Origin of the sequence: Streptomyces sp. NBC_00075, assembly GCF_045041225.1 — a bacterium.
Taxonomy (GTDB): Bacteria; Actinomycetota; Actinomycetes; order Streptomycetales; family Streptomycetaceae; genus Streptomyces; species Streptomyces adonidis.
Map to the genome: position 1 here is coordinate 5,057,776 of NZ_CP108243.1, position 56,821 is coordinate 5,114,596.

At 71.0% G+C, this 56,821-nt stretch carries 50 protein-coding genes and 3 pseudogenes (2 of these 53 running past the window's edge); 22 read left to right on the forward strand and 31 right to left on the reverse strand.

Translation table 11 applies throughout. From position 1 onward, the window contains the following. The 3 genes from secD to OG787_RS21960 form a co-directional block, all read left to right on the forward strand. Positions 1-2,029 carry the 3' portion of a protein translocase subunit SecD gene (gene secD, locus OG787_RS21950; protein WP_405536130.1) on the forward strand. It extends 314 nt beyond the left edge of the window, so only the last 2,029 of its 2,343 coding nucleotides appear in the window; the start codon falls outside the window, past its left edge; the stop codon is at positions 2,027-2,029. Between the two features lie 262 nt (positions 2,030-2,291). After that, a complete protein-coding gene (locus OG787_RS21955) occupies positions 2,292-2,654 on the forward strand; it encodes a PA14 domain-containing protein (RefSeq protein ID WP_405536131.1) in 363 nt (120 codons plus the stop codon). Positions 2,655-2,858: 204 nt separating this feature from the next. Continuing rightward, on the forward strand, positions 2,859-3,572 hold the full coding sequence (locus tag OG787_RS21960; protein ID WP_405536132.1) for a hypothetical protein: 714 nt from the start codon (positions 2,859-2,861) through the stop codon (positions 3,570-3,572). 15 nt (positions 3,573-3,587) lie between these two features. On the opposite strand, the gene OG787_RS21965 is transcribed toward OG787_RS21960, so the two are convergent. Both OG787_RS21965 and OG787_RS21970 read right to left on the reverse strand, forming a co-directional pair. Then, complete coding sequence (locus OG787_RS21965) at positions 3,588-5,906, reverse strand: PAS domain S-box protein (protein WP_405536133.1); 2,319 nt, start codon at positions 5,904-5,906, stop codon at positions 3,588-3,590. Between the two features lie 819 nt (positions 5,907-6,725). Continuing rightward, on the reverse strand, positions 6,726-7,724 hold the full coding sequence (locus OG787_RS21970) for a helix-turn-helix transcriptional regulator (protein WP_405536134.1): 999 nt from the start codon (positions 7,722-7,724) through the stop codon (positions 6,726-6,728). 235 nt (positions 7,725-7,959) lie between these two features. Between OG787_RS21970 and OG787_RS21975 the strand changes: the two genes are divergently transcribed. Continuing rightward, positions 7,960-9,408 carry an MFS transporter gene (locus OG787_RS21975; RefSeq protein ID WP_405536135.1) on the forward strand — a complete coding sequence of 483 codons (1,449 nt, stop codon included), beginning with the start codon at positions 7,960-7,962 and terminating at the stop codon, positions 9,406-9,408. 261 nt (positions 9,409-9,669) lie between these two features. On the opposite strand, the pseudogene OG787_RS21980 reads toward OG787_RS21975, so the two are convergent. Continuing rightward, positions 9,670-9,948 (reverse strand): annotated as a pseudogene (locus OG787_RS21980) (UTRA domain-containing protein); the annotation flags it as partial. A 79-nt stretch (positions 9,949-10,027) separates the two neighbouring features. Between OG787_RS21980 and OG787_RS21985 the strand changes: the two are divergent. Then, positions 10,028-10,435 (forward strand): NUDIX domain-containing protein, encoded by a 408-nt coding sequence (locus tag OG787_RS21985; RefSeq protein ID WP_369036847.1) that lies wholly within the window; start codon positions 10,028-10,030, stop codon positions 10,433-10,435. A 505-nt stretch (positions 10,436-10,940) separates the two neighbouring features. Here the strand turns inward: OG787_RS21985 and OG787_RS21990 are convergent. After that, the gene (locus tag OG787_RS21990) at positions 10,941-11,429 is read right to left on the reverse strand and encodes an Lrp/AsnC family transcriptional regulator (RefSeq protein WP_405536136.1); all 489 of its coding nucleotides are present in this window, start codon (positions 11,427-11,429) and stop codon (positions 10,941-10,943) included. 173 nt (positions 11,430-11,602) lie between these two features. Between OG787_RS21990 and OG787_RS21995 the strand changes: the two genes are divergently transcribed. Beyond that, entirely contained in the window at positions 11,603-13,042 is a 1,440-nt protein-coding gene (locus OG787_RS21995) for a pyridoxal phosphate-dependent decarboxylase family protein (protein ID WP_405536137.1), read from the forward strand. Between the two features lie 30 nt (positions 13,043-13,072). Here OG787_RS21995 and OG787_RS22000 read toward each other — a convergent pair. Beyond that, positions 13,073-13,730, reverse strand: a pseudogene (locus tag OG787_RS22000) (MFS transporter); the annotation flags it as partial. A 174-nt stretch (positions 13,731-13,904) separates the two neighbouring features. On the opposite strand from OG787_RS22000, the gene tgmA reads away from it, so the two are divergent. Both tgmA and OG787_RS22010 read left to right on the forward strand, forming a co-directional pair. Next, positions 13,905-14,096, forward strand: coding sequence for a putative ATP-grasp-modified RiPP (gene tgmA / locus OG787_RS22005; protein WP_369036844.1), 192 nt, complete (start codon positions 13,905-13,907; stop codon positions 14,094-14,096). A 14-nt stretch (positions 14,097-14,110) separates the two neighbouring features. Then, positions 14,111-15,067: an MvdC/MvdD family ATP grasp protein gene (locus OG787_RS22010; protein WP_369036843.1), complete on the forward strand. Its 957-nt coding sequence runs from the start codon at positions 14,111-14,113 to the stop codon at positions 15,065-15,067. Here OG787_RS22010 and OG787_RS22015 read toward each other — a convergent pair. Continuing rightward, positions 15,023-15,391, reverse strand: coding sequence for a hypothetical protein (locus tag OG787_RS22015; protein WP_405536138.1), 369 nt, complete (start codon positions 15,389-15,391; stop codon positions 15,023-15,025). The genes OG787_RS22010 and OG787_RS22015 overlap by 45 nt on opposite strands. 14 nt (positions 15,392-15,405) lie before the next feature. Then, complete coding sequence (locus tag OG787_RS22020) at positions 15,406-16,056, reverse strand: DUF1877 family protein (RefSeq protein ID WP_405536139.1); 651 nt, start codon at positions 16,054-16,056, stop codon at positions 15,406-15,408. Between the two features lie 763 nt (positions 16,057-16,819). Between OG787_RS22020 and OG787_RS22025 the strand changes: the two genes are divergently transcribed. Together OG787_RS22025 and OG787_RS22030 are read left to right on the forward strand one after the other, a co-directional pair. Continuing rightward, positions 16,820-17,425, forward strand: a complete 606-nt coding sequence (locus OG787_RS22025; RefSeq protein ID WP_405536140.1) for an RNA polymerase sigma factor — start codon at positions 16,820-16,822, stop codon at positions 17,423-17,425. A gap of 89 nt (positions 17,426-17,514) precedes the next feature. Beyond that, complete coding sequence (locus OG787_RS22030) at positions 17,515-18,324, forward strand: hypothetical protein (protein ID WP_405536141.1); 810 nt, start codon at positions 17,515-17,517, stop codon at positions 18,322-18,324. A 186-nt stretch (positions 18,325-18,510) separates the two neighbouring features. Here the strand turns inward: OG787_RS22030 and OG787_RS22035 are convergent, their stop codons facing one another. From OG787_RS22035 to OG787_RS22060, 6 genes are all read right to left on the reverse strand, one after another. Beyond that, positions 18,511-21,309 (reverse strand): alpha/beta hydrolase family protein, encoded by a 2,799-nt coding sequence (locus tag OG787_RS22035; protein WP_405536142.1) that lies wholly within the window; start codon positions 21,307-21,309, stop codon positions 18,511-18,513. A gap of 495 nt (positions 21,310-21,804) precedes the next feature. Next, positions 21,805-22,092: a deoxyribodipyrimidine photo-lyase gene (locus OG787_RS22040; protein ID WP_405540548.1), complete on the reverse strand. Its 288-nt coding sequence runs from the start codon at positions 22,090-22,092 to the stop codon at positions 21,805-21,807. Then, the gene (locus OG787_RS22045) at positions 22,049-23,560 is read right to left on the reverse strand and encodes an SDR family oxidoreductase (RefSeq protein WP_369036837.1); all 1,512 of its coding nucleotides are present in this window, start codon (positions 23,558-23,560) and stop codon (positions 22,049-22,051) included. Before OG787_RS22045 ends, OG787_RS22040 begins: the two co-directional genes overlap by 44 nt. 232 nt (positions 23,561-23,792) lie before the next feature. Beyond that, the gene (locus OG787_RS22050) at positions 23,793-24,806 is read right to left on the reverse strand and encodes an NAD(P)/FAD-dependent oxidoreductase (protein ID WP_405536143.1); all 1,014 of its coding nucleotides are present in this window, start codon (positions 24,804-24,806) and stop codon (positions 23,793-23,795) included. Then, on the reverse strand, positions 24,803-25,342 hold the full coding sequence (locus OG787_RS22055; protein WP_369036835.1) for an isoprenylcysteine carboxyl methyltransferase family protein: 540 nt from the start codon (positions 25,340-25,342) through the stop codon (positions 24,803-24,805). Before OG787_RS22055 ends, OG787_RS22050 begins: the two co-directional genes overlap by 4 nt. A gap of 36 nt (positions 25,343-25,378) precedes the next feature. Further along, positions 25,379-26,446: a type III polyketide synthase gene (locus OG787_RS22060; protein WP_405536144.1), complete on the reverse strand. Its 1,068-nt coding sequence runs from the start codon at positions 26,444-26,446 to the stop codon at positions 25,379-25,381. A gap of 149 nt (positions 26,447-26,595) precedes the next feature. Between OG787_RS22060 and OG787_RS22065 the strand changes: the two genes are divergently transcribed. Continuing rightward, on the forward strand, positions 26,596-27,465 hold the full coding sequence (locus OG787_RS22065; RefSeq protein ID WP_405536145.1) for a UbiA family prenyltransferase: 870 nt from the start codon (positions 26,596-26,598) through the stop codon (positions 27,463-27,465). Positions 27,466-27,516: 51 nt separating this feature from the next. Then, positions 27,517-27,597, forward strand: a pseudogene (locus tag OG787_RS22070) (hypothetical protein); the annotation flags it as partial. Between the two features lie 89 nt (positions 27,598-27,686). Here the strand turns inward: OG787_RS22070 and OG787_RS22075 are convergent. Both OG787_RS22075 and OG787_RS22080 read right to left on the reverse strand, forming a co-directional pair. Next, on the reverse strand, positions 27,687-27,845 hold the full coding sequence (locus OG787_RS22075; protein ID WP_405540823.1) for a hypothetical protein: 159 nt from the start codon (positions 27,843-27,845) through the stop codon (positions 27,687-27,689). 67 nt (positions 27,846-27,912) lie between these two features. Continuing rightward, positions 27,913-29,433, reverse strand: coding sequence for a catalase (locus OG787_RS22080; protein WP_369030325.1), 1,521 nt, complete (start codon positions 29,431-29,433; stop codon positions 27,913-27,915). A 294-nt stretch (positions 29,434-29,727) separates the two neighbouring features. On the opposite strand from OG787_RS22080, the gene OG787_RS22085 reads away from it, so the two are divergent. Then, complete coding sequence (locus OG787_RS22085) at positions 29,728-30,315, forward strand: DUF4232 domain-containing protein (protein WP_369030324.1); 588 nt, start codon at positions 29,728-29,730, stop codon at positions 30,313-30,315. Positions 30,316-30,331: 16 nt separating this feature from the next. Here the strand turns inward: OG787_RS22085 and OG787_RS22090 are convergent, their stop codons facing one another. The 4 genes from OG787_RS22090 to OG787_RS22105 form a co-directional block, all read right to left on the reverse strand. Further along, the gene (locus OG787_RS22090) at positions 30,332-31,504 is read right to left on the reverse strand and encodes a helix-turn-helix domain-containing protein (RefSeq protein WP_405536146.1); all 1,173 of its coding nucleotides are present in this window, start codon (positions 31,502-31,504) and stop codon (positions 30,332-30,334) included. 76 nt (positions 31,505-31,580) lie between these two features. After that, a complete protein-coding gene (locus OG787_RS22095; RefSeq protein WP_369030322.1) occupies positions 31,581-32,090 on the reverse strand; it encodes a hypothetical protein in 510 nt (169 codons plus the stop codon). After that, positions 32,087-32,848, reverse strand: coding sequence for a hypothetical protein (locus tag OG787_RS22100; RefSeq protein WP_405536147.1), 762 nt, complete (start codon positions 32,846-32,848; stop codon positions 32,087-32,089). Before OG787_RS22100 ends, OG787_RS22095 begins: the two co-directional genes overlap by 4 nt. 103 nt (positions 32,849-32,951) lie before the next feature. Further along, positions 32,952-33,890 carry an SGNH/GDSL hydrolase family protein gene (locus OG787_RS22105; protein ID WP_405536148.1) on the reverse strand — a complete coding sequence of 313 codons (939 nt, stop codon included), beginning with the start codon at positions 33,888-33,890 and terminating at the stop codon, positions 32,952-32,954. Positions 33,891-34,203: 313 nt separating this feature from the next. Between OG787_RS22105 and OG787_RS22110 the strand changes: the two genes are divergently transcribed. Further along, positions 34,204-35,559, forward strand: coding sequence for a sialidase family protein (locus OG787_RS22110; protein WP_405536149.1), 1,356 nt, complete (start codon positions 34,204-34,206; stop codon positions 35,557-35,559). Positions 35,560-35,652: 93 nt separating this feature from the next. On the opposite strand, the gene OG787_RS22115 is transcribed toward OG787_RS22110, so the two are convergent. Both OG787_RS22115 and OG787_RS22120 read right to left on the reverse strand, forming a co-directional pair. Then, positions 35,653-36,384 (reverse strand): CHAT domain-containing protein, encoded by a 732-nt coding sequence (locus tag OG787_RS22115; RefSeq protein WP_405536150.1) that lies wholly within the window; start codon positions 36,382-36,384, stop codon positions 35,653-35,655. Positions 36,385-36,416: 32 nt separating this feature from the next. Next, the gene (locus tag OG787_RS22120) at positions 36,417-36,956 is read right to left on the reverse strand and encodes a hypothetical protein (RefSeq protein WP_405536151.1); all 540 of its coding nucleotides are present in this window, start codon (positions 36,954-36,956) and stop codon (positions 36,417-36,419) included. Between the two features lie 394 nt (positions 36,957-37,350). On the opposite strand from OG787_RS22120, the gene OG787_RS22125 reads away from it, so the two are divergent. The 4 genes from OG787_RS22125 to OG787_RS22140 are packed head-to-tail and all read left to right on the forward strand — an operon-like array spanning position 37,351 to position 41,189. Further along, complete coding sequence (locus tag OG787_RS22125; RefSeq protein WP_405536152.1) at positions 37,351-38,280, forward strand: ABC transporter ATP-binding protein; 930 nt, start codon at positions 37,351-37,353, stop codon at positions 38,278-38,280. Beyond that, positions 38,280-39,104, forward strand: coding sequence for an ABC transporter permease (locus OG787_RS22130; protein WP_369030315.1), 825 nt, complete (start codon positions 38,280-38,282; stop codon positions 39,102-39,104). The genes OG787_RS22125 and OG787_RS22130 overlap by 1 nt, the downstream gene beginning before the upstream one ends. Before the next feature lie 25 nt (positions 39,105-39,129). Continuing rightward, entirely contained in the window at positions 39,130-40,527 is a 1,398-nt protein-coding gene (locus OG787_RS22135) for a sensor histidine kinase (RefSeq protein WP_369030314.1), read from the forward strand. Beyond that, positions 40,524-41,189, forward strand: coding sequence for a response regulator (locus OG787_RS22140; protein WP_369030312.1), 666 nt, complete (start codon positions 40,524-40,526; stop codon positions 41,187-41,189). Before OG787_RS22135 ends, OG787_RS22140 begins: the two co-directional genes overlap by 4 nt. 75 nt (positions 41,190-41,264) lie before the next feature. On the opposite strand, the gene OG787_RS22145 is transcribed toward OG787_RS22140, so the two are convergent. The 3 genes from OG787_RS22145 to OG787_RS22155 all read right to left on the reverse strand — a co-directional run bounded on the left by OG787_RS22145 (position 41,265) and on the right by OG787_RS22155 (position 45,024). After that, a complete protein-coding gene (locus OG787_RS22145) occupies positions 41,265-42,536 on the reverse strand; it encodes a sialidase family protein (RefSeq protein ID WP_405536153.1) in 1,272 nt (423 codons plus the stop codon). Positions 42,537-42,935: 399 nt separating this feature from the next. Next, a complete protein-coding gene (locus OG787_RS22150) occupies positions 42,936-44,213 on the reverse strand; it encodes an MFS transporter (RefSeq protein ID WP_405536154.1) in 1,278 nt (425 codons plus the stop codon). Between the two features lie 46 nt (positions 44,214-44,259). Further along, entirely contained in the window at positions 44,260-45,024 is a 765-nt protein-coding gene (locus OG787_RS22155) for a GntR family transcriptional regulator (RefSeq protein WP_405536155.1), read from the reverse strand. Positions 45,025-45,088: 64 nt separating this feature from the next. On the opposite strand from OG787_RS22155, the gene OG787_RS22160 reads away from it, so the two are divergent. After that, positions 45,089-45,961 (forward strand): amidohydrolase family protein, encoded by an 873-nt coding sequence (locus tag OG787_RS22160; protein ID WP_405536156.1) that lies wholly within the window; start codon positions 45,089-45,091, stop codon positions 45,959-45,961. 84 nt (positions 45,962-46,045) lie between these two features. On the opposite strand, the gene OG787_RS22165 is transcribed toward OG787_RS22160, so the two are convergent. The 3 genes from OG787_RS22165 to OG787_RS22175 form a co-directional block, all read right to left on the reverse strand. Continuing rightward, positions 46,046-46,804 (reverse strand): SDR family NAD(P)-dependent oxidoreductase, encoded by a 759-nt coding sequence (locus tag OG787_RS22165; protein ID WP_405536157.1) that lies wholly within the window; start codon positions 46,802-46,804, stop codon positions 46,046-46,048. Between the two features lie 211 nt (positions 46,805-47,015). Then, a complete protein-coding gene (locus OG787_RS22170; RefSeq protein ID WP_405536158.1) occupies positions 47,016-47,468 on the reverse strand; it encodes a Zn-ribbon domain-containing OB-fold protein in 453 nt (150 codons plus the stop codon). Next, on the reverse strand, positions 47,465-48,613 hold the full coding sequence (locus OG787_RS22175) for a thiolase C-terminal domain-containing protein (protein WP_369030303.1): 1,149 nt from the start codon (positions 48,611-48,613) through the stop codon (positions 47,465-47,467). The genes OG787_RS22170 and OG787_RS22175 overlap by 4 nt, the downstream gene beginning before the upstream one ends. 189 nt (positions 48,614-48,802) lie before the next feature. On the opposite strand from OG787_RS22175, the gene OG787_RS22180 reads away from it, so the two are divergent. The 3 genes from OG787_RS22180 to OG787_RS22190 all read left to right on the forward strand — a co-directional run bounded on the left by OG787_RS22180 (position 48,803) and on the right by OG787_RS22190 (position 51,131). Next, positions 48,803-49,225, forward strand: coding sequence for an SRPBCC family protein (locus OG787_RS22180; protein WP_405536159.1), 423 nt, complete (start codon positions 48,803-48,805; stop codon positions 49,223-49,225). A gap of 244 nt (positions 49,226-49,469) precedes the next feature. Continuing rightward, on the forward strand, positions 49,470-50,363 hold the full coding sequence (locus OG787_RS22185; protein WP_369030301.1) for a helix-turn-helix transcriptional regulator: 894 nt from the start codon (positions 49,470-49,472) through the stop codon (positions 50,361-50,363). Between the two features lie 39 nt (positions 50,364-50,402). Then, positions 50,403-51,131 carry an SDR family oxidoreductase gene (locus OG787_RS22190; protein ID WP_369030300.1) on the forward strand — a complete coding sequence of 243 codons (729 nt, stop codon included), beginning with the start codon at positions 50,403-50,405 and terminating at the stop codon, positions 51,129-51,131. Positions 51,132-51,709: 578 nt separating this feature from the next. Here the strand turns inward: OG787_RS22190 and OG787_RS22195 are convergent. The 4 genes from OG787_RS22195 to OG787_RS22210 all read right to left on the reverse strand — a co-directional run. Then, positions 51,710-52,390, reverse strand: a complete 681-nt coding sequence (locus OG787_RS22195; RefSeq protein WP_369030298.1) for a response regulator — start codon at positions 52,388-52,390, stop codon at positions 51,710-51,712. Further along, on the reverse strand, positions 52,387-53,604 hold the full coding sequence (locus tag OG787_RS22200) for a sensor histidine kinase (protein ID WP_369030297.1): 1,218 nt from the start codon (positions 53,602-53,604) through the stop codon (positions 52,387-52,389). Before OG787_RS22200 ends, OG787_RS22195 begins: the two co-directional genes overlap by 4 nt. A gap of 235 nt (positions 53,605-53,839) precedes the next feature. Next, positions 53,840-56,080: an MMPL family transporter gene (locus OG787_RS22205; protein WP_405536160.1), complete on the reverse strand. Its 2,241-nt coding sequence runs from the start codon at positions 56,078-56,080 to the stop codon at positions 53,840-53,842. 122 nt (positions 56,081-56,202) lie between these two features. After that, positions 56,203-56,821 carry the 3' end of a hypothetical protein gene (locus OG787_RS22210; protein WP_405536161.1) on the reverse strand. It continues 2,051 nt past the right edge of the window, so 619 of the gene's 2,670 nt are visible here — the last part of the coding sequence; its start codon lies off the right edge, out of view; its stop codon occupies positions 56,203-56,205.

The following is a 56,821-nucleotide window of genomic DNA, read 5'->3' on the forward strand; positions in this document are numbered from 1 at the left end:
CACCGCTCAGTTGACCGTCCACCCGGTGCAGGGCGCGACGGACCAGCAGGACGAGAACAAGGGGAAGCCGGCCAGGGACGGCTCGCGCACCCTGGCCGACCCCGACCAGAAGGAGGCGTTCCTCAAGCTCGGGCCCACCGTCCTCACCGGCGAGGGCGTCAGTGACGCCGAGGCCGTGCTCGACCAGCAGAAGATGTCGGGCTGGATGGTCAGCCTCACCTTCCGCGGGCAGGCAGGCAAGGACTGGGCACGGGTCACCGGGGCGGCGGCCTGTGCCCCGCAGGGCTCCCCCGAGCGGCGCGTCGCCATCGTCCTGGACGGCAAGGTCCTCTCAGCGCCCGGCGTCAACGCGGATGTGGCGTGCAAGGTCGGCATCTCCGGCGGCTCCACGCAGATCACCGGCGGCTTCGACCGGGAAGAGGCCCGCGATCTGGCCGCGCTCGTCAAGGGCGGTGCGCTGCCGGTGCCCGTAGAGGTCGTGGAGCAGCGCACCGTCGGCCCCACGCTCGGTGCCGACGCCATCGCCGCCAGCACCCAGGCCGCGATCATCGGGCTCGCCCTGACGGGGCTGTTCATCATCGTCGTCTACCGGCTGCTCGGTGCCCTGGCCACCATCGCGCTCGCGCTGTACGGGCTGATCTCCTACGCCGTACTGGTCGCCCTGGGCGCGACCCTGACACTGCCCGGACTCGCCGGTTTCGTCCTGGCGATCGGCATGGCGGTGGACGCGAACGTGCTGGTCTTCGAGCGTGCCCGCGAGGAGTATCTGGGAGTCCGCGCCCTGAAGTCGGCCTCGGCACACCTGGACAAGCCGCTGAGCATCGGCTTCAGCAAGGCATGGAGTGCGGTCGTCGACTCGAATGTGACCACGCTGCTCGCGGCCGGGCTGCTCTTCTTCTTCGCCACCGGACCCGTCAAGGGCTTCGGCATCACGCTCTCCATCGGTGTCCTCGTCTCGATGATCTCGGCCCTGGTGATCACCCGGGTCCTCGCCGACTTCGCGATCCGGCGCCGCTACGTGCGGGGCCGGCCCGGCCTGACCGGGATCACCTCCACCGGCCGGGTGCGTGCCTGGCTCGCGCGCCGCAAACCCCGCCTGGTGCACCACCGGCGCCGCCGGCTCGGCGTCAGCGCGCTGCTGATCGTGGTTGCGGTCGCCGGAATCGGCCTGCGCGGCCTGGAGTTCGGGGTGGAGTTCACCGGCGGGCGCCTGGTGGAGTACAGCACCAGCAGGCCCGTGGACGTGGACGCGGCACGTACGGCGGTCACGGACGCCGGGTTCCCGCGCGCGGTGGTGCAGGAGTCGGGGGACGGGAACATCTCGGTACGCACCGGTGAGCTGAGCAACGACCAGCAGCACACGATCACAACGGCGCTGGCGAAGGAGGGCGGCGAGGTCACCGTCGAGCGGGACGAGCTGATCGGCCCGAGCCTCGGCGACGAGCTGCGCCGGCACGCGCTCATCGCGCTCGGCATCGCCGTCGCGACCCAGCTGATCTACCTCAGCGTGCGGTTCCGGTGGACGTTCGCCGTCGCGGCGGTGTCGGCCATGGTGCACGACGTGCTGCTTGTGGTGGGCCTGTTCGCCTGGCTCGGCAGGCCCGTCGACAGCGTCTTCCTGGCGGCCCTGCTCACGGTCATCGGGTACTCCGTCAATGACACCGTCGTCGTCTTCGACCGGGTGCGCGAGGCGCGCCGCCGCGATCCGGCGGCGGACCTGGAAACCACCGCGAACAAGGCCGTCATCCAGACGCTGCCGCGCACTGTGAACACCGGTATGGGCGCGCTGTTCATCCTGGCAGCCCTGGCCGTGCTCGGCGGTGACTCGCTCGCGGACTTCTCCGTGGCACTGATCGCCGGCGTGGTCATCGGTATGGCGTCGACGGTGTTCACCGCCGTGCCGATCGCCGTGCAGCTTGAGGGCAGCCGCCCAGCGCCGCCGGCGCGCCCCAAGCGCAGCGAGAACAGCGGGGCGCGCAGTCCGCTGGAGCGACGCGGGCGGTCGCGGGATTCAGGCGCTGTGGTGTGAGGGCGCGTCGGCTCCGGCGGGCCGGGAGGACGGGGGAACCCTCGGCGTCGGGGGCCGGTGACGCGAGTCGCCTCTCCTCAGGTCGCGGAAAATAAGGCCGTCGCAAATCCCGGCCGCCCATGGTCCGTTCGGCAGGAAATCGGCTCATCCTCGTGCTTTCCTCCGCATACGCTTTCCCCCGCACCTCGCACACGTCGTCCGTCTGCTGGGCTCCTGCTCAATGCGGTGGTCCGAGCCAGCGCCTGAAGGGGTCCTCCACCAAGTGAAGACTCGTAGGAACGCCCGGCTGAGATCGATATCCGTCGCGCTGGGTGCAGCCACGGCGGGCGGCCTGCTCACCACCACCCCGGCGTCGGCCGCTGTCTCTTGTACGTCTCCGGTGTTCAAGCGCCAGTTCTTCGCGAACACCACTCTGTCCGGTACACCGAGGAAGACCGACTGCGACTCGATGATCAACGAGTCCTGGAAGAATGGCGCGCCCGCTACCGGACTTCCGTCCAACGACTTCTCCGTCCGCTGGACGGTCACCCGTGACTTCGGGTCGGGCGGGCCTTTCGCCCTCGCCGCCGAGGCACAGGACGGTATACGCGTGTACGTCGACGGCAAACGCAAGATCGACCTCTAGAAGAACGTCTCGACGACCCGGAAGAAGTCCGTCAACGTCACGATTCCGGCCGGCAAGCACACCCTGCGCGTCGACTACGCCAACTGGACCGGTTCGGCCAACGTCAAGCTCGGCTATGCGCCGCGCACATCGGCCACCGTCGACAAGATCAGACCGCTGACCCCGGCCGGCGCCACCGCCACCGCCACCTATAGCGCCGGCACGTTGAAGGCGACTGTCACCTGGGCGAAGAACAAGGAGATGGATCTCGCCGGCTACCAGGTGTACCGGCGGCCACAGGGCACCAGCGTCTGGACCCGGGTAGGGACCACTACCGCCACCGGCTACAACGACGCCCCGCCCGCAACGGGCCAGACCTTCTACTACGAGGTCCGCGCCTACGACAAAGCCGGTAACACCTCCGCCGGGAGCGCCGACCAAGCCGTCGCCACCGTCGACAAGACCCCGCCCTCGCGCGTGATCCCGACCGTTGCCATGGGTACGGACCCTGCACGGGAAAGCTACGTCGTCACCTGGCAACCCGTCGCGGATGCCGCGCGCTACCGGATACTGCGCCAGCTCGGTAACGGGGCCTGGACCGAAGTCGCCGCCACGAAGGACACCTCTCTCACCGACTACGTACCCGCCCTAGGCGTCTCCGTCTTCTACCGCGTCGAGGTCTACGACGCCGCCGGCAACACCGCGCCCGCCCGGGACGGTGACGAGGGCTACACCAGCGCCTTCTGGTATCCGCGGGCCGCCGACGTCAGCGGCACCTACCAAGGAGACAACAAGGTCCTCCTGCGGTGGACGCAGCCCGGGAACACTTTCGCCATCCGATGGGACACGTACCGACTCTTCCGCGGTGTGGGCGCTCCTCCTGTCGGCGAACAGTCCCGGCCTCCGTCCGAGCCGCCGAACCGTTCCCCTACGGGTTGAAGGGCTTCCTGCCGGTCACAGGCGGAGGGTGAACCAGGTGGTCTTCCCACGTTCGTCCGGGCGGACACCCCAGCTGTCGGCGAGGGTGTCGACGAGGATGAGACCCCGTCCGGACTCCTCGTCGTGCGCGGCCAGCCGTGGCTGGGGCAGGTGCGGACTGAGGTCGCTGATCTCGACGGCGAGTTCGGTGACAGTGCGACGCAGGTGGAGCACGAGAGGGCCCTGCGCGTGCTGGACGGCGTTGGTGAGGATCTCTGAGACCAGCAGTCTCGCGTCGTCGGTCTGTTGGAGGCAGTCCCAGGCGGCGAGGGCCTCGCTCAGGAAGGCGCGACCCACGGACACCGCGGAGGCGGTGGCCGGGAGTTCCGTACGGGCGGTGTCCAGCGGGGCGGCGGGGAGCTGGGCCAGCAGCAGGGTGACGTCGTCGTCGTGCCCCTCGGCGTCGGGCAGCAGCGCGGCAAGGACGTGATCGGCGGCGGCGGCGAGGCCGTTGGTACGGGTGAACGCGTCGTCGAGAGCCGTGGTGAGCTTGTCGATCTCGTCCTCGATGTCGCTGCCGGGGGTTTCGACCAGGCCGTCTGTGTACAGCACGAGAGTGGCTCCGGGCGGGATGTCCCCGCTGGACTGCTGGTAGAGGATGCCGCCGACGCCAAGGGGCGCGTTCACCGGCGCGAGAAGCCTGCGTACTCCGTCGCCGGGAGCGGCGACGAGGGTGGGCAGGTGGCCGGCCGAGCACAGGGTGACGGAGCTGGCGTCCGAGGCGATGACCAGGTAGCAGCAGGTGACCAACTGGTCGGGGACATTCAGGTCGGCGACGACCGCGTCCAGAGCCTGCATGAGCTGGCGGGGCTGCATGCCGGTCTTGGCCAGGGCATGCGCGGCGGACCGCAACTGGCCCATGACGGACGCCGCTTCCAGGCCCCGGCCCATGACGTCGCCGATGAGGACGCCGACCCGGCCGGCGCCGAGCGGGACCAGATCGAACCAGTCGCCGCCCACGCCGGCGCCCTGGGTGGCGGGCCGGTAACGGCTGGCGGCTGCCAGGCCTGGGATGGCCGGGGGAGTACCCATGAGGCTGCGCTGCAGGGTGAGGGCGATGTGTTGCTGCTGCCGGTACAACTCGGTGAGTTCGGCCTCGGCGCGCTTGCGGTCGCTGATGTCGCGGATGATGGCGCAGGCGCCGATGACCGTCCCGGCGGTGTCCCGGGTCGGCCACAGGGTGACGTCGACGTCGAGCGCGGCGCCGGTGCTGGTGACGCGCAGCGTTTCGAAGTGCTCGACCTTCTCGCCCTGCCGCAGTCGCTCCAGCAGCATGACGACCTCGTCCTTGCGCTCCGGCGAAGCCAGTATGGACACGTGCCGTCCGATGGCTTCTTCGGCCGAGTAGCCGTACAGCCGCTGCGCGGCGGCGTTCCAGTACGTGATGCGGCCGTCGAGAGTCTTGGCGAGGATCGCGTCCTGGGACGACTCGACCAGGGCGGCGAGTTCGTTGATACGGGCTTCGGCGGCCTTGCGCTCGCTGACGTCCCGTACGGCGGCGGAGACGAGGAGTCCGTCGGCGGTCTCCAGCGGGCTGAGGCTGATCTCGACGGGGAACTCGGTGCCGTCCTTGCGCAGTCCGTGCAGTGCCAGCCCCGCTCCCATGGGCCGCACCTGGCGGTTGGTGGCGTATCCGTCGCGATGCCGGGTGTGGTTGGCCTGGAACCGGTCGGGCACCAGCAACTCCACCGGGCGGCCGAGGAGTTCGTCCCGTCGGTAGCCGAAGAGGGCCTCGGTCTGGGCGTTGACGAGCCTGATGATCCCGGTGTCGTCCACGATCACCATCGCGTCCGGGGCCGCCTCCAGCAGTGCCCGGAACCTTTCTTCGGCGGCCTTGCGTTCACTGACGTCCCGTACGGCGGCGGAGACGAGGAGTCCGTCGGCGGTCTCCAGCGGGCTGAGGCTGATCTCGACGGGGAACTCGGTGCCGTCCTTGCGCAGTCCGTGCAGTTCCAGCCCCGCTCCCATGGGCCGCACCTGCCGGGTGGTGGCGTATCCGTCGCGGTGCGAGGCGTGATGGGCGCGGAACCGGCCAGGGATGAGGATCTCGACGGGGTGACCGAGAAGCTCTTCACGCCGGTAGCCGAACAGGGTCTCCGTCTGGGCGTTGACGAGCCTGATGGTTCCGGTGTCGTCCACGATCACCATCGCGTCGGGGGCCGCTTCCAGCAGTCCCCGGAACCGGTCCTCGGCCGCTCCGGGCTCGTTTGCGTGGCCCGGGGTGTCGCCTGGGCGGCGACCTCCCAGGGCAGCTCCCGCCTCGTCGGTCGACCCTGACGTGATCGTCTCGCTCATGGCGGCCCCAACTGACTTGCGGGTTGCGGTGAATCAAGTCATCCCAGCGCATCCCGGCCATGCCCGCCCCGGTCTGCCGCTTACTGGCCCCGCGACGTCCGTACTCGCCAGCTTGCGACCGGACACCACCCCTGTCTGGCGAAAACCAGAGAAACAATGCGACAGCCCCAGGCCGACACCCCGCATTGATCCGGAAGTCGGGGACGGGGTGAGTATCCGCCCACGTGATCCGGCAGGCGCGGCGGCGGGCTCGCGGCCAGCGGTGCAGGGGGTATCAGGAGATGCGTGTCGGCGACGGGTGAATCAACCGCCGCCGGCAATGCGGCGGACCTGGGCAAGCGCCTACTGCCCCGGGTGTGCTTCATGGCATTCACGCACCCGGACGACCGACACCCCTTCTCGGCTCCCTCCCCGAAGTCGGCCCGTTCCACCGCCTCGGCGGTGTCGGCCCGGAGCAGGCCCGCATCACCGGAGCCTTTCCGCCCCGAGTTGTTCGGCCGCCGCCGAACCCTCCTTCGTACGCTCCCGCGATGGCGTCCTTCCGCCCAGCGCTCGCGCGTCCAGGGCTCGCGTCCAGGGCTCGGCAACACCTCAGCCGCTGAGAGGGGCTCTGGGCGACTCCGATCGGACGGCATGCCCACAGCGTGCCCATAAGACCGGTCAACGACGGTCAACAGCGGTGCGATCCTGCGCCTTCGAGCACCACGCCCGGCCGCACATGCCCAGGTCAGGAGGTATCCAGCCGCCCACGCACCGTAGCTTCCCGAGCTGAGAGTGCGAGTTCGATTCTCGTCACCCGCTCCAGAAATCGCCCCCAGGTCAGCGGCCTGGGGGGTGTTTGTTGTCTCGTCCGGTTCGGGGGTGGCGTGCCCTCTGTGCGGACGGCCCGCCGCAGATCTCCTGGACGGCAGGCATGCACTGCTGGACCTCGTGTCGGCGCCGTACCGCGGTCGGGTCCTCCACCATCGGAGCCGTCGCGCTGCCGAGGAGTCGCAGGGCCGCCTCCGACGGTGAGCCGGGCTCGGCCGTGTAAGCGATGAGGCGCTGGCCGGAAGCGCCGGGGATGACGAGGTTCTCGAAGCTGAGGTCCATCGGGCCGACCATCGGATGACGCAGGTGCTTCACCCCGGACGTGCAGGTGCGTACCGGGTGTCGGGCCCAGCGGGACGCGAACTCGTCGCAGTTCATGGTGAGTTGGCCGATGAGTTCCGCGAGGCAACGGTCGTGGGGGTGGCGGCCCGCGACCAGGCGCAGGGAGGCCACGCCGAGTTGGGCCTCCTCGTTCCAGTTCGTGAACAACTCCTGGTACTGCTCGTCCAGAAAGAGCATCCGGGTCAGGTTGGGGCGGGTGGCCGACGTGTCGGGGCTCTCGGGCGCCAGGTGTCCGGCGAGCAGAGCGTGCCCTGTCCGGTTCCAGGCGAGGACGTCGTTGTGCCGGTCCAGGACGAGGGCCGGTACGTCGCTCATGGCCGTCAGCAGTTGCCGGGCCGAGGCACTGGCATGTGCCACCCGGGGCGGAGTCGGCCGGGACGAGGCGACGGCGGGGCGGGCGAGGTCCTTCAGATGGGCCGTCTCGTCGTCGGACAAGCGCAGGGTGCGGGCGATCGACTCCAGCACGCCGTCGGAGGCGTTGGGCGCACGCCCCTGTTCGAGGCGGGTGTAGTGGGTGATGCTGACGCCCGCGAGCATCGACAGTTCCTCGCGGCGGAGGCCGGTGACGCGGCGGCGATTCGGGGGCGGGGTGATGCCGACGTCCTCGGGGCGGAGCGCGGCGCGGCGGGACTTGAGGAAGTCTCCCAACTCGGACCGGGCGTCCATCCATGCCTCCAGGTCGGCGGAGTGCGACAGGCCGTGGCCACTGACTTCCCATGATGCCCGCCCGTCCAGAAGGCGGGGGCCGTGAGGGTGGTCCTGTGATGACTACCCTCCCGTCGGCTGTGCGGGACAGGGTTCTGGCTGGCCGTCCGGGCAACAGCGAGCCTCTTCTCCGTAGCCGTAGCAGGCGTAGCAGGCGTAGCCGTAGCCGCGCGTGAGAAGAAAGGGACTCGACGTCATGTCTGTCACTGATGCGGAGGCGGCCGGTACCGCCTCCGGCACCGCCGTCGGCCCAGCACCAACCGTGCTTACACCCCGGCTCCGGCTCGTCCTGGTGCTGATGCTCGCCTCCCAGTTCATGCTGGCCGTGGACTTCTCGATCCTGAACGTGGCGCTGCCGGTGATCGGTGAGAGCCTGGGCTTCTCGCTCGGGCACCTTCAGTGGATCGCCACCTCGTTCGCTCTGTGCGCTGCCGGCCTCACCCTGCTCTTCGGCCGGGTCGCGGACCTGTTCGGCCGTCGCCGGCTGTTTCTCGGCGGCCTCGTCCTCCTTGGCGCGGCCTCGCTCGTGGGCGGCCTGGCGCAGAGCCCGGAGGTACTGATCGCGGCCCGCGTCTGCCAGGGTCTGGCCACCGCCGCCGTCACCCCGGCCGGACTGTCGCTCCTGACGACCTCGTTCCCGGAGGGTCCGCTGCGCGAGAAGGCACTCGGCCTCAACGGGGCGTTGATGTCCGCCGGGTTCACCACCGGAGCCGTCCTCGGCGGACTGTTGACCGACCTGCTGTCGTGGCGCTGGGCGTTCTTCGTCAACGTGCCCGTCGCCCTCGCCGTGCTGATCATCGCCCCGACGGTCATCAAGGAGTCCCGTCCCGACGAGCGCCCGAAGCTGGACCTGCCCGGCGCCATCAGCGTCACCCTCGGCCTGCTGGCCATCGTCTTCGGCCTCACCCAGGCCGGCGAGAAGGGCTGGGGTTCGGCGGACGCGCTGCTGCCGCTGGCGGCGGGCGTGGCACTGCTGTTCGTGTTCTACGCCGTCGAGCGCAAGGTGTCCGCGCCGCTCGTGCCGCTCAGCGTGCTCGGCAAACGCTCCGTGGCCTGGGGCAACGTCGCCGGTCTGATCGCGTTCCTCACCGAAACCTCGCTGGTCTTCCTGCTGACCCTCTACCTCCAGGAAGTGCTCGGCTTCTCCCCGCTCGCCGCCGGACTGTCCTTCGGCGTACTGGGCATCGGAACGGTCGTGGGCGGCTCCACGGCCCCGCGGGTCATCGGGAAGATCGGCACCAGGCAGACCCTGATCGTCGGCGGCATCCTGCAGACCGTGTTCACCCTGGCCCTGCTCGGCCTCGGCGACGACCGCTCGTGGATGTGGCTGCTACTGGTCGCCACCTTCGCCGGCGGGGTCGGAAACATGCTCGTGATCGTGGGCTTCATGGTCACCGCCACGTCGGGGCTCGCGGATCACGAACAGGGCCTGGCCACCGGCCTCGCCACCATGACCCAGCAGGTCGGCATCACCATGGGTACGCCGATCATGAGCGCCGTCACCACCGCCGCCATGACCGGCAGCGGAGCCTCCGCTGTCCTTGGCGGTCTGAAGGTCGCGATCGCGGTGAACGCCGCCATCGTGCTCGTCGGCACCCTCACCAGCGCCCTGTTCCTGTGCGGCGCCCGGTCGAGCGGGCACTGACGACGGGCGGTACGGACCCCGGGCGCCGGTCTACGGTCCCCGGCCTCCGTACGCCTCGACGACCCACGGTGCGAGGAGGTCGGCCGGCGCGGCCCGAACCCGTACGGCTGGCTGGTGTGGGCGCACGGCGGCAGTTGGCAGGCGGGGTCTGTGAAGCGCTGGCACGAACCGGTCGTGGACCTCGCCCGGCCTTCAGGCTCGCGTGGATCACCCTGACACAGTTCGGAGAAGCATCTCCGCGCACGACCTCCCGTCATGCGCTCACGTCGCCGGGAGCTGGTACGACAGCACGTACGCGTCCGCCGCCATGACGGTGTCGCAGACCTCCACGGCCCGCCCTTCGGTGTCGTAGGCGGTGCGGATGAGGTGGATGACGGGCACGCCTGGGGCCAGCCGCAGTGTCTTGACCTCGGCGGGCGCGGGCATCCGGGCGCGGATCTCCTCCTCGAAGTGGTCGAGCCGATGGCCGAGTTCCTCAAGGCGGGCGTAGATGCCGCCGGGCCCGGGGTTGGGCTCGGCGATCGCGGTACCGCGCTCGAGTCATACGGACGTCGCCAGCAGCGTGGCTAAGGCTGGACGGTACTGACGCAGACGATGCCCTGCGATACGGTCCCGAGCCATGACGAACGGCAACGGTGTGCCGGAGAAGGTGGCGTGGATCCTGGTTCAGGACGACCGGGTGTTGGTGACGCGCAGCCACGGCAGAGAGCGCTTCTACTTCCCGGGCGGTCATCGTGAGCCGGGCGAGTCCGACAGCGAGACCCTGGTGCGGGAGATCGACGAGGAACTACAGACGGCGATCGACCCCGGTTCCATGGTGCACTTCGGTACCTTCGAGATCGGCGAGGGCCATCCGGATCACGGCCCCTTCCGGATGATCTGCTACACCGCCAATCACCGCGGTGATCTGACCCCGTCGAGGGAGATCGCCGAAAAGGCGTGGTTCCGCTACGCCGACCGGGACCGAGTCTCAGCCGTCGACGAGATGGCCTTCAACGCGCTCCACGAGGCCGGGCGGATTTCTTGATCGCGTGACCGTGGACTTTACCGGTCGCTGCTGCGGTCTTCTTCTACGTTACGGCCGCACCACAACCGCACCAGATCGGGCGGGGAACAGCGGGGAATCACGGGGGACGAGCACCGGACCGAAGAGGCCACCACACAGCCGTTCACACAGGTCAACGCTCCAAGTAGCCGCAAATGCCCGCAGCGTCCCAAGCTGAGAGTGCGAGTTCGGTTCTCGTCACCCGCTCCATGATGAAACCCCAGGTCAGCGGCCTGGGGTTTGTTTGTTGCAGGACGGCACCGAGCCTTGGCTGCGCAAGCCCTGCTTCGACGGTTTCACCCCGGCCATGCGAGCCGGTAGTCCACAGAGCGTGGCATGTCCAGCAGGTACAGCTGCCCTCGGAGACGCCGACCAGCGCCGCGGTGGGTGCCCCGTGCACGCGACAGGGGCCGAGCGCGAAGCGGCAAGGCCGGAAGCGGAAGCCCGAGCAGAGAGGGCAAGACCGCGATGAAGCCGTGTCGTCCGGTCATGCACGCGGGGCGGGCCAGGAGTTGAGGGGTAGCGGGCCGCGGTCGATGACGGTGCGGATGCAGAAGGTGCTGCGGGCGTCGTGAACGGGACCGATGGCCAGGATCTGGTCGGTGAGCACCCTTTCGAACGTGCGCAGGTCCGGCACGGCCAGCTCGACGAAGAAGTCGGCGTCGCCGGAGACCACATGGCAGGCGACCACGTGGTCGATCGCCTTCAGTGCCTCTTCGACCACCTGGGAAGTGGTGCGGGAGTGCTCGACCTTGAGGGAGAGGAACACCGTCAGCCCGAGGCCGAGGCGCTCGCGGTCCAGATCGGCCCGGTAGCCGGCCAGGACTCCGTCCTCCTCCAGCGCCTTGGTGCGGCGCAGACAGGAGGAGGGGGAGAGGCGTACGGCTTCGGCGAGGTCGACGTTGGGGGTGCGGCCGTGGCGCTGGAGGTGGTCCAGGATCGCCCGGTCGATACGGTCGTACAGGGGGCGTGGCATGAAATGCAGCGTATCGGCTGTATCGACGAACAATCCTGCACCGTGGCGTCGTAGAGGCACTCGCTACGCCATCGTATGCCGGGCTCGGCGGCGCATTCTGGTCACGCGCCGCGGCCGCGAAGCCGGTCCCGCTGCCATCTCCGTACCCCTTCTCACCACCTTCGGACCGCCTCATGCACCCCTTCCCCCTGGAACCCGACCGCGCCACGATGACCGAGATGGGCCGTCTCGTCCTGAACCGTGTCGTCGATCGCACCGAGAACCTCCCGGCACGCCCCGCGACCAGCCCCCTGTCGCCGCGGGCCGAGGCCGAGCTCGTGGAGTCCTTCCTGGCGCCGCCGCCCGACCGGGGTGGTGACCTGAAGGCTTTGCTCGCGCGCCTGGACGACGCCGCCGACTGCGCTCTGGAGACGGCTGGGCCCGGCCATCTGGCGTACATCCCGGGGAGCGGTCTGTACTCGGCCGCGCTCGCCGAGTTCTACAACCGTGCCGTCAACCGCTACGGCGGCCTGGCCTCGGTCGCCCCGGCTCTCGCCGCGCTTGAGGAGAGTGTGATCCGCTGGATGGCGCGGGAGGTGTGCGGGCTACCGGAGGGCAGCGGCGGCCTGCTGACCAGCGGCGGCTCGATGGCCACCTTCTCCGCGACGGTCGCCGCCCGGCACGACAGGCTCGGCGAGGATCTCGCCGACGGCACCGTCTACACCACCGCCTTCGCCCACCACTCCGTCGCCAAGGCCGCCCGCCTCGCCGGGATCCGCGCCGCCCATGTGCGTACCGTGCCGCACGCCCCGGACCTGCGGATGGACCCCCACGCCGCCGCCGCGATGATCCGCGCCGACCGGAACGCCGGGCTGCGGCCGTTCCTGCTGGTGGCCACCGCCGGCACCACCGACACCGGCACCGTCGACCCGCTGCCCCAGCTGGCCGACCTGGCCCGCCGCGAGGACGTGTGGTTCCACATCGACGCGGCCTACGGAGGCTTCTTCCGCCTCACCGCACGCGGCGAGGAACGCCTCGCCGGTTTCGAGGAGGCCGACTCGATCACCCTGGACCCGCACAAGACCCTGTTCATGCCGTTCGGCTCCGGCGCCCTGGTCGTCCGCGACATCACCGCCCTGCACGCCGCGCACGACGGCACCGGCAGCTACCTCCAGGACATGGGGGCGGCGGTGAGCGTGCCGGACTCCGGTCACCTCGGGCCCGAGCTGACCCACGAGATCCGCGGTCTGCGGGCCTGGCTTCCCCTGCACCTGCACGGGGTGGACGCCTTCCGCAAGGCTCTGGACGAGAAGCTCGACCTGGCCGAACACGTCCACGACATGCTGTCCGGCGTCGCGGAGCTGGAGGTCCCGCAGCGCCCGGACCTGTCCACCGTGATATTCCGCATCCGCCCCGCCGACGGCAGCCGGGCCGCCGCCGACCGGGCCGACGAGGCGAGCCGCCGCCTGCTGGAGCGAATCAACGGCCACCGGCGCATCGTGCTCTCCAGCACGATCGTCGACAGCCGCTACACCCTGCGCGTCTGCGTGGTCTCCCACCGCACCCACCGCGACCGCATCACCGAGGCACTGAAGATCATCACCTCCGAGGCCGAGTGCCACACCACCGCGTAGCGATCTCCGGCCGCCCATGCCTGGTCGCTTCGGCGGGACGGCGGCGAGCAGCCGGCGCCCCAGTCCTTCGTCCGGTATGGGCAGGGCGTCGCCGCGAGCAGCGGCACGAAGGCCACGCGCATGCTCAACAGCCCCCAGGCCAGGGCCTGTCCGGGCTCCAGCCGGGCCTTGCACCAGGCGGTCACCCGGTCTGGCCGAAGATCCTGGCCAGACCCGAGGCCGCGAAGAGCACCGCGACAGCCGCGGTCCCGAACTCACCGTCGCCGCCCGAGCGTCGTACCTCCAGAGGCGTTGCCAGTACGCGCTCGCGCCCGTCGCGTTTCGCGTTCGCCGCGTCGTCCGCCCGCCGGGTGGGCGGTGAGCGGATCCGTACGACGCTCAGCAGCGCGAAGACCGCCGCCGAGACGAGGCAGGTGATCCGGAAGTCGAAGCCGGTCAGCAGCATCCCCACCAGCGGGCCGATCAGGATGCCCGCCTGGTAGAAGACGTTGAAGAGGGCGAACGCCTCGACGCGGCGCTCCCCCGCGTCGGCCGCCAGACAGGCGCGCACGGCGGCCAGGGCCAGGCCGAGGCCGAGCGTGCCGCCGGTCGACTCGATGATCGGGCATCCCGGGCACAAGTCGCCGCGGGGTCGGGCCCGTTCGGCCATGTGCAGGGCGGGACGGTCCTTGATGCCGCCGGGGTTGAAGGAGTGAGGATGCCGTCACCCTTGGTGGCCCAGTGACGTTAGGGGCGCTCAGTTCGATGAGGGCGACAGGCAATGTGATGACCTTCACCCGGATGTGGCAGAAAGTGATGAATTCCTTACGCAACAAGCGCGTAAGGGACTGTACGCAGGCAAGCGCGACCTTGGAGGTCTCCAGTGCGACCGTTCACCCTCAACTACACCTCCCCGAAGGTGCTTCGACCTGTGGTGACGCCGTACCGCTTCGACGCTTCGCGCCAGCTGAACGTGCTTCCCGACGGCCGCCCGGCCGTCAGCGACCGGGACCTGCTCCTGGCGACCGGTACGACGACCTCCACCGCCGGTTCCCAGACCCACTTCGACGACTGACGACCGGTAGCCGCATGACCGTACTGATCCTCACGTCCGAGGAGGACGTGACCGCCGACATGGTGGTGGCCAAGCTGCACGAGACGGGGACACCCGCGATACGGCTGGACCCCGCCGATCTGCCGGGCAAGGCCGTGTTGTCCGTCGGCTACGCCCACGGCGACTTCGACGGCCACCTGTCGGTGAACGGACATGTGCTCAGCACGAGAGGTCTGCGCTCCGTATGGGTGCGCAGGCCCGGCGAACCGGCCGCGCACGCGGCACACCCCTCGCCGTGGCTGACCGCCGAGACCCGTCAGGCCCTGTTCGGAATGCTCCACTCCGCCTCCACGCGATGGATGAACCATCCGCGCAACGCCGACCAGGCCCGCCTGAAGCCATGGCAGTTGAGAGTCGCTCACCTCAGCGGCTTCGCCGTACCACCGACGGTCTTCACCACCTCGCCGCGCCTGGCACAGCAGTTCGCCGAGGAGCACCGGGACGTGGTGGTGAAGTCCGCCTCCGGGCCGCCGCCCGGCGATCCCGGACTGGCCCTGCCCACCACCCTGATCGGCCCCGACGCGGACTTCTCCGCCGTGGCGGCCGGTCCCGCGCTGCTGCAACGGTATGTGCCCAAGCGCGCCGACATTCGTCTGACCTGCGTCGGTACCCAGCTGTTCGCCGCGCGTAAGACGGCCGAGCCCGGCCAGGTCGACGGGCGCTACGGCGACACCGAGCACGCCTGGGAGGCGGTCCCGGTACCCGAACGCATCGGCAAACCGGTGCTCGACTACGTCGCCCTTGCCGGACTGGCGTACGCCGCCTTCGACTTCGCCGAGGACGAGGACGGCATCTGGTGGTTCCTGGAGTGCAACCAGGGCGGCCAGTTCGGCTTCGTCGAGCTGGCGACCGGCCAGCCGATCTCGGAGGCGGTCGCCCGGTGGCTGTCACAGCCCAAGGGGGAACACCGTCGTCCCGAGAGTCACTGGTGAGGTAGCGCGGCCGGACGGCTCTGCCAGGTCGGACCAGAGGCCTGCCCGGTCGGTGTCCGCGCTCTGCGCCGCCAAGGTCTCCTGGTTGAGCCTGGGGACGGCGTCGGAGGAGATGTCCCCGCTCCGCGCCGTCCCGTCGGGGAGCTGGACGGCGGTCGCCCCGGTGATGCGGCTGCCGGCGAAGGTGAGCCGCACCTGGAACGGGCCGTACGTCGTCCGTTCCGTGGCCCCGGTCACGGAACGGGTGGTGGGCGCGGCCGAGGTCGTCCTCTGCCGTCCTCGGAGCAGCGGGGGTGCGAGTTCGGTTCCCGTCGCCCGATCCATGATGGAACTCCAGGTCAGCGGCCTGGATTTCGTTCGTTGCCGAGGATCTCCAGAGGCGTCGGGCCGTACCCGGAATGCCTTGCGGCGGCCCAGTCGGCGTACGGCGCGGAAGCCAGGGTCTCCTGATCGGGCTCGGCGGTGGCCGTGGAGGAGTCCGCGTGCCGTGTGCTCCGGGCCGGCAGCCACTTCACCACCGCGTCTCCGCACGCGGCCGTCTGCGCGTAGAACTCCGTCAGCTCCCGATGCGCCGCCGCGAAAACGCCCCGTGTGTCTGGCTCCGCGGTGACGCCGCCGTAGCGCGGCAGCAGTTCGTCGCGGGCGAAGGCCCACAGCGTGTCGAAGTCGGCCGTCGTCAGGAATCTGGCCACCCGGTGCGTCTGGCCCGCCGTCAGCACCAGGAACGGCGGCTTGTACCGATCGGGGTGGAACACCGGCCGGCCGCCGAGCACCACCTGGGCCTGGGGTCGGTCCTCCGCGCGGTGCGGGGGATCGCCGGCGTAGAGGAGTTCCTGGTCCAGACATCGGTTGTCCAGCACCTCCTCGCGGTGTCGGCCGACGAGGTGCCGGGCGGTGTCCGAGTCGTCCCCGAACAGCCGTTCCAGCCAGGTCGCGCTGTTGCGCAGTGCCGGAGGCGGCACCGCTCGCAAGTGGAAGTAGAGGCTCATCACAGAGGGAGCGCACGGGGACGCGGGAGCATCACTCCGCCCGGCGCACGCCGTGTTCCGCAAGCCCCCCGGCCGTCGTGCGGCAAGGTGGGAGGCGGCTCTGCGCCGGTTGTCGGAACCCGGGAGAACCGGGTGGCGGATCACCTGCCGACCTCGCTGCGCGGCTTCGGGGCGTACGCGGGTGAGGTGATCGTCCGCCGTCGGTCCGAACGGCGTGCGGGGCGGCCGGACCCCATGCGGTGGTCCGGGTCCGGCCGCCCCTGCCCCTCTCCATGTCGCTCCCGGGGGGGGTCCAGAGCGGCGCGGAGAGAGTTCGGGGAGTGGTCGTGGCACCGACGTCCGGCCTGGCGATCACCGATCACCGTCGGGTGGTCCGGTGCGGACTCGGTACTCACACAGCGCACGGTCGGCGCGATACGTCACCCGGCCGGGACGGCACGGGTTTCGAACGGGTGTACGAGCACCGGATTCGCCGGGTTTCACTGAGCCGCAACGCCGTCCGGTCCTGTGTACGGATCGGCTCAACGTCCTTACGTCGCCGCTTCCTTGGAGCTGCCGACGACCCTCCCGGCCGCGCCGCCCACACGACAGGAGCTGCGACGACGACGTGAGGGACGCCTGATGCGTGGTGACACTTCCGTGAGAACGCGCGCTGGTCTCCATGGGGCCGTCGATGCCAACGGGGCTCGCCGGACAGAACGGACTCGCTTTGAACCAGGTGCGAACGAGGACAGTCTTGGGCCAGGCACGGCAATCCCGCCGCGTGCAGACGTACGACGGGGAATTGGGCGCGGCGGTCGCGCGGGCCCAGGACGGGGACGAGACCGCCTTCGCGGTCGCCTACCGGATCGTGCAGCCGGGCCTACTCGGCTATCTGCGCGGATTCGTCGGCGAGGACGCGGAGGACGTGGCGTCCGACGCCTGGCTGGAGATCGCCCGTGACCTGGGACGGTTCAAGGGGGACGGGGCCGGTTTCCGCGGCTGGACGGCGACCATCGCCCGGCACCGGGCACTGGACCATCTGCGCCGCCAGCGGGTGCGGCCCCGGTCGGGAGGGACCGAACAGGACGTCCTGAACCTGCCCGGTCGGCACAGCACCCATGACGAGGCGCTGGAGACCCTCTCCACCGAGCGGGCCCTGGAACTGGTCCGCGGGCTGCCGAAGGACCAGGCCGAGGCCGTGCTCCTGCGAGTCGTTGTCGGCCTTGACGGTCCCGCCGCCGCGCGCGTCCTCGGCAAGCGCCCGGGAGCGGTGCGCACCGCCGCCCACCGAGGTCTGAAACGCCTCGCCCACCAGTTGGGCGTCGGGGGCCAGGTGGCAGAGGGTGTGACGGATGAGGCGTCCCGGACGCTGGGGGAGTCGAAGTGAACGACGCCCGCGGCAGTGGGCCGGCGGACGGGCAGCAGGGCCCGGAACGCCAGGTGGATCGAACATGTCGGACAGGAACGGAAGCGGACATGGGTGAACGGCTGAGCGGCGACGGAGTGCCGGGCCGTCGATGTGCGCACCCTGACGACCCCGTGTCCGCCCCGTGGGACGTGCGTGACGTGCGGGACGACACCGTGCTGGAGACGGCGCTGGCCACCGCCCTGCGCGGAGCCGATCTCGCCCCCGAGGCCGAGCAGCGGGCCGTGGCCGCCTTCCGGGCCACCCGTGGCCCGGACGCGCATCGGGCGCGCACCCGGCGCCGGGACGACTGGCGACCGCCCGCGGAGCGGCGAACCGCGCGCCGTGTGAAGACAACGGTCGCCGCCGTGTTCGCCAGCCTCGCCCTGGGCGGTGTCGCCGTCGCGGCCATCGGTTCGGCCGACTCGTCCACGGACGGCGCCGGTGCCGACCGGAAGACCGCTCACCCCTCGATGTCCGCCCCGGCACGGCCGAGCGGTGAGACCTCGTCGGCTTCCCCCGGCGGCGTCGGACCGACGGACGGCCCGGCCGCCGCCCAGGACACCGAGGCCCACTGCCGCGCCTATCAGCAGGTCAAGGACCGTGGCAAGGCGCTCGACGCCACGGCCTGGCAGCGACTCGTCGCGGCGGCAGGCGGCGAGGCCAAGGTCGACGCGTACTGCGCCGAGCAACTGGCGCAGGCGACAGCCGCACCGGGCAGGTCCGGCGACAGGGGCAAGTCCGGCGAGGGCGCCGCGGACGCCGGCACGGGCACGGCGGGCAACACAGGCACCTCGGGCAACGGAAATTCCGGCAACGGCTCCGACGGCGCGGAAAACGGGACCGGCAACGGCAAGGCCGGCGGCGGGAAGGACGAGTAGGGGCGGTGGCCATGGGGCGGCGCCCGGACGTACGTGCGGTCGCCCGGACCAGGGACCGCGCCGGCCCGGTTGCCCGCGTCCGATGAGCGCCGTCGCAGTGGCAGCGTCGCGGTGCCGTCGGCCTTCCCCGCAGGAGCGGGAGAGCCGACGGCACCTCATGGAGCCTCGGGCGGTACGGGGACTCCGCTAGGCGGCGTCACGTACCGTGCCGGTGAACTCCGGGCCCTCGACCGCCTCCCCGTCCTCGTCGTAGGTCCACAGGCGCAGCCGTAGCGACTCCGTGTCCTCGCTCAGTTGGTCGGTGACGGTGGGCACGGACAGGTCGATGCTCAGGCTGCCCGCGGGTACTTCGGACATGAGCAGCGTGCCGTCCGGCAGGGCTGCGGACAGGGGGCGTTCGGGGTCCGGTGAGGCACCGAAGTTCTCGTCCAGCCATGTCGCGGGGACGTCCGTTGTGGACAGTTCGGTGGCGTCGGACACGGGGAGCAGTTGCAGGTCCGTCCACGTGGCCACGTCGGCGGGGGCGGAGAGGGTGATCCGCCAGACCAGCGGTTGGCCCTCGGTGACCTGGTTCGCGACCGGTGTCATGGTCACCGTGGGCTGGGGGTCGTCGTTCTGCGCGGTGACGCCGCCCAGGTAGGAGCCGACCACCGCGCCGCGTACGGTCTTGACGGCCACCCGGTGAAGGTCGTCGGAGCTGTAGCGGGTGTTGCCCTCGATCGTCACCGGCACGTCGACTCGGGTGCCCGCCCGGACCTTCACCGTACGGGCGACCAGATGGTCGCTGCCCGGCTCGGCCACGAACAGCCGGACCTCGCCCACGCCCGACCCGGAGACCTGTACCGGCACCTGGTAGGTGCGCGTGCCGGAGTCGCCTTCCACGACGGTCAGGTGGCCGACGTCCACGCGCGCCAGCCGCGCGGGCTCGACGACGGGGGTGCCGGGGCGCCAGCCATGGGCGTCCACCAGCCATGCCGTCCCGGACTCGGTACGCGGGGTCAGGCTCAGGGTTTTGACGTGGGCGAGGTCGATGCGCTCCCGGGTGGCGGCGGACAGGGGTACGCGGACCTCACGTGCCCAGTAGGAGGAGGTGCGGGAGGTGCCCGGCACGCCGTCGACGCGGACCCGGCCGAGGTCCGCCCGCTTGCCGGAGGTGTCGGTGAGGGCGACGTCCAGCTCGGTGCCGGTGGTGTTCGGCGGGACGATCACGCGCAGGCTCAGCGAGGTCGCGCCGGGCAGGGAGACCGGGTGGGCGGGGCTCAGATCTGTGGCGGTGCCGGGGCGGCTCCAGTTCATGGCCAGCGCGTACCGGTCCGGCTCCTTGCCGGGGACCGCCCTCCGCCACTGTGCGAAGTGCGGGGAAGCGGTGATGAGGGCGGGGTCCAGGCAGGAGACGTTCGGGTCCGGGTCCACCTGGGCGCACAGCCGGCCGCCGGTGACCGTGGCGGAGGAGGCGGGGAGGAACGCCCCCGAGCGGGCGGCGCCGACGGCGTGGGTGAGGACGCGGGCGGGTCCGGCGGAGGCGGCGCGCGCGGGGGAACCGTCGAGCAGCGCACGGACCCGGTCGTCACCGGCGACGAACAGCCGGGCCGCGGCGGCTATGTACGTCGAGCCCGCCTTCTGCTGCTGCTCGGCGGTGAGCCGGGTGGCGGTGCCCGGCGAGCACAGCGGGTCGTGCTCGTCGCCGCCGTAGGAGAAGTCGTCGTTGGCCGGTGCCGTGGCCTGGCCGGGGGTCCACTCGCTGTTGAAGTAGTTGTGGTTCGCGCCCGTCATGTAGACCGCGCTGTGCAGGGCCTTGCCGCGGCTGACGCCTCGGGTGCCGTCGACGTAGTACTCGCCCTGGAGGTCGATGACGTCTCCGTCGCAGCCCGGCAGGATCGTCACCGACGGCACGTCGGGTGCGGGGTTCTGGCCGAAGATCGTGGGGCCTATGAGGACGGTTCCGCGTATCGTCCAGCGGGTTTCGCCGTGGTAGCCGTCCTGGTCTGCGGGCGGCGGGGTGAGGCTGTCCAGCGCGGCCCGGTCGGCGCCCTCACCGCCACGGGAGTGGCCCACCAGGAGCACCCGGCCGAGGTCGGCGCGGGGCGCCCGTCGTACGACTGCGGGGGCCGTGGACGGGTCGGCGGCCCAGTCCGCCCAGTGGGCCAGGTGCAGCCGTATCAGCGAGGAGCGGGCCTGGGCGCCTGCGTCGTCGGCCTGCCAGTCCTGGGCGTTGACGGAGTTGGCCGAGATCGAGACCGTCACATAGCCCTGGGAGGCCAGGAGTTGCTGGTCGTGCAGGTAACCGCGGTAGCTCGGCACCGACGCGTAGTCGGCCGGGCACGGCCACTCCAGGGTTACGTCGTCGTCCTTGAAGCAGGTCACGTGGCGCCCGTGGAGGAACAGTGCCAGCGGGCGGCTGCCGGTGGCGTCCTCCGGCGCGACCACCACGGCCCTCATCTCCACCTCGGTGTCGTAGCCGGGCAGGTGGACCGATGGCAGGGAGTACTCACCGCTGGTCGTACGGAACGGGCCGGGCACGCCGGGGTCGACCTTGTTCACGGTCGCCGTCCGGGGCAGGCGTGATGGATCTGATGAGCTGTCAGATCTGCGGCGCTCACGGGCCGCTTCGTTCGCTCCGGCCGCGTCCAGACGGCGGCCCGCGGCCTCGACCCGCAGGTCGTCCGTCCTTCCGAGGCGCACCCCGTCCAGCGGCAGCCGGAAGGTGCGCCCGTCCGCGGCGGGTCTGGGGACGCCCAACAGGCGTTCCCCGCTGCGGAACTCGACCTGGGCATCGCCCACCGGCACCTTCTCGGGCGAGCGCCACACCAGCTCTGCCGACTTCCCGGAGCCGGTGGTCAGCCAGCCCTCGGGAAGTCCCGGAGACGCGGGAGCGGACGGCCGCCCGGGCTCCGGTTGCGACGCCGCCGGCGCCGTCACCGGCGCCGCCAGCGCGAGCGCAACAGCCGCTGCCACAGCGGCCGTTGCGCGCGAGACACGGATCACTGCTGTTCCTCCTCATGGTCAGTGCCCCGAGAACCCCACGGGCTCCGGGCTCCCCCGACGCACCAAATGCAACACATCCGATCACCTTGTCACCTCCTCCCACAGCATTCGCACAACCTCTGTCCCTTTCGGGCAACAGAACATGTGCAATCAGGGGCAGTTGGGCTGTCGGCGCGCCAATGTCCGCGCACGTGAAGGGTGTTCGCCGATCCCCGGTCGCGGGTACGGCGGAGGGCTGTACGCCGGCGGAGCGCCGAGACCGCGGGTACACGTGCCGCGCGAGAAGCTCTGGGGCTTGTGCGCCGCCTGCGCGATCTGCACGACGACCGCGGAGAGTTCACCCCAGCTCTCGAACCGGCCACCACGCCACGGACTTCTCCGCCGCGGAATTCAGCCCGGACAGCCTGGAAGCCGTGGACGACTCCTGCACACTCGGACGAGCGCACACCGGCGCCGGACGCTTCGCCGAAGCCCAGGCACTACCGCGTACCGTCCTCACCGCCCAGGAGCGCGAGTTCGGTCCCGGAGACCCGCGGACGCGGGGCAGCGCACACGCCTTCGGCATCGCCCTCTGCGGTTGGGGACAGCGAAGCCGGTGCGGCGGATGCCGGTGCCGACGACGAAGAGCGGGGCCACGCGTTCCGCGTCCCTCAGAGCGGCCTGTAGGACCGGGTTGTCGTGCACCCGCAGGTCCGCGGTGAACAGGGCAACGGAGACATGCGCGGTTCCTCGATACCCCTCAGTGGGTACGGGCCGGTTCGGGGGCGGCCGATTCGGCCGCAGCCGCGATGTTGCGGGCCATGCCGCCGAAGACCGCGGCGTGGAAGGGTGCCACGCCCCACCAGTAGGCGTGCCCGGCCAGGCCATGCGGATGGAACAGGGCCCGCTGCCGGTACACCGTGCGGCCCTGGGGATCCCGGTCGACGGTCATCTCCAGCCAGGCCAGTCCTGGCAGTCGCATCTCCGCGCGCAGCCGGAGCAGCCGGCCCGGCTCGATCTCCTCCACTCGCCAGAAGTCCAGGCTGTCGCCGACCCGCAGCCGGGTCGCGTCGCGGCGGCCCCGACGCAGGCCGACACCGCCCACCAGGCTGTCCAGCCAGCCCCGCAGGGCCCAGGCCGGCGGCGAGGAGTACCAGCCGTTCTCGCCGCCGATCGCCTCCACCACCCGCCACACCGCCTGCGGCGACGCCGCGACCGTACGTTCGCGGTGATCCGTGTAGAGGCTGCCGCCCGCCCAGTCGGGGTCGGTCGGCAGCGGGTCGCTGGGGGCGCGGGGAGTCGAGGCCGAGGACCACCTGGTGGCCACGTCCGCGTCCTGCACCCGCCGCAGAGCCAGCCGGATCGCCCGGTCGAGGGTGACCGGTCCCTCCGGCGGGTCCGGCACGTAACGGACGATGTCCCGCTCGGCGCAGACCACCTCGTGCTTCAGCGACTCGACCAGCGGGCGCGCGAGAGCGCCCGGCACCGGGGTGACCAGACCGACCCAGAGACTGGACAACCGGGGAGTGAGCAGCGGAACGGGGACGATGACGCGTCGCGGCAGTCCGGCGACGGCGGCGTACCGCCGCATCATCTCCTGGTACGTGAGGACATCCGGCCCGCCGATGTCGAAGGTTCGGTTCACGCCGTACGGCAGCCGCGCGCACCCCACGAGGAGGCGGAGCACGTCGCGGACGGCGATCGGCTGGATGCGGGTGCGCACCCAGCTCGGGGTCACCATCGCGGGGAGCCGCTCGGTCAGATGGCGCAGCATCTCGAACGAGGCCGAACCCGACCCGATGATCACGGCTGCCCGCAGTACGGCGGTCGGTACGCCCGAGGCCAGGAGGATGCGGCCCACTTCGGCACGGGACCGCAGATGGGGTGAGAGCGCGTGCTCGGGTACGCCGGCAGGGGTCAGCCCGCCGAGGTAGACGATCCGCCGGATCCCGGCAGCACGCGCCTGCTCCCCGAAGATCCTGGCCGCGCGCCGGTCGGTCTCCTCGAAACCCCGCCCGGTGCCGAGCGCGTGCACCAGGTAGTACGCGACGTCCATTCCCTCCATGGCCGCGCGCACGGACACCTCGTCCGTCACGTCCCCGCGCACGGCCTCCGCCTGCCCTGCCCACGGATGGTCCCGCAGCTTGCCGGGCGAGCGGGCCAGGCAGCGTACCGAGTACCCGGCCGCCAGCAACTCCGGCACCAGCCTGCCGCCCAGGTAACCGGTGGCGCCGGTGACCAGACAGCGCAGTGGCCGGTCGTCGTCGGTCATGCCGATCGCACGCACGCCGGTCGGGCGCGCCCTGTCCGGCGACGGCCGGCGGACCGGTCCGCAAGAAACGTCATGGCTCTCATGTCTTCCCGGGAGGTGCTCCACCGACGGGTTCTGTCGCTGTTCCCCTGAGGCCATGCTTGGGGCCGAGGGCGAGCACCGCAACCGCGTGGTCGCGACGAACACTCCGCCCGGCGGGGGGACCCGGGCGGTGTCCGGGTCCGGCCTGCCGTCACTGAAGTGCGTGGACCGCGGCTGAGAACACCGGGGGCATCCGGGACGCTGCGGGGACGATGAGGCGGGCGGTGCCGGGACGGCGGCCGGCGGCCAGCAGGGCTCCGGTCAGCAGTCGATGGCGCCGGGTCAGCCGGGCCCAGGCGCGCTCGTACGCGTCCGGTCGCCCGGCGGCCAGGCAGCGGACGGCGGCCCCGGCCGTCGCCAGCGCGAGAGCGATGCCCTCGCCGGTGAGGGCGTCCAGGTAGCCGGCGGCGTCGCCGACGAGCAGGACACGGCCGGCGGTTCTGCGCCGCACCCGCTGGCGCAGAGGTCCGGCGCCGCGTACCTCCGTCGCGGCCGAGCCGCGCAGCGAGGCGGTGAGAGCCGGGAAGGCGGCCAGGTGATCGTCGTACCGACGACGGCTGCGGCTGAGGACCGCGACGCCCACCAGGTCGTCGCCGACCGGTGTCACATAGGCCTCGCCGTGCGGGGACCAGTGGACCTCCACGAAGTCCGTCCACGGTTCGACGCGGTAGTGCCGCCGCAGTCCGTAGCGGCCGTGGGGGCGGTTCGGCAGTTCCAGTCCCAGGCTGCGGCGCACCGGGGAGTGCAGACCGTCGGCGGCGATCAGCCAACGGGCCGTGGTTCTGGCGGCGGTGACCGTGTCCGCGCTCTGGCGCACCGCGCCGATCCTGCCCGGCAGCATGCGCACGCCGAGGTCGAGAGCGCGCCGGTGCAGTGCGGAGTGCAGCGTCGTACGGCGGATTCCCAGCCCGTTGCCGCCACGGAAGGACGCTTCGGCGTGGGTGGTGCCGTCCAGGTAGCGGATGCCGCGCAGTTCGCGGCCGGTGACCTCGACGCCCAGTGCTCTCAGCGCGGCGACACCGCCGGGCATGACTCCTTCTCCGCAGGCCTTGTCCACGGGCGTGGTCCGGGGTTCGACGACGACGGCTTCCAGGCCGGCGAGCGCGGCGTGGATGGCGGCGGCCAGACCGGCCGGTCCGCCGCCGGCCACCAGTACGTCGATCACGCCGGAGCGGGTGCGGTCGGCGTGGTCGCGGCGGCGAGCGCCCGGTTCTCGCAGCGGACGCGGACGGTGAGCAGGGCGGCGTTGAGTACCGTGAACACGGCCGCGGTGACCCAGGCGGTGTGGACGAGTGGCAGGGCCACGCCCTCGGCGACGACGGCCACGTAGTTCGGGTGCCGCAGCCATCGCCGGCGGTAGGGGCCGCCGGTCACCAGCGGCAGGCCGGGTACAACGATCACCCGGGTGTTCCAACGGGGTCCCAGGGTGTGGATGCACCACCACCGCAGCCCCTGTGCGCCCGCGAGCACGGCCAGCATCGGCCAGGCCAGGGCGGGTACGAAGGGGCTGTCGGCCAGCCACACCTCGGCCGGGCAGGCGATCAGCAGGCCGGTGTGGAGGGCGACCATCGCCGGGTAGTGACCCTGCCCGGTCTCGGTCGCGCCGCGGGCGGTGCTCCACCGTTCGTTGCGGCGGGCGACGACGAGTTCGGCGACGCGCTCGGCGGCGACGGCGGCCACCAGCAGTCCGTACCAGATCATGTGTCCCTATGTCCTTCGTTTCCTTCGACGTCCGAACTACCAGCGCAGCAGCACGAGTTCGCAGGCGAAGCCGGGCCCCATCGCCAGCAGCACGCCCGGGGTGCCCGGCGGTGGGCGGCGTTGGGCGAGGGTGTCGCGCAGTACGTGGAGTACCGATGACGAGGACAGGTTGCCGACGTCGGCCAGGTGACGCCAGGTCACATCGAGTGCGTCGGCGGGCAGGTCGAGGGCCTCGGTGACGGCTTCCAGGACCTTGGGGCCGCCGGGGTGGCACACCCAGGCGGTCACGTCCTTCGGCTTGATCCCGTGGTCGCCGAGGAAGCCCTCGACGTCATCGGCGAGGTAACGGCGTACGACATCGGGGACCTTCGGGTCGAGGACGACCTGGAAGCCGGTGTCCTTGATGTCCCAGCCCATGACGCGTCCGGTGTCCGGGTACAGGTGGCTGCGGGTGTCCACGATCGTCGGGCCGGCGGTCTCGTCCGGACGGCCCGGACGGTTCGTACCACAGGCGACGACCGCGGCGGCGCCGTCGCCGAACAGTCCGGTGGCGACCAGGTTGGCCATGGAGGCGTCGTCGCGCTGGAAGGTGAGCGAGCACAGTTCGACCGACAGCAGCACCGCCACCTGGTCGGGCCGGCCCAGCAGGTAGTCGTGCATACGGGCCAGCCCGGCGGCGCCGCCGGCACAGCCCAGGCCGAACAGGGGCAGCCGTTTGACGTCCGGCCGCAGTCCGAGGCGGCCGGCCAGCCGTGCGTCGATCGAGGGGGTGGCGATGCCGGTGACGGAGGTGAAGATCAGCAGGTCCACGTCGGCGGCGGTCAGGCCGGCCGTGCGCAGCGCGCCCCGGACGGCCTGGGCGCCCAGGCCGGTGGCGGCGGCGATGAAGACGTCGTTGGCGGCACCGAATCCGTCCAGTTCCGCGTACCGTTCGAGCGGCAGCGTCATGTGACGCGAGCTGACCTTCGCGCTGTGGTGCAGCCGGTCCAGGACCCGGCGGTCGGTGCCCTTGGGCAGGCAGGTGCGGGCCACCATGTCGGTGATCTCGGACTGGGTGCGACGGTGCGGTGCGAGTACACCGTGAACGGCGGCGATCCGCGTCATAGGGTTCCCGTCCGGTTACCGACTGGGATGAGTTGCTCCCACGTGTTCCCCGGTCCGGGGCTTCGACACCAGGGATCGCCCGTCCGGCCGTTCCTCCCGAGGGGCGTGTGCACCGGCTGGGTGGGGCCGGGGCGCCTACGATCGGCCGGGTGGGCATTCCCGAGCAGTCGACGGCCGGCCGCCCCGCCGCGAGTTGGGCCGTCCGGGTGGGCGGCCTGGCCGGATCGTGCCACCCCGGGCCCGTCGTAGCGGTCACCGCCCTGATGGCCGGTCTCGCCGTCACCGCCGGCCAGAGCGCCGCGCGTTGTGTCCTGACCGCCGCCGCCGTGCTGACCGGGCAGTTGTCCGTCGGCTGGTGCAACGACGCGTTCGACGCGCGCCGGGACATCGCCACCGGCCGCCGCGGCAAACCCGTCGTCGACGGCACGGTCGGCGTGACGGAGGTGTGGGTGGCCGCGTATGCCGCGCTGGCGCTGTGCGTGCCGTTGTCGTTCGCCTGTGGCCTGTGGGCGGGCGCCGTTCATCTGGCCGGGGTGGCGGCGGCATGGGCGTACGACCTGCGGCTCAAGGCGACAGCGTGGTCCTGGGCGCCGTACGCGGTGGGCTTCGCCTCGCTCCCGGCGTTCGTGGCGCTGGGGCTGCCGGGGCAGCCGTGGCCGGCCTGGTGGGTCGTCACCGCCGGGGCGTTCTTGGGGGTCGGGGCCCATCTGGGTGACGTACTGCCGGACATCCGTGGGGATCTGGCGACGGGCGTACGGGGCTGGCCGCACCGGCTGGGCCCGGACGGCGTACGGCTGCTGCTGCCGGTGCCGCTGGTGGCCGCGTCCGCGGTTCTGGTGCTGGGGCCCGCCGGACCACCCGGCAGAGGGGGAGTGGCGGCGCTCGCGGTGGCCTGCCTGGTCGCGGCGGCAGGGGCGGTGCTGGGACGCCACTGGGCGCGGGCGGCGTTCGCGGCAGCGGTCGCCGTGGCGGTGGTGGACGTGACGTTGCTGCTGCTGCGCGGCACCGGAATCGCCTGACCCCGCCTCCTCGCCGGCCTTGCCCTGAAGGGTCTGGACACGGAAGGCGATGTGTGCGGCTCGGCGGTTTCCAGGCGTCGAGGTCCGCCGGGCAACGACTCCTGGCTTCTCGACTCCAGCCTCGTTCTCGTCAACCACTTCGATGGCGACGGCGAGAACATGGAGGTGGAACTCGCGGAGCCCTGCGAACTGAGCGGCGCCCCTTCCCGGGCAAGCGTCGGTCAGGAATCGTCTCCGGTCGGGAGATCGGGCTCGTCGTCGCCCTCGGCCCTTTCCCGGACATCTCGCGGTGTGGGTGTGATGACGTTCCGCTCCTCTGCTGACCGTTCACGCGTCTCCTCGTCGACCGGAGGTGTGTCGTCGTCACCGGGGGTTTTCATGGGGTTCCCCTCGCTCGGGTTGCGGGTCGTGGGCCGTGTCGCTCGACGCGGACGCGGCTGACGGGTCCTATGCCTTGTGCTGCATGGCGCGGCGCGCGGGGTTGCCCTGTTCCGCCGCCTTCGGGTCCTTTTCGTGGGACTTCGCTCGCACGCCGTCGGCGATGCGCTTGCCGGTCGTTTCGTCGATGCTCGACCAGTACGCGAACGCGCGTTCGAGGACGGGCTCGCTCACCCCGTTGAGGAGATGGCCGACGACGTTGTCGACCAGGCGGTCACGGGCCTCGTCGTCCATGACCTCGCGTATCAGGGTTCCCGGCTGCCCCCAGTCGTCGTCCTCCGGATGGGACACGTACGCGGAACGAGTGATCTCGCCGTCCGCCGCCCAGCTGGGCGGGGTTCCGTAACGGGCCGTGTCGGCGGCCGGACCGCCCTTGGAGTTCGGGGCGTAGACGGGGTCCGTCGTCCTGCGGTAGGCCATCGCGCCGTCCTTGGAGTAGGAGTGGACGTCGACGACGGGCGCGTTGACGGGAAGCTGCTGGTAGTTGGCGCCGATCCGGTGGCGATGCGCGTCCCCGTACGAGAACAGGCGGGCCAGCAGCATCCGGTCCGGGCTCGGCCCGATGCCGGGGACCAGGTTGTTCGGCTGGAAGGCCGCCTGCTCGATCTCGGCGTGGTTGTCCGTCGGGTTGCGGTCGAGCGTCATACGGCCGACCGGGATGAGCGGGTAGTCGCCGTGCGGCCACACCTTGGTGAGGTCGAACGGGTTGAAGCGGTAGTCCGCGGCGTCCTCGTACGGCATGACCTGCACCTGGAGGGTCCAGCTGGGGTATTCCCCGTCACGGATGTGCTCGAAGAGATCACGCGTGTGGTAGTCCGTGTCGACGGCGGCCATCTGGTCGGCCTCGTGCTGGGTGAAGAACTCGATGCCCTGGTCGGTCTTGAAGTGGTACTTCACCCAGAACCGCTCGCCGTCGGCGTTGATCCACATGTACGTGTGCGACGAGTACCCGTTCATGTGACGCCACGTCCGCGGAATTCCGCGGTCTCCCATCAGCCAGGTGACCTGGTGGGCGGATTCCGGGGAGAGCGTCCAGAAGTCCCATTGCATGTCGTGGTCGCGCAGGTTGTTGTCCGCGCGGCGTTTCTGGGACCGGATGAAATGCTGGAATTTCATCGGATCCTTGATGAAGAAGACCGGCGTATTGTTGCCGACCATGTCGTAATTGCCCTCGCTGGTGTAGAGCTTCACCGCGAAACCACGCGGGTCGCGCCAGGTGTCCGGGCTGCCCCGCTCCCCCGCCACGGTCGAGAACCGGATGACCAGGTCGGTGCGCGTGCCCGGCTGGAACACGGCCGCCTTGGTGTAGGCGCTCACGTCGTGGCTCACTTCGAAATGACCGAAAGCGCCGCTCCCTTTCGCATGCGGCTGGCGCTCGGGAATTCGCTCCCGGTTGAACTGCGCCATCTGCTCGATCAGGTAGGCGTCCTGAAGAAGGACCGGTCCCCCAGGTCCGACGGTCAGTGAGTGTTCGTCGCTCTCCACCGGAGCGCCCGAGTCGGTTGTGGTGGCGGGGCGGATCTCTGTCATGACACTCCTTCTGCCGGCTGTCACCTTCGGTGTCGCCGGGCCTCCCGAGGCCCACAAGCCGCGTGACCCCGAGCGGCCGCGTCAAACATCGTCCGGGCGTCCCATCCCTGACAGGCATCCCAGGCTCCCTTGTTTCCGCAGGTCACCGGGGTGGGATCGTTCCGCCGTTGCGGGTTGGGGGGCGGCTGTTGTCCCACGTCCATGGGACATCCGATGCTCTGGGCGTCGCACCGGCTGAAGCGGTCGGGCCGCGGGTCCGGGCGACCTCGTACCGATCAGAAAAGGAACACGCATATGAACGTGAAGTCTCTTGTGGGTCGCCGTGTGGCCGTGGCCGCGGGGCTCGTCCTGGCTCTCGGGGGTGGTGTGGCGGCGCAGGCTTCCGGCATCGGGCCGCAGACCGTCAGGGGGGAGGACGCGGATGCCGTGGCGCACCGCACTGTTGCCGCCTGCTCTCAGGAGGTCCTCGGGGTGTCCGCCGTGAAGGAGCCCGCGGACAGCGAGGACGCCCGGCATCTCCTCCTCACCGTCCAGAACACCGGCGGCAAGAAGTGCGACCTCTACCGCTACCCCCTCGTGCGGCTCGGCGCCGGCCGGACCACGGCCCGTGTGATCGAGGAGAGCGACCCGAACCCGGGGGTGCCCGTCACCCTCGCACCGGGTGAGGAGGCGTACGCCGGGCTGCTCGTCAACGGCCCCATGGACGAGTACGAGGCGAAGAGCATCACCCTCGGCCTCCAGGGGCGTAAGGCCGGCAGCAGCGTGGGCAGGCCGATCGATGTGCCCATGCCCGTCGAGACGTTGTACGCCAATGACTTCCAGCGGGTCACCTACTGGACGACCGCTCCCGGTTTCGCCCTGGATTTCATCATGTCGAAGTGACGGGCTCAGGGGCCGGTCAGGTCATGGGGACCCAGCCACCGGGGTCGCGGTACCAGTAGAGCGGTAGCCCCTTGATGCTGGTGGTGCGGAACGCGCGGCCGTGGTCGTCGATGCGCAGCGTGCCGGTCCGGCCCTGCGAGGACCAGTCGAGTTCGAGGTACCAGTCGCAGGTGCAGGCCTCGGTGTGCGCGGAGAGCAGCAGGACCTCCGGCTCCCGCAGGGACACCTGGTAGGGGAAGTCGATCGCGGGGGTCGGTCTGTCCGGCTCGTTGCCGGGCATCGAACGGGCCAGGGGTCGGCGCGCGTCGAGGTTCACGGAGAAGTGCCGGGGGACGAGGATGGCACCGCAGCCTTCGTACATGGAGTAGGCGGTGCCCAGGGGGGCGGCGGGGACGGTGCGGTCGACCACGCGCACGTGCAGTGCCTCCAGGACGACGGCGGCAGCGCCGCGTCCCTGCACCGAGATCCGCAGATCGGTGGTGCGCCCGTGCACCGCCCCTTGGGACACGGCCCACGCGGCGGCGTCCTGCGGGGTCGGCGGTGGCGGGACCTGCCGGGGCGGCTTGGCGATGACGTAGTCGTGGGCGCATTCGCTCTGCCAGACATGGGAGTTGGCCGTCCAGGTGAGCGGGGCCGGCGGTGCGACCGTGACCGTGCCGGCGCTCGCCCGGTTCTCCTGCGGGCCGCCGCCGGAGGGAGGTCCGGCAGCGGACGCGGTCAGGCCGGCGAGCGCGACGGCGCACGAGGCCGCCAGTGCGATCGCTCGCGCGGGCCGTCGTAGTCGTAGGGGGCGCCCGGCGTGGGGCTGCGGGGCGGCAGGCACGGTGGGCTCGGGTGTCTCGTCCGGCGGGGTGGTGTGGCTCGTGGATACGGCCGGTGCCGCGGTGCTCGTGGGGGCGTGCGGGGCGTGCGGGGTGTCGGACGGGCGTGATCGCTGCCGTGCCGCGACCGCCAGGATCCACCGGCGGTGCAACTCCACGCGCTCCTCGGGAGAGGCTCCGCAGAGTCCGGCGAACCGCTCGATTCCCGCGTAGTCCAGGGGGACCGTGCCTCCGGCGCAGTAGCGGTGCAGCGTGGAGGCATTCATGTCCAGACGTCGTGCCAGCGCCGCGTAGCTGCGGTCCGTACGCTCCTTCAGGCGCGTCAGCAGAGACGCGAACTCCGCTACGTCGTCGTGGATTTCGTCCATGTGGTCCGTACTCGCATCCATCCGTCGGCCTGTTTCCAGGGTTGTGCGTCGGCCTCCTGAGCCGTCGTACGCCGGCTCAGGGTGGAGCGGTGTCGCGGCCGCGGGAGCGCATCCTGTCGGGGCGTGCCGTCACGAGGATCAGGGCGAGCGTGACGACCGGGTCGAGTCCGGCGTCGCTGTACGTGTCGAAGGTCCGGTCGTACTCGACGGGTCTGAACCGCTCGTGGACCCGCAGGACGGTGCTCTCACCGGCCGTCACCGTGAAGCACAGCTTCGGCCGGAGCCATTGCCGGTGGATGCGGTACTCCCGCGACCACAGCCACACTGCGCTCCCCCGGCGCTCGCCCACGCGTCGCGTACCGTCGTCCAGCATCGGCCACCCGCTGCCGAAGTCGACCAGCAGGCGGGGCTTGTCGATCCCCGTCCGGTCCGTGCCGCGCAAGATCCTCTGGCGCCGGTGGCCGGCCTGCATCGAGACCACCGACGCCGGTTCACCCGCTATGCGGAGTGTGGTGGCCATCCTGGACATCTCGGCCCGGCCCGGCCGCAGTTCATCCGGCATGGCATCCGTCATGTCATCCGTCATGAGTTCCTCCCGGGCGGCCCGGCCGGCAGGATGCGGTCGGGGGCGTCGGCGTCCCTGGCCTCGCGGGTCGCGTACACCCGCAGGGATTCGCCGGCCAGGACGACCTGGGGTGCGGACCACATCTCGTGGTCTTCCGGGACCAGTGTCCGGGTGGAGCCGTCGGCCACGTCGTGGATCAGCACGGAGACGATCCCGCTGCTCAGCCGGCCCGGCCCGTACGACTGCCGGGGATGGTCGTCGGGACCGGCGGCCTCCACCACCAGGAACCGGCCGCCGACCCAGTGCGCGTACGAGTCCAGGAAGACCCCGGCGCCGACCACGGCACCGTCCACCCACAGCCGTACGACCGACGCCGCCATGTCGTGCCAGAGCACCGCCCGATGCCGGTCGCCGGGTCCGCCGAACCACACGTGGAACTCGAAGTCGGTCCAGAAGCCGTGGAATCCGCCGCAGGCTCCCGGGACCGGGCCCTCACGCGTGAGACCCGTGGCCTCCTCGGCGCCCGACGGCCCGGCAGGGTCCTGGCGGCAGACCGACGGCCCGTGGCAGGCGCGGTCGAGGCGGCGCGTGCACCCCATCCCCGCCGCCGCGCAGTCCCGCGGCGACGCGGCGGACAGCAGAGCGGCCAGGCGTTCCCCGTAGGCGTCCCGTCCGACCTGGCGGATCCGTTCCGACGCCTGCTGCCACCACAGGCTCAACTCGCTTGCCGACGGCGAGTTCCGCAGCCACTCGCCCCACGCCTCGTCCCCCACCGTCACCGCCTCCGCCTCCGCCCTTCGTTGTCCTCCAGCAGGACGCCGTCCGTACGAGCGCGGTTGCCGAACCTGGGGAAGCCCGGGCGCAGGGTGCCCTGCGCGAACCTCATCCCAGTGCGGACTTCACCAACGACGCCGCCGCCCTCATGCCGGCCTCGTTCGGGTGGTACGTGGTGCGGCCCGAGGCCGGCTTGTACTTCTCGACCCACGGGGTGGCCGCGCACGCGTCGTGGCCGTGGCTGGCGGTGGCGAAGCGGACCAGGGGCGCGCCGGTGCGGTTCGCCGTGTCGATGTAGGCCTGCGCGAGGCGGGAGGCGACGGTGCGCTCGAATGTCCGCTGGTCGGCGGTGAGCGGTACGCCGGTGCAGCCGCCGGTGTCGGGCAGGAGGGTGGAGTAGCTCACCAGGAGGATGCGTGCCTGCGGGGCCCTGGCCTTGACGGCGTTCACGACGTTCTCGATCTTCTGGCCCACCGTGCCGAGGGCGGTGTTGATCGCGGCCTGGCTCACGGTGCCGCAGTTCGTGCCGCCGCTGTTCTGGCAGGAGTAAGTGACCGTGCTGCCCAGGTAGTTGACGTCGTTGCCGCCGATGGTGATCGTGACCAGGTCGGTCCCGCTGTTCACGGCGTTGATCTGCGGCGGCTGCGAACCCTGGTTGGTGGTGAGGATGTTCGCGGTCGTGGCGCCGCTGCACGTGACGTCCGTCAGGTTCGCCCCGGTGTCACGGGCCACGATGCTCGCGTAGTTGTTGGATGACCGGCTGCACGCCGCCGCCCCGCTGCTCGACTGGAGCGGCGGGATGCTCGGGCCCGCGGCGAACGAACTGCCCAGCGCGACGTAGTCGAGCCCGGCCGCCGTCGTCGAGCTGGTCCCCGCCCGAGCGGTCTTCGTGGTCACCGAGTCGGCGGCCAGGGACAGTTGGGCCTTCGACTGCGAACCGGAGCCGTCCGTCGTCGAGTTGCCGCCGCAGGCCGTGAGGGTGAGGGCACCGACGGCCAGGGCCGCACAGGCCAACAGGGCGTTTCGTCGGGGGGAGTTCGCTGCCATGAGGTGCTCCTGTCTTCATGGTTCAGGGGGGATGCGCTCCTGTTCTGTGAGAGAAGACCACGCTGTGGCGCGTGGGGTTTCTGGTGAGACCGCTTGATCGCTGTCGCGTGACAGAACCAGGACATCCGGAGGGCCGGTGGTCACGAAATATCCGCTTCCTGGTACTGCGAACTCAGTAGTTCGCCACCTGCGTCCGTATGAGGCCTTCGCTGTGGGACGGCTGGCAGGGTCGGGGGGTCGAAGGCGCCTCGCGTCTTGCGGAGCGCCGACCTCCAAGTCCCGTACTCGCACGGAGATCAGAGAGGCTCGTCACGTGAGAATCCCCGAGTCGCCGCGGCCGAAGTGGGCCGCGTTACTGTCCGCGTTGGTCCTTCTGGCCGGTGCCCCCGCCGCCCTCGCCGAGACACGCACGACCGCGCAGCCCGCTCCCGTCGGCGCACAGACCCTTGAACGGGAAGCGATCCTCGAACTGGATGTCACCGATCTGCCCGGGACCCGGGAGGGGCAGCCGGTCGTAGCCGTCAATCCACGGAATCCCAGAAACCTGGTCTATGTGGCGACGATCTTCCCCAACCGTCCGGAGCTGGAACCCGTCGGGGAGTGCTTCGTCGCCTTCTCCCAGGACCGGGGGAAGACCTGGCAGAGATCGACCTGGCCGCTGGGTGACCGCCCCCAGTGCGGCGAGCCGATCGTGACCACGGACGCCAAGGGCGTCTTCTACGTCTCCAACAACCAGATCGGTCCCGATCCCGCGGCCACCTACACCAATCACAATGTCGTCTCCCGGTCGGTCGACGGCGGTCGTACGTGGATCGGTCCCGTCGAGACGCCGCTGCTGCTCGGTGGTGCGCCCAAGCTCAGGGTGGATTCCGCCACCGGCAAGGTCTACGCGGTCGCCGGCGCCGTGTGGGAGTACCCCAGCGCGGTCTCCGTCAGCGCGGACAGCGGCGCGACCTGGTCGGATCCCTCGGTGATCCCCGGTCCCATGCCGTGCATCGTGGTCTCCCCCGCCATGCCTCCGGCCTGCGGATACCCGGGCCGTGAATTCGCCGTGCACGACGGGATCCTGGCGTCTCCCACCCAGGAGGGCACGGTGACGCTCCGTGTCACTCGTGACGACGGACAGACCTGGGAGGCCCGTCCGGTCACCGACAGCGCGGGTACCCCGGTCCCGGCCGGCACCGGTGCTCTCGTACCCGTTCCCGCCCGGGGCGCGTCCGCGGACCCGGTGCCCTGGGTGTCGGCCGACCCGACGCGCAAGGGGCGCTTCGCCGTCATGGTCCCCCGGGAGTCCAACCTCGAGGTGTACGTCACCGGTGACGCCGGCCGGTCCTGGACCGGGCCGGCGGTGATCGCCGCCTCCGCCGCGCAGCGGCCCTGGATGGAGTTCGGGCCGGGCGGGCAGCTGGGCGTCATGTGGCGCACCACCACGCTCGACGCCTTCTCCGTCGTCTCCTTCGACCACGGCCGTACGTTCAGCCGCGCGCTGCGGGTCAACGCGACCACCCAGCCCGCCGGTGTCCACGGGCCTCCCGGCGACCGCTGGTCGACCATCACGCTCGACCGGCGTTACGCGTACGTCGCCTGGTCCGACGGGCGGAACGGGGAGCTGGACGGCATCCTCGCCAGGGTGCCGCTGAGTGCCTACCGTGGCAGCGGCCGCCAGTAGAAGGCCGATGAAGCTGTTGTCGTCGGGGGCTGTCCGGCCGTGGGCCGGGCAGCCCCCGTGGCCATACCGACGAGATCCTGACCGGCCCCGGGCTCATGGAGACGGAGGTCGCCAGGCTCCGTGCCGGGCAGGTGATCGCCTGGACGTGTGTGCGACGAGTCGCTCGCACGCGCCGAGCGTCACCAGCCGTACGTCGAGCCTCAGGCCGCACAGCTCTCTGGCGGTCAGCCGGTCCGAGGGCCCCGGGGCCGGCGGATCGGGGGACGGCTGGATCCATGAGTCGAGAGGGGCCGCGGCGTCGAAGCGGCCGTGGCAGGCGAGGTGGACGATGTCCATGCCGCCCAGAGCGATCCTGGCGAGCACCGCGGTCTTCGTGGCCCGTTCGCCCACGAGCCGCTCACCGTCTGCCCCCAGTGCGGTCGCCGCCGTCTCGACCTCGGTACGGGCATGAGCCAGGGGCCGTTCGGCATCGCTGCCGGCCACCAGCGGTACGGAGCCCCCGCCGGCCCCGCGCCGGGGAGCGAGCAGCCGGGTCGTCACAGTGGCGCTCGGCGTGACCGTCACGGGGTTGCGCTCGCACAGGGTGACGGAGTCCCGCCACCCGACGGCGTGCAGTGGAACGTGGTGCAGAATGCCCGAAGGCACCAGCCAGATGGGGTCGCCCTCGGCGCTGTGCTCGACCAACGGGGCGACCAGCGGCCGGAACACGCGCTCCCAGGACGTGCCGCCCGGGGCTGCCCCGAACGGGTGGCCGACGCCCGGGGCCTCGCTCAACCCCCGCAGCGTTTCCCGCAGTTCGTCGTCCGGCGGCAGGTCCACGGTCACGGCGACAGGCCGGTCGTAGTCGTGCCGGGCGATCAGGACGGTGACCTGCGTACCGACCTGCCAGTACAGGGCGAGCAGGACGCGCCGGCCGCCGCGAGGGACGAGGAGCCGAGGGACTCCAGCGCCTGGTAGGCGTCGGTGACGCGACGCCAGGCCTCGGCACGACCCTCGGGTGCGCCGGCCACGCCCTTCCACGCCAGCTCGTGGGCGGCTTCGGCCTGCTCGGTGGAGGCCGGCAGGTCGGCCGGCATGGCGACATCCGTGCGCACGCGGGTCCATGCCAGGTCAGCCGGCTTTCCCAGGAGGTACGACAGTTCCTGGCTGCGGAAGCGCTCGACGAAGCCGAACGCACGGTGAGCGCCGTCCCGTTCCGTCGCCCACCGCTGGACGGGATCCCCGCCGGACGTGCCGGGACCTGTCCGGCGCCGCGTGCGTTCCCGCTCGATGTCGTCCGCGGCGCTCCGGCCACCGAAGGCCGGAAGGTCAGGGCCGAAGGCGGCGACCAGCCGGTCGAGGCAGCCCTGGGCCTCGGCGAGCGCGGCGGCGTCTTCAGGGATGATGCCGATGCTCACCGAGGGAAGCGCCGACCATCCACGTACCGGCGACGAAGTGCCAGCGAGCCCCAGATGTAGACCAGCCGCCGCGACCAGTCGCTGAGCGGGACGACCGTGACCTCGACGCCAGTCCCAGCCTGTCCTGCCGCTGGAGCCGGCCTGCTGCCCCGGCTGGGCGGCCCTGACGGCCTGGCCGGCTCCGGTCCGGAGGAGGTGTCCCTGCCGCGGAGCGCGTACCGGACAGCGGGCGGAGTCGCCACCACAGGCGTCTCCGGCCTGCCGGTGTACCGCGGTACCAGCGCCCTCGGGGCATTGTGACCTCCGGGTCCACAGATCGCGCCGTGGCCGCTCCTAGCCTCGAAAGCAGTGACCCGGCCGGATGCCGGGCGGGACAGAAGCGGGGAGTGGCACCGTGATCGAAGTTCGTGAACTGACCAAGCGCTACGGGGACAAGACGGCGGTGGACAGCCTGAGTTTCGCCGCCCCGCCCGGACAGGTCACCGGGTTCCTGGGACCCAACGGGGCGGGCAAGTCCACCACCATGCGGATGATCGTGGGCCTGGACGCTCCCACCAGCGGCACGGCCCTGGTCAACGGCAAGCCCTACGCACGACACAGGGCACCCCTACAGGAGCTGGGGGTGCTGCTGGAGGCGAAGGCCGTCCATCCGGGCCGCTCCGCGTTCAACCACCTGATGGCGCTCGCGTACACCCACGGTGTGCCGCGTCGACGGGTGGACGAGGTCATCGACCTCGCCGGTCTGCACGCGGTGGCGCACAAGCGGGTCGGGGCGTTCTCGCTGGGCATGGGGCAGCGGCTGGGCATCGCCGCCGCGCTCCTGGGCGATCCCGCGGTGGTGATGCTCGACGAGCCGGTCAACGGGCTCGATCCCGAGGGCGTGCGGTGGGTGAGGGAGTTGCTGCGCGGTCTGGCCGCCGAGGGCCGCACGGTGATGCTGTCCTCGCATCTGATGAGCGAGATGGCGCAGACCGCCGACCGTCTGGTGGTCGTCGGCCGGGGCCGGCTGCTGGCCGAGACGACCGTCGACGCGCTGGTCGAGCAGACCGAGGGCGGCGGAGCCAAGGAGGTGCGGGTGGCCACCGGCGAGCCCGCGCGGCTGCGCTCGCTGCTGGCCGCCCCCGGCGTCAGCGTCACGTCGACGGGCGCCGAGCGGCTGGTGATCTCCGGTCTGGACCCGCGGCGGATCGGGCAGGTGGCCGCCGAGCACCAGGTGCCCCTGTACGAACTGGTCGCGGAGTCGCTGTCCCTGGAGGAGGCGTTCATGAATCTGACCCAGGACGCGGTCGAGTACCACAGCAGCGACGCCGGGAGGGCCGCCTGATGAGCACGGACACCATCACCGCGACCACGCCGGTGCGCCCGGAGTACCGGGTGACGGGCCGCCGGGTGATCCGTTCCGAATGGTCCAAGTTCTGGTCGCTGCGCTCCAGTTGGATCACGCTGGGGGTGGCCGTGCTGTTCCTGGTGGCCATCGGGGCGATCGCCGCCGCCCTGTACAGCCCGACCGGTCCGCTGGGCGGCAAGGACGCGGACTCCGGTGCGGCGCTGACCCTGGCGCTGGCCGGCACCAACCTCGCCGCGCTGGCCGTCGGTGCGCTGGGTGTCCTGCTGTCGGCGGGTGAGTACAGCACCGGGATGGTCCGCTCGACGTTCGCCGCGGTGCCGGGCCGGCTGCCCGTGCTGTGGGCGAAGTGCGCGGTCTTCGGTCCGATCGCCTTCGTCACGTCCACCGTCGGTGCCCTCGTCTCGTTCCTGCTCGGGAGCGCCGCCCTGCACGGTGAGAAGATCGCCCTGTCTCTCGGGGACGCCGGGGTCCTCCGGTGCCTGGTGGGCGCGGGACTGTATCTGGGCCTGGTCGGTGTGTACGGCGTGACGGTCGGTCTGCTGGTGCGCAACAACGCGGGGGGCATCGCGATCCTGGCCGGTGTGGTGCTCGTACTGCCCGGACTGACCGGGCTGCTGCCCAGTTCCCTGGGAGACACCGTCAGCCGGTACCTGCCCAGCAACGCCGGCCAGTCGGTGATGACCCTGCACGAGTCCGGCGACTCCCTGGTCAGCCCCGGAGCGGGTGTCACGGCGCTGCTGGTGTGGGCCGTACTGCTGCTGGCCGGTGCCGCCCACCGGCTGCGCCGCAGTGACGTCTGAGAGGCTGTCCGCGAGGAGGGAGCCGATGGATCGCACGAGGCCGGGCCACCCGGCTCGGGCAGGGACGGCTCCCCGCCCGCCCGGGTCGGCCAGTGCGGAAGCGGGGCCGCCTTCGGCCGGGCCGGCAACTGTCGGCCCGGAGGCCGAGGCCGTCTGGGCGCACCCTGTCATGCGGACCCTGTTGCGGGTGCTGAGCCGCCTGCGGGCGGCGGACCGGCGGCGTCCGTGGCTCCTCGACACCACCGTGGTGGTGCTGGCCGCCGCCGCCGCGCCGCCGGATCTGCTGGTGCACAACCAGGACCATCCGGTGTCGCGCCCGGTGGGGGCCGGTCTGCCCGTCGGTGTGGTGCTGGGTATCGCCGCCGTGCTGGTCGTGCCGCTGTGGTGGCGGCGCCGCAATCCCGCCGTGGTCTTCTGGATCTGCCTCGTGGGATGCCCGGTCATGTGGTCGCTGGGCCTGGGGCCCGCAGCCGCCGCCGTCCTGTTGATCGCCCTGTTCGACCTGGCTCTGCACGCCTCGCCGCGAGCGATCTGCTGGGCACTGCCGGTGACCGTGGCGGGATGGGTGCTGATCGTGGTCACCGTGGTCCCGGTGGCCAGTCCGGTGGCCTTTCTGGTCCTGTCCGTCGGCACCGGCATCGGGGCCGTCGCCCTCGGCCTGACGTCCCGGATCAGCCGGCTGTACCTGTCCGCGCTGCGGGACCGGGCGGCACGGCTGGAGGTCGAACGTGACCAGCGCGTCCGGCTGACGGCGGCGGCGGAGCGCTCGCGGATCGCCCGCGAGATGCACGACATCGTCGGTCACAACCTGTCGGTCATGGTGAACCTCGCCGACGGGGCCGCCGTGCTCACCGTCCAGGACCCCGGCCGCACCGAGCAGGCGCTTCATCTGATCGGTGAGACCGGCCGGCAGGCGATGGACGAACTCCGGCGTGTGCTGGGGGTGCTGCGTGAGTCCCCGGAAGCCGGGGACGGCGGCTCGCCCCGGTCCCCGCAGCCGGGTGTCCGGGACCTGGAAAGCCTGCTCGACCGGGTCCGCGCGGCCGGTCTGCCGGTGGCCTACCGCACCGTCGGCCCGGTCGACGAGCTGAGCCGAGGTGTGCAGCTCACGGTGTTCCGCGTGGTGCAGGAAGCCCTGACCAACACCCTCAAACACGTCGGCCCCGGCGCTGCGGCCGACGTCACGGTCGCGGTCGAGGACAGCGGGCTCCGCGTCCGGGTCACCGACACCGGTTCACTCTCGCGGAGACCGTCCACGGCTCACCGTGGGGACAGCGGCCACGGCCTGGTCGGCATCCGCCAGCGGGCCGCGCTCTACGCCGGCACCGCGACCATCGGGCCGCGCGACGACGGCCGGGGCTGGATCGTGGAAGTCCTGCTGGATCCGTCCGCCCCGGCCACATCAGGAGAATCCCCGCCATGACCACCGTGTTGATCGCCGACGACCAGCCCCTGCCCCGCATGGGCTTTCGGATGCTGCTCGACGGTACCCCCGGCATGAGCGTCGTCGGTGAGGCCGACAACGGCGCGCAGGCCGTCCGTATGGCGGCCGACCTGCGCCCCGACGTGGTCCTGATGGATGTCCGGATGCCCGGTATCGACGGCATCGAGGCGACCCGGCAGATCGTGGCGACAGGCGCTCGCACCCGCGTGATCATCCTGACCACCTTCGATCTCGACGAGTACGCCTATGCCGCCCTGCGTGCCGGGGCGAGTGGCTTCCTGCTCAAGGACGTCCGGCCGGCGGAACTCCTCGCCGGGATCCAGGCGGTCGCGACCGGCGACGCGGTCGTGTCACCCCGGCTGACCCGCCGTCTGCTCGACGCCCACGCCCATCACTTTCTCGCCCCCGGCGCCCAGCGCCACACGGACGCGCGGCTGACCGCGCTCAGCGAACGCGAGCACGAGGTGCTCGTGGCGATCGGCATGGGGTGGACGAACGCGGAGATCGCCGACCGTCTCGTGCTGACCGAGTCCACGGTGAAGAAGCACGTCGGGCGGGTCATGGCCAAGGTGGGTGCCCGCGACCGGATCCAGGCGGTCATCGTCGCCTACGACGCGGGACTGGTCACTCCCCGTCCCTGAAATCTGTTGGTTGCATGACAATGGTCCGCCGAGGGGGCTCGGCGGACCACCGTCATGCGGTGGGGCTGGCTGTTGTCAGTTCGTCGCCTTCGAGGCCGGGTGCTTGTACAGCTGGAGAGGCACCCGGCTGATGATCGAGTCGAGGGAGGAGTTGTTCCGCCCGTCGGCCCAGGTGACGTAGGCGTACTTGTCGGTCAGGGTGATGCCCGACCAGCGGTCACCGGGAGGGCCCATCTCCCCGACCGGCTGGGTCACGTGGTTGACCTGCACCGGTGCGCTGAACGAGCGTCCGTGGTCGAAGGAGACGACCGAGAACGCGTCGCCCGTGGTGGTCCGCCACATGACACCCAGGTCGCCGTTGGCGCCGAAGTCGATCGCCGGACGCTGGGCGTTCGGGGTGGCGATCGTCGCCGGGCCGTTCCAGGTCCGGCCGGCGTCCGGGGTGACGTAGACGTCCAGGGTGTTGGAGTCCCGGGGCACCATGACGGCGAACCGGCCGCGGTGGGAGGGGTCGGCGGCGACCCACGGGACGGGGTCGGCGGCCGCGCCCAGGCCTGGAGTCGGCACCAGAGAACCGGTGCCCGCCGCGACAGGGGCTCCCTGGCCGTCCTTGACGGTGGTGTTCGTCCATGTCCTGCCGTCGTCACGGCTGACGTGGAAGTTCACCGGCTGGCCCGCCTCCTGGGAGGCGGACACGAGGATCCCGCCGTACACAGCGATCTCACGACCCGGATAGCCGCAGACCAGCGGGATACCCGGCGCCACCTGGATACAGGGCATCGGGCCGGGGATCACCCGCGAGTCGCTGCTGAACGTCTTTCCGCCGTCGGCGCTGACGGAGACCGCGCTCGGGTACTCCCACACCGCCCCGGCGACCGCGTAGACCTTGCCGGTCGCGACGTCCACCCGCATCTTCGGGGCGCCGCCGAGGAGCAGCGGTGTGGACACCGGGTCGGTCCAGGTCCGGCCGCCGTCCGTCGACTTGGCGACCTGGTTGTGGTTCCGCAGGTTCGCCTCCAGGCCGGAGCTGACCTGGTTGTTGTCCACGTACACGGTGCCCTTCGCGTCGAACTGCACGCTCGGCTCACCGCACTTGGGCGCCGCGGTACCGAGCGGCCAGGCGACCTGGGTCCAGGTGTCGCCCCTGTCGTTCGAGTAGGCGAGGAAACACCCGCCGTCGACCGGTTCCAGGCCCGGCGCCGGAGGGAAGATCGTCGAGACGAAGACCAGGTTCTTCGGATTTCTCGGGTTGACGGCGACCGTCGGCTGGCCCTCTTTGGTGGCCGGCATGTTGGTGACGTCGACCTCGTGAATGGCCTCGTTGCCCAGGCCATTCGGTGCGGCCACGGCTGCGGGTGTTCCGTACACCAGGCACAGTGCGGAGAATGCCGCCGCGGTTAATGTTATGGAGGAATTTCTGAACAGCACCATGTGATCCTCGATTTCATGTCCGGTCGGTGAGAGTTTTTCTTTGCCGGCTCGCTTCTCACCTGTCCGCTGTCGTCGGGTTCCGTCCGCCTTCCTGGAGTCAACGGCTCGATCCATTGCTGAAACGCGAAATCGGCTCAGACGGACGGTAGGTTCTTCTCTTCGCTGCCTTGTGATCCGGCCCGCTTAGGCTAAAGAGGGTCACTGTTGTATCCGTGGGACCACGGGAGACAAATGGCCCGACGGAGTGGTACCGCAGTACCATTCCGTCGGGCCAATCCCGCATCTACGGTTAATCCGACCGATTCCATCGGTGCGTCAGCGAGCCGATGCGAGCGGGGGCTCGGACCCTTCGGCAGCAGGAAGGGCGGGAGTGTCGAGTTCCTTGTGCGAGGTCTCGGGGAGCAGGGCGACCGCGAGGACGGCGATGCCGTACGCGGTGCCCGCGAACAGGCCGATGCTGGTGCCCATGCCGAGCCGGTCGCTGAGGAAGCCGACGAGTGCGGGGAAGGCCGCCGCGACGATCCGGCCGAAGTTGTAGCAGAAACCCTGCCCGGTGCCCCGTATCGCTGTCGGGTACAACTCGGCGAAGAGCGCGCCGAGACCCGCCGGGATGCCCGCGGAGAAGAAGCCGAGCGGGATGCCGAGGAAGAACATCTGGGTGTCGCTGATCGGCAGGAAGAGGTAGGTCACGACCGAGACGAGACACATCACCGCGAAGAACATGATGTTCCGGCGGCGGCCGATGCGGTCGGCCAGGGTGCCCGAGGTGAGGTAGCCGAAGAAGGCCGCGGCGATGAAGACCGCCAGATAGCCGCTCGTCTTGAGGACCGACAGGCCGTGGGTGGTGCGCAGATAGGTGGGCAGGAAGGTGGTCAGCGCGTAGTAGCCGCCGTGGCTGCCCAGGCCCAGCAGCGCGCCGAGCAGAGTGACGCGCAGCAGGTCCGGCTTGAAGATCCGCAGCAGGGAGACCCGGTTCTCGGCCTTCGCGGCCCGCCGCAGATACAGCGGCGGATCGGTGACCTTGCGGCGGATGACGATGACCAGGACGGCCGGCAGCGCGCCGAGCCAGAACATCGACCGCCAGGCCCACTCCTCGGGGAACAGGCTGAACAGCACGGTGTACGTCGCCAGCGCGAGGCCCCAGCCCAGCGCCCACCCGCTCTGTACGGTGCCCAGTGCCCGTCCGCGGTTGCGGGTCCCCATGTACTCGCTGACCAGGACCGCTCCGGCCGCCCACTCGCCGCCGAAGCCGAAGCCCTGGATGCTGCGCAGCACCATCAGCTGGGAGTAGTCGGTGGTGAAGCCGATGAGGACGGTGGCCGTGGAGTAGACGATGATCGTCCACTGCAGGACCCGGACGCGTCCGTAGCGGTCGGAGGCCCAGCCCGCGAGCCAGCCGCCGAACGCGGTGAAGATGAGGGTGACGGAGGCGAGAGTGCCGGCGGCTCCGGTACTCAGATGCCAGGTGGCCAGCAGGGTCGGCAGGACGAGCCCGAACATCTGGGCGTCGGCGGCTTCGAGTGTCCAGCCTCCGAACGCGGCCCAGAAGGCTCGTTTCTGCGGTTTGTCGGTGTCCCGGTACCAGGCAAACATGAGTCGGCTCTCTTCGTGTGCGGGGAACGTGAGCGGAGAAGCGGGGTCAGCGGATGTCGATGCGGTAGCGGAAGGTGTGTGCGAGTCCGCGTGAGCGGCGGTACTCCAGCGGCGTGGCGTCGTGCGAGCGGGCGACCCGCTCGACCACGACCACGGGCTCGGCGCGCGCGCAGCCGAGGAGCAGGGCGTCGGCTGCTGTGGCGGCCTCGATGCTCAGCTCCTCCGTGGCCGCCGCGACGATCTGCCCGCAGATGCGTTCGTACGTCGGATACAGCAGGTCACCGAGGTCGTCGGCGCCGATCCGCTCCAGCGGCTCGAACAGGGGCAGCGGCAGCCAGATGTCCTCGACGAGGACGGGCTGCTCGTCGTAGAGGCGCAGCCGGTGCAGATGGAGCACCTCGCCGCCGGCGGTGATGCCGAGGGCGGCGGCGATGGCCGGCGTGCTCACCTGCCGGGCGGCGGAGAGGATACGGCTCTGCGGGAAGCCGCTGCCCGCGCTCCCGAACCGGAAGAAGCGGAACAGGGAGGCGTCCAGGGACGCCCTGCGGACGAACGTCCCCGTCCCCTGACGCCGCTCCAGCATGCCCTCGTCCACGAGGTCGCGGAAAACGCGCCGCATCGTCCCCAGGGACACCTCGTAGTACTCGACCAGGGCGGACTCGGCGGGCAGCGGCTCGTCGGGGGACCACTCCCCGGAGCGGACGCGTTCGGCGATCACCTCCCGGAGGCGGGCGTGCAGCGGCAGGCGCGGATCGGTCCGGGCGAGGTCGGCCGCTCCGGGACTCTGTGGTGTGGGCGAGATGGACTGCATGGCGAGAAAGCATGGCTCCGAATCCTGCTGACGTCTAGTCCTTCATAGGACTATTCTTTCCCTCGTGACTTCCATCGAGCCCCCGTGCCCGCCTGCGGCCTTCGACACCCACGCGCACGTCTTCACGAGCGGTCTGCGGCTGACGCGCGAGCGGCGGTACAGCCCGGACTACGACGCCCCGGTGGACGCCTACCTGTCACTGCTGGACGCGCACGGCCTCGCGGCCGGGGTTCTGGTCCAGCCGAGCTTCCTCGGGACGGACAACACCTATCTGCTGGACGCCCTCGGCAAGGCGCCGGACCGCCTCCGCGGCGTGGCGGTCATCGAGCCCGGGACACCGGGGGAGGAACTCGACCGGCTCGTGGAGGAGGGCGTGTGCGGGATCCGCCTCAACCTGATCAGCCGCCCGGTGCCCCCGCTGGGTGAGCGGCTCTGGCAGCGACTCGCGCACGAACTCGCCGCGCGTGGACTCCACTTGGAGGTTCAGGCACAACAACGACAGTGGGAGGAGCTGGAACCCTGGCTGCTGCGCTGGCCCGGCGCGGTCGTCGTCGATCATCTGGGACTGCCGGCGGCCGAGGCGCCGCCCTACCCGGGCTCGGCCGCGCTCTCCCGTGTGCTGGCCGCGCCGCATGTCTGGGTGAAGGCGGCCGCGCCGTATCGATCGGCGCCGCGGGCGGCCACCGCCATGATGCGGAGCCTGCTGCGCGCCAGGGGCGGCGAACGGATGCTGTGGGGGAGCGACTGGCCGTGGACCCGCCATGAGGAAGGGCGCGTCTACGGCGAGACCCTGACCTGGCTCACGGCGGAACTGGGTCCCGGTGAAGTCCGGCGCGTCCTGTGCGCCAACCCGGCCCAGCTGTTCGGCTGGACGCCGCCGGCCGCCGTCGCGGACCCGGGCGTGCCCGGACCCGCCGCGGCCCGGACAGCGGGCTGAGCCGACGGCACCGGGCCGTGCGCGGACGGAGTGAGGAGTGCCTGCGCCTCCGCCGCGGCTTCGAGCCGGCCCCAGGAGACGCTGCTAGACGGAGAGCCCGAAGCCGCCCGTCACCCGCAGCGTCTCCCCGGTGAGGAAGGACGCCTTCGTCGAGGCGAGATAGAGCAGGGCCTCGACGATGTCCTCCTCCGTACCCTCGCGCCGGACGATCTGCTGACCCAGCGCGCGCTCCACCTCGGTGCGCGGCACCTCGGCCCGGATCGTGTCGGTGAAGACGAGTCCGGGCGCGATCGCGTTCACGCGGATGCCGTCCTCCGCGAACTCGCGTGCGAACGACATGGTCAGGCCACGCACAGCGAGTTTGGACACGGCGTAGGCGTTCCGGTTGGCGTAGGCGGCGGACGACGAGATGTTGACGATGGTGGCGCCGGCCCGTCCGCTCATCGCCTCCCTCGCCGCGAGCGAACAGATGACCACGCCCATGATGTTGACGTCGAACAACCTCCGGATCTTCGTGAGTCCGAGCTGGGTGAACAGCTGGTAGTAGTCGGCCGCGTGCAGACCGGCGTTGTTGACCAGGATGTCGATGCCACCGTGCCGTTCGACGATCTCGGTCATCATCTCCGCGACACCGTCCTCGTCCGACACGTCGCAGGCCGTTCCGGTCGCGCTGCCGCCCCCTACCGTGAGCCCGGCGGCGGCGGACGCCGCGGCGGAGCCGTCGACGTCGGCGAGAACCACGTGCGCGCCCCGCGCCGCCAACGCGGCGCCGAAAGCGCGTCCCAGCCCACGGCCACCCCCTGTGACTACCGCTACCTTGCCCCGATATTCGTCGTCGGACATCCATCGCTCCTGTCTTGGCGGTTCCTGGGATGCGTCGCGTGCCGTGACTCGACCTGCGCCCACGTCTTAGGACGATCGCCCGCGCGGCGCGGAGTACGGCGTCGGAATCCGGCAGCCGGACGGCCGGTGCCGCTGGAGTCGATGAACGGGCACCCGTGCCCCGGGTCGGCCGGGCGTCACTCCGACGAGCGGCCACCACGGACGGCCTTCTTCACGCATCGGGCGCCGTGGGCCGATCACCGTCGTTGACGCGGCGGTAGGCGACGGCTCGCTCTTCGGCGCCGGTGAACCGCGTCAGCTCGGCGCGTACGCGTTGGCCGATGGCCACGCCCGGTCCCTGCTCGTCGAGCAGGATCCCCGGCAGTCGCGGACCCTCGTCGAACTCCACGAGGGCGAGGACGTAGGGAACTTGAGCCGCGAACGCCGGCACACTGCGGTGACGCACCACGATGAAGCTGTAGATGGTGCCGGCACCGGTGACATCGGTGAACGACGTCGGTCCACCGCAGCGGTTGCAGCGTTCGAGCGGCCTGGCCAGCCAGGCACCGCAGTCGGAGCAGCGACACAGCGCGATGCGCCCCTCACGCGTCGCCTCCCAGAACCCGGCGCTGTCCACGTCGATCAGCGGCGCCGGCGGCGCCGGGACCGGTCCCGGCCGGCTCATCGCGATGCCTCGTAGATCAGGGCGCCGCCCGCCGGACCGGCCCCGGCGGTGACGAGAGCGTGGCGGGCATCGGGCACCTGTCGGTCACCGGCGTCGCCGCGCAACTGGTGGACCGCCTCGTAGTGATGGTTGAGACCTTGCAGATATCCCTCCGACAGCAGCCCACCGTGCGGGTTGACGACGACATCGCCGCCGTATGTGGCCCGGCCCTCGCCGAAGAACGCACCGACCTCGCCCTTCGGGCACAGTCCGAAGTCCTCGACCGTCGCCATCACCGTGCCGGTGAAGCAGTCGTACATGCAGGCGATGTCCAGGTCCGCGGGACGCAGACCGGTGCTCGCCCAGAGGCGCTTCGCAGCGTAGGCGGAGTACATCTCGGACAGATCGGGGAAGTTCGTCCAGGAACCGCCGTGAGTATGGGCTTCGCCGAAGCCCGCGATGCGGACAGGGACATGCCGCAGAGACCTGGCCCGCTCCAGCGTCGTGACCACGAGGGCCACCGCACCGTCGGTCTCCAGACAGCAGTCGTACAGGCGGAACGGCTCACATATCCAGCGGGCGGACAGGTAGTCGTCCATGTCGATCACCTGTCGCTGCATGGCGTGGGGATTGGCCGAGGCGTGCTTGCGGGTGGTGATGGCGATGTGCCCGAAGTCCTCGTCGCGGGTGCCGTACACGTGCTTGTGGCGCTGGGCGAACATGGCGATCCACATCGGTGGGACGACGAACCCGTTCAGCGCGGCGAACTGCATCTCGCCCTTCATCGGCAACACGGGCCTCTCCCCCCGCCCGTAGCGGTTGCCGGACCGGCCCTGGAGCGAACGGAAGACGACCGCCACCTCACAGGCACCGGCTTGAACCGCGGCGAACGCCTGGCCGACGACGGTGACCGCGACATTGCCCCCACCGTGCACGTCCAGCGCCAGCCCAAGATCGAAGACGCCGATGGCCCGCGCGACCTCCGCCGCCGATGCCGAGTCGTTGGTGTGGAAGTCGACGACACCGTCCACCTCACCGGGTCGCAGCCCGGCGTCGTCAAGTGCCGCGCGCGCGGCCTCGGCGGCCATCGCCAACGGGGTCCGGCCCGAGGACTTGCTGAACGCCGTCCGACCGATTCCCACGACCGCCGCCTCACGCGTGTCCATCCGACCTCCATGCCCTTACCGCAGGCTCATCGTCGAATACAAATAGATGATACTTTTCTATCCTTGCTCGACCCCGTTGGCCAGCCCTCGACAGTGGCGATCCCGGCGCCGCGCGCGTAGGGCGACCGCCTCTCGACGGGGCCGGTCCGTCACGACGACAGCCGTCGGTCCGTCCGGGAAGGCAACCCTGTGAGCAGCATCTACCGCAGCGCGGAGCTCGATGTGTCGGCCGATACGGCTTGGGACTTCATCGAGCGTTACACCAGGTCAGAGGTGCATGTCTTCTCCTTGTGCGTGGCCGAGCGGCAAGAAGGGGAGTATCGCGTCGTCACCTTGGCCGACGGCCGGGAGATCTGGGAGCGGAACGTGACGGTCGACCCGGTGCACCGTCGGGCGACGTACACGGTGCCGGGCCTCAACGGGGCGGAACATCACCACGCCGAGATGCGCGTCGAGGTGGATCGTCACGCCGGCGCACATCTGATTTGGGTCACTGATTACCTCCCGCACGAGATCGCCGAAGAGCGGGCCGCAAGTTACGACGCCCTGTTCGCCGAGCTTGTGGCCGCCGTCAATGCCCATGGCGGGGGCGCGGTCGCGCCGTCCTGTTGACCGGTCAGGGGGGTGGACGTACCGATCGCCGTCTCGGGGCGTGATCAAACTGGAGTGACGCGCAGGTTCGCGGGTGATCGCCGACCTCAGCCTTCTTCCATCACGCGGGTTGCGCGGGCCGAGGCGGGCAAGTCGTCGGCTCTCGTTCAGCCCTTGACGACGGTCCCCGGAGAGCTGGAAGGGGGTACTGCCAGGGTCCCTTTCGCCGGGTGCGGGCCGGGTCGGCGCCCGTAGCGTGGAGGGCATGGAGCCGAGCACCGGGATCCGCGAGTTCCTGACCACCCGCAGGGCCCGGATCACCCCCCAGCAGGCCGGAGTCGTCCCCGACGGCGGCGCACGCCGGGTGCCGGGACTGCGCCGCGAGGAGGTCGCCCGGCTCGCCGGTGTCAGTGTCGAGTACTACACGCGCCTGGAGCGCGGCCGGGCCGGGCAGGTCTCCGAGACCGTCCTGGACGCGGTCTCCACCGCGCTGCAACTTGACGACACCGAGCGGGCCCACCTCTTCGCGCTGGCGAAACCGGCGGCCCCCGCGCAGCGGCGCCGTCCCCTGGGTCCCCAGCGTGTGCGCCCGGGCCTCCACCGGCTCCTGGACACGCTCGGCCATGTGCCCGCGATGATCCAGGGCCGCCGCATGGACATCCTGGCCGCCAACAGGATGGCCCGCGCCCTTTTCACCGACTTCGAGGCACTCCCGCACCGCGACCGCAACCTGGCCCGTTACGTCTTCCTCGACGCGCACGCCCCGGAGCTGTTCGTCGACTGGGAGAGGTCCGCCGGCAGCTGCGTCGCCCACCTGCACTGGTACGCCGGACGCAACCCCCACGATCCGCAGCTGACAGCTCTGACAGGCGAACTGTCGCTGCGCAGCCCCCGGTTCCGTCACCTGTGGGGCAACCCGGACGTCGTCTGCCACAGCATGGGCACCGAGCGCTTCCACCACCCGCTGGTCGGCGACCTCGCGCTCGACTACGAGGTCCTCGACGTGTCCGGCGCCCCCGACCAGACGCTGGTCGTCTACACCCCCGAACCCGCGTCGCCGTCCGCCGAAGCCCTCAGCCTGCTGGGCAGTTGGACCGGCGACACCGCGACCGACGCACGTGGCCACGCGAGTTCCTCGCCGAGGCCGACCTCGTCGTAGGGCGCGACCACTTCCTGGAACCCCACCACTGGAGGATCAGTGTCAGTCGTACTTGTCACCGGAAGCTCGCGCGGGATCGGGCGCGCCATCGCCGAACGGCTGGGCGCGGACGGCGGCAGCGTGATCGTCAACTATCGATCCGACCGCGAAGCGGCCGCCGAGGTCGTCTCCACGATCGAGGCGAGCGGCGGCCGGGCCGTGGCGGTACGGGCGGACGTGAGCGATCCGGCCCAGACGCGCGCGCTGTTCGACGCCGCGGAGGAAACCTACGGCGGGCTGGACATCCTGGTGAGCAACGTCGGCACCGTCCATTTCTCCCCGCTCGCGGAGGCGACCGACGAGGACTTCGACCGGGTCTTCGCGACCAACACGCGGGCCACCTTCACAGCGCTTCGCGAAGCCGCCGGGCGACTGCGCGACAACGGCCGGATCGTCGTCATCTCCAGCCAGGCGGCCGTGACCCCCAGCGCCGACAGCGGTGTCTACTCGGCCAGCAAGGCGGCCGGTGACCAACTGGTCCGTGCCGCCGCGCAGGAACTCGGCTCGCGGGGCATCACCGTGAACAGTGTGCTCCCCGGCGCCACCCGCACCGAGTCCTTCGACAGCGCCGGAGTCCCCGCCGACGTGATCGCCGGGATGGTCGCGCTGACCCCGCTCGGCCGCCTCGGCGAACCCGGGGACATCGCCGACGTCGTCGCCTTCCTCGTCTCGGACAGCGGTCGCTGGATCACCGGCCAGACGCTCCACGCCGGCGGCGGCCGATTCTGACCCTCGCGTGGCCGTGCCGGACTGAGCGGCCGCACCGCTGTCCGGTTACGGCCGTCGGTGAAGACGAACAGGCGCAGCACCAGAAAGCGCCCGATTCCGGCGAGCCCGGAAGCGCCGAGGTAGACGGCCTGCTCGCTCCATGTCCCGGCCGACGGCCGCACCGCGTGGAGTACGAGCATCGCGGCGCAGGTCACCCCGTAGGCGACCGACGCCGATCCTGCGGACTGCCAGTGCCGGCGCCATCCGGCGCGCCGGCCGGTCCCGAAGGTGAACCGTGCGTGGACCTCCGTGCACAGGAGCGTGGAGGCGATGGTGACCAGTGCGTTGGCCACCGCCCAGGGCATCAGCCCGGCGAGCAGTGCCACGGCCGGGCCGGCGGCGACTCCGACACCGCCGCCGCACAGGACGAACCGGGCGAAGGAAGCCGGTGGACCCGGGCGATCGAGAGAGGCAGCCACAGAAGGATCTCCACATCCGTGCTCGGGGACCCTTTCAGCCTGTCCGCACAGCCCCTCCGCCGTCTTCGTGCGGCAGCCGATACGCGCCTGCTGCATACGCAGTAGTGAGTGGCCTGTCGGTCAGTGCCTCGGTGGGTTCGGGTGGACGAGGCCGGTCTGGTAGGCGATGACGACGAGTTGGGCGCGGTCGCGGGCGTGGAGTTTGGCCATGGCGTGGTGGATGTGCGTACGCACGGTCAGGGGGCTGATGTACAGCTGGCCGGCTATGTCCGCGTTGGTGAGTCCGTCGGCGGCCAGGGCCATGACCTCGCGTTCGCGGTCGGTGAGGTCGGCCAGGCTTTTCTGGGCCGCGGGGTGCGTGCCGGGCTGGGGGGCCGTGAGGAAGCGGGTGATGAGGTTGCGGGTGGCCTGGGGCGAGAGGAGGGCGTCGCCCGCGGCGATCGTGCGGATGCCGGCGACGAGGCCCTCGGCGCCGACGTCCTTGCCCAGGAAGCCGCTGGCTCCGGCGTGCAGGGCCCTGGCGACGTGCTCCTCGGTCTCGAAGGTGGTGAGGATGAGGACGCGGGTGCCCGAGAGGGCGGGGTCGGCGCAGATCGTGGAGGTGGCGGCGAGGCCGTCCGTGCCGGGCATACGGATGTCCATCACGACGATGTCGGGGTGGTGGGTACGGGTGAGGGCGATCGCCTCGTCGCCGTCCGCTGCCTCGCCTACCACCTCCATGTCGGGGCGGGAGTCGACGAGGATGCGGAAGGTCTCGCGCAGCAGGGCCTGGTCGTCGGCGAGCAGGACTCGGATGGTCATGGAGTGTTGTCCTCGGCGGGCGAGTAGGGGTGGAGGGGGAGTTCGGTGCTGACCTCGAAACCGCCGGTGGAGCGGTGTCCGGCATGGAGTCGTCCACCGATGGACAGGGCTCGTTCGCGCATGCCGATGAGGCCGTAGCCGCCGGCACCGCTGTTTTCGGGGGTGGCGGCGGCGATCGCGTCGGCGGCGAGGCCGGGTCCCTGGTCCGTGATCCTGATGAACAGGCGGTCGTGGTGGAACGCGAGGTTCACCTCCGCCAGGCTGGTGTGCGGTGCGTGCTTGGCGACGTTGGACAGTGCCTCCTGCACGATGCGGTAGGCGGTGAGGTCCGCCCCGGGGGAGAGCGGCTGCGGCTGTCCGTGGGTGGTGAGGGTGACGGTGAGTCCGGCGGCCGTGTGCGCGGCGACCAGGCCGGGGAGCTGGGCGAGGCTCGGGGCGGGCTGGAGGGAGTCCTCGCCCGCGCCGCTCTGGCGCAGGAGTCCGACGGTGGCCTTCATCTCGCGCAGGGCCGCCGCGGTGGTGTCGCCGAGGGCGTTGACCATCCTCTCGGCCTCGGCGGGGTGGCTGCGGATGAGGAGGGCGGCGGTGGTGGCCTGGGCGTTGGCCAGGGCGAGGTGGTGTGCGGAGACGTCGTGGAGTTCGCGGGCGATGCGCATGCGTTCCCCGGCGACGCGGTGCCGGGCCTCCTCCTCGCGGGTCCGTTCGGCGTACTCGGCGCGGGCGTGCACCGACTCCAGGTAGGCCCTGCGGAAGCGGGCGGTGGTGCCCAGGGCGGCGGGCAGCAGCAGCCAGGCGACGGGGCCGATCACGTTGAGGGCCAGGGAGTCCGTGGCGGGCTCGGCGATCAGGGCGGACCCGGCTACGAGGATCACCGCGGTGAGGGTGACGTTCCGGGTGGTGGTGCGTTCGGTGTGCCCGGCCAGGGAGTACAGCGCGACCATGAGGGGGGCGAGGAGCAGGGCGGTCATCACGTAGCCGGCCAGGGCCATGCCTGCGGCGCACGCGATGGCGACGGCTGTGACGGGGAGGGGTCTGGTACGGCGCCACAGCAGTGCGGCGCAGGCGGGGACGGCCAGCAGGACGCACGGCCACCACTGGGCGGGGGTGGTCATGTCGGAGACGCCGTACATGCTGCCTGGGAAGGCGGCGGCGAAGAGGAGCAGGGCGATCGTTGCGTCGACCGTACGGGGGTGGCGCTGCCGGGGGGTGGTCATCGTGCGTCTCAGCGCTTCCTGTCGGGTGTGCTGACCATGGTGCCTGAGCGGCGAGTACCCGGCGGAGCGCTGAGCGCTTCGCCGGGTGTGTGGTTCGCCGGGTGTGTGGTTTGTCGGCTGCGGGCCGGTGGGGGCTTGTCGCGCCCCGCGGCGGAGCCGCAGATCGATACAGCCCCGCGCCCCTTAAGGGGCGTGTTGCCGGCCCCCCGACTTACCGGCGCCGCTCAGACTGCCACTACGTGTTCTGGTGGACTTGCAGTTCGTTTTCCGCGGGCCGGTGGGGGCTGGTCGCGCAGTTCCCCGCGCCCCTAACAGCCAATGCGTGGCCCTCGATGTCCACGTGAGGGACGAGTCGTTCCAGCCAGTGGGGCATCGTCCAGGCACGCTCGCCCAGCAGGGCGAGGACCGCCGGGACGATGGTCATCCGTACGACGAACGCGTCGAACAGCACCGCGATGGCCATGCCGAAGCCGATCATCTTGATGAGGGTCTCGCTGACGCCGATGAAGCCGGAGAACACCGAGATCATGATCACCGCGGCGGCGACGACCACGCGGGCGCTGTGGCGGAAGCCGGAGACGATGGCCTGGCCGGGGTGTTCGCCCTGGAGGTGGGCTTCCCGGATGCGGGTGACGAGGAAGACCTCGTAGTCCATGGCCAGGCCGAAGACGATGCCGACCATGACGATCGGCATGGTGTTCATGATCGGGCCGGTCTGGTCCACGCCCAGCAGGCCGGCGAGCCAGCCCCACTGGAAGACGGCGACGACCGCGCCCAGGGCCGCGAGCACCGACAGCAGGAATCCCAGGGCCGCCTTGAGCGGCACCAGCACCGAGCGGAACACGATCAGGAGCAGCAGGAACGCCAGGCCGACCACGAGCCCGAGGTACGGCACCAGGGCGCCCTGGACCTTCTGGTCGCTGTCGATGTTGCCCGCCGTACTGCCGCTGACCATGAACGTCGCGTCGGTGGCCTGCTCGATGGCGGGGCGGTCGTCGCGCAGGGTGTGGATCAGGTCGACGGTCCGCTCGTCGGTGGGTGCGGTGGACGGGGTGGCGGAGAAGATCGCGGTGTCTCCCGCCTTGTTGAAGCTCGGCGTCGAGACCGACACGATTCCCGCTGTCCCGGCGATCTCCTTGGCGGTCGCGGCCACGGCGGCCTTGGGGTCGTCGGCCGTAGCGGCGTCCACGACGATGGTCAGCGGACCGTTGAAGCCGGGGCCGAAGCCCTTGGCCAGGTCGTCGTACGCGCGGCGTTCGGTCGTCGAGGTCGGCTTGGACTCGTCGCCCGCCGTGCCCAGGTGGAGCTGCGCCGCGGGGAGGGCGATCACGCCCAGGGCCGCGACCGCCACCAGGAGTACGGGCAAGGGGCGGCGGACGATCAGACGGGCCCACCGGGTGCCCATGTTCGGCTTGTCCTCGTCGGCGTCCGGGTGTGCACCGGACCGGCGTACCGAGCGCGCCAGGACCGCGCGGGGAAAGATCCCGAGCATGGCCGGGATCAGGGTCACCGCGACCAGCACCGACAGGGCCACCGTGCCGGCCGCCGCCAGTCCCATCTGGGTCAGGGTCGGGATGCCCACGACCGACAGCCCGGCCAGACCGATGACGACGGTCAGGCCCGCGAACACCACCGACGACCCGGCCGTGCCCACGGCCACGCCCGCCGCGTCCTCCGGGGCGAGACCCCGGGCGCGTTCCTCGCGGTAGCGGGAGACGATGAACATCGCGTAGTCGATCCCGACCGCCAGGCCGAGCATCAGCGCGAGTGTGCTGGTGGCGCTGGACAGGCCCAGCGCGCTGCTCAGGGCGAGGATGGTCGCGGTGCCGATCCCGACGCCGATCAGCGCGGTCAGCAGCGGCAGCCCGGCCGCCGCCAGCGAACCGAACGTGAGCAGCAGGACGACGGCCGCCACCACGACGCCGACCAGCTCGGTCGCACCGCCCGAGGGCTGGGTCGCCAGGACGGAACCGCTGACCTCGACCGTCAGGCCCGCGTCCCGGCCCGTTTCGACGGCCTGCTCCAGGTCCTGCTTCGCGGTGTCGCTGACGTCCTTGGCCTTCACCTCGAACGTGACCGACGCGTACGCCGTCGATCCGTCCTCGCTGACCGCGTCCGCCTCGAACGGGTCGGCCGCGCGGACGACCTGGTCGACCTTGCCGACCTGGCTCACGACCTCGTCGACGACCGTACGGTTCCCCTGGTCGGTGAGCTTCTGGCCGTCCGGCGCCACGAACACGATCTTCGCGCTCGCGCCCTCGGCGCTGCTGCCGACGCTCACGCCCGGGAAGCGCTGCTCGATGAGGTCGAACGCCCGCTGCGACTCCGTACCCGGCATCGAGTAGGAGCCGTCCGGCGCGGCCGGTGCCAGCGCCGACGCCGTTCCGGCGGCGACGAGCGCCACCACCCACAACAACAGGACGCGCCAACGGCGCCGGAAGGCCAGCCGGCCCAGTCGATCGAGAAAGACAGCCACAGGAGGGTCTCCACATCCGAACTCGGGAACCCTTCCAGGCTGTCCGCGCGGCCCCCGTCCGTCTTCGTTCGGCCGCCGGTACGCCCCTACTGCATGCGCAGTAGCCGTAGCGGTAGCCGTGGTCAGAGGTGGAGGCGGCCCGTGAGCATCGCCATCGCCAGTTCGACCCGTGAGCCGTGGCCCGTGTGGGAGAACAGTCTCGACAGCCGTCCCTCGACGCTCTTCTCGCTGGTGCGGAGGATCTTGGCCATCTCCTTGTTGGTCAGTCCCTCGGAGACGAGTACGGCGAGCAGCCGCTCGTTCTCCTCGGCGGTGGCCTGCCGTCCCGGCACCGCCACCCCGTACGTGCGCATGAGGGGGCGCAGCCAGAAGCGGGGCATCAGCGCGTCCAGTTCGCCGAGCATGGCGTACGTGTCCCGCACCATCGCCGGATCGCCCATGCCGTAGCGGATCAGGTGGGCCAGTACGGCGCACTCCTCCTGGAGCTGCTGCCGCTGCTGGGCCAGGCATCTCGCGGCCCGCGCGGCGTCATGGTCCCTGTGGACGGCCGCGTGCAGGACGAGGCGGGTCATCTCGGCCCGGTCGGTGCCCAGCCTGCGGGCGACCACCTCGGCCTTCGCCAGGCACTCCGTCAGGGCCTCGGGCCTGCCGACGTGCGTCGCGACATCGGCCACGCGCAGCCAGAGCAGGTCGGTGCCCGCCACCACGCCGTCCGACTCGGCGCGGGCCACGGCCGCCCGC

What these genes read in the sequence shown, in the direction of transcription:
- OG787_RS22060 (WP_405536144.1), bottom strand. Translation starts at nt 26,446, where the DNA reads ATGACGCGGATCGCCGCCGTTCACGGTGTACTCGCACCGCACCGTCGC.
- OG787_RS21975 (WP_405536135.1), top strand. Translation starts at nt 7,960, where the DNA reads ATGTCTGTCACTGATGCGGAGGCGGCCGGTACCGCCTCCGGCACCGCC.
- OG787_RS22170 (WP_405536158.1), bottom strand. Translation starts at nt 47,468, where the DNA reads ATGAGCCGGCCGGGACCGGTCCCGGCGCCGCCGGCGCCGCTGATCGAC.
- OG787_RS22135 (WP_369030314.1), top strand. Translation starts at nt 39,130, where the DNA reads ATGGATCGCACGAGGCCGGGCCACCCGGCTCGGGCAGGGACGGCTCCC.
- OG787_RS22020 (WP_405536139.1), bottom strand. Translation starts at nt 16,056, where the DNA reads ATGAGCCTCTACTTCCACTTGCGAGCGGTGCCGCCTCCGGCACTGCGC.
- OG787_RS21965 (WP_405536133.1), bottom strand. Translation starts at nt 5,906, where the DNA reads ATGAGCGAGACGATCACGTCAGGGTCGACCGACGAGGCGGGAGCTGCC.
- OG787_RS22175 (WP_369030303.1), bottom strand. Translation starts at nt 48,613, where the DNA reads ATGGACACGCGTGAGGCGGCGGTCGTGGGAATCGGTCGGACGGCGTTC.
- OG787_RS21990 (WP_405536136.1), bottom strand. Translation starts at nt 11,429, where the DNA reads ATGCCACGCCCCCTGTACGACCGTATCGACCGGGCGATCCTGGACCAC.
- OG787_RS22155 (WP_405536155.1), bottom strand. Translation starts at nt 45,024, where the DNA reads ATGCAGTCCATCTCGCCCACACCACAGAGTCCCGGAGCGGCCGACCTC.
- OG787_RS22185 (WP_369030301.1), top strand. Translation starts at nt 49,470, where the DNA reads ATGGAGCCGAGCACCGGGATCCGCGAGTTCCTGACCACCCGCAGGGCC.
- OG787_RS22030 (WP_405536141.1), top strand. Translation starts at nt 17,515, where the DNA reads ATGGGTGAACGGCTGAGCGGCGACGGAGTGCCGGGCCGTCGATGTGCG.
- OG787_RS21985 (WP_369036847.1), top strand. Translation starts at nt 10,028, where the DNA reads ATGACGAACGGCAACGGTGTGCCGGAGAAGGTGGCGTGGATCCTGGTT.
- OG787_RS22075 (WP_405540823.1), bottom strand. Translation starts at nt 27,845, where the DNA reads ATGAAAACCCCCGGTGACGACGACACACCTCCGGTCGACGAGGAGACG.
- OG787_RS22085 (WP_369030324.1), top strand. Translation starts at nt 29,728, where the DNA reads ATGAACGTGAAGTCTCTTGTGGGTCGCCGTGTGGCCGTGGCCGCGGGG.
- OG787_RS22140 (WP_369030312.1), top strand. Translation starts at nt 40,524, where the DNA reads ATGACCACCGTGTTGATCGCCGACGACCAGCCCCTGCCCCGCATGGGC.
- OG787_RS21995 (WP_405536137.1), top strand. Translation starts at nt 11,603, where the DNA reads ATGCACCCCTTCCCCCTGGAACCCGACCGCGCCACGATGACCGAGATG.
- OG787_RS22010 (WP_369036843.1), top strand. Translation starts at nt 14,111, where the DNA reads ATGACCGTACTGATCCTCACGTCCGAGGAGGACGTGACCGCCGACATG.
- OG787_RS22015 (WP_405536138.1), bottom strand. Translation starts at nt 15,391, where the DNA reads ATGGATCGGGCGACGGGAACCGAACTCGCACCCCCGCTGCTCCGAGGA.
- OG787_RS22105 (WP_405536148.1), bottom strand. Translation starts at nt 33,890, where the DNA reads ATGGCAGCGAACTCCCCCCGACGAAACGCCCTGTTGGCCTGTGCGGCC.
- OG787_RS22095 (WP_369030322.1), bottom strand. Translation starts at nt 32,090, where the DNA reads ATGACGGATGACATGACGGATGCCATGCCGGATGAACTGCGGCCGGGC.
- OG787_RS21970 (WP_405536134.1), bottom strand. Translation starts at nt 7,724, where the DNA reads ATGGACGCCCGGTCCGAGTTGGGAGACTTCCTCAAGTCCCGCCGCGCC.
- OG787_RS22130 (WP_369030315.1), top strand. Translation starts at nt 38,280, where the DNA reads ATGAGCACGGACACCATCACCGCGACCACGCCGGTGCGCCCGGAGTAC.
- OG787_RS22195 (WP_369030298.1), bottom strand. Translation starts at nt 52,390, where the DNA reads ATGACCATCCGAGTCCTGCTCGCCGACGACCAGGCCCTGCTGCGCGAG.
- OG787_RS22080 (WP_369030325.1), bottom strand. Translation starts at nt 29,433, where the DNA reads ATGACAGAGATCCGCCCCGCCACCACAACCGACTCGGGCGCTCCGGTG.
- OG787_RS22200 (WP_369030297.1), bottom strand. Translation starts at nt 53,604, where the DNA reads ATGACCACCCCCCGGCAGCGCCACCCCCGTACGGTCGACGCAACGATC.
- OG787_RS22150 (WP_405536154.1), bottom strand. Translation starts at nt 44,213, where the DNA reads ATGTTTGCCTGGTACCGGGACACCGACAAACCGCAGAAACGAGCCTTC.
- OG787_RS22165 (WP_405536157.1), bottom strand. Translation starts at nt 46,804, where the DNA reads ATGTCCGACGACGAATATCGGGGCAAGGTAGCGGTAGTCACAGGGGGT.
- OG787_RS22055 (WP_369036835.1), bottom strand. Translation starts at nt 25,342, where the DNA reads ATGATCTGGTACGGACTGCTGGTGGCCGCCGTCGCCGCCGAGCGCGTC.
- OG787_RS22045 (WP_369036837.1), bottom strand. Translation starts at nt 23,560, where the DNA reads ATGACCGACGACGACCGGCCACTGCGCTGTCTGGTCACCGGCGCCACC.
- OG787_RS22090 (WP_405536146.1), bottom strand. Translation starts at nt 31,504, where the DNA reads ATGGACGAAATCCACGACGACGTAGCGGAGTTCGCGTCTCTGCTGACG.